Consider the following 54832-nt stretch of genomic DNA (forward strand, 5'->3'; position numbering starts at 1 on the left):
CAGGCCACGGTGGAGGTCGCGGACCTGTCGCCGGGCTGGAACGGCGGCGGCCTGCGCTACCACGCGGCCAAGGCCATGCGCGTCCTGCTGGCCGGCTTGCGTCTGGCCGCCGGGGCGACGATCCCCGGCCGGCGCTTCTACATGCCCGTCGATTCGGGGCTGGGGATCTTCTACACGGCGGCGCTGGCCGGCACGGCGCGGCTGTTCGGCTATGAGCGCACGCTGCACCACCATTCCTTCGCCACCATCTCCAGGCCGACTTGGCGGATGAGCCTGCTGACCCGTCTGGCCGGGACGGACTGCATGCATGTGCTGCTCTGCCCGGCCATGCAGGCGCGGTTCCAGGCGCTCTATCCGGCGGCGCAGACGGCGATGAGCGTCTCCAACGCCATCTTCACCCCGCCGGTGCCGCGCCCGCGCCACGGCAGGTCCGGCCCGCTGCGGATCGGCCACCTGTCCAACCTGTGCGCCGAAAAGGGGCTCGACACGCTGTTCACCCTGCTGCGCGCCCTGCGGTCGGAGGGGGTGGACGTCAAGCTGGTGCTGGCCGGGCCGGGTCTGGGGCGCATGGACAACGCGCTGGTCGCCGCCGGGCTCGCCGCCTTCGACGGCGACGTGGAGTATCGCGGCCCGGTGGACGACGACGCCAAGGCGGCCTTCTACCGCGACATCGACGTGTTCGTCTTCCCCACCCGCTACCGCAACGAGGCGCAGCCGCTGGTGCTGTTCGAGGCGATGGCGGCGGGCGTGCCGGTGCTGGCCTACGACCGCGGCTGCATCGGCAGCGACATTCCCCGCCCCGGCCTCGTCCCGCAGGACCGCGACTTCATCCAGGCGGTGCTGCCGGCGCTGCGCCTGTGGGCCAAGGACCGCGACGCGCTGGCGCTCGCCTCGGAGCAGGCCCACGCCCGCGCCCGCGCCGCCCACGAGGCCGGGCACAGCGGCCTTGACGCCCTGCTCAACCGCATCGCCGGCCCGCTGCCCGAAGCCGCCGGAACCGCCGTCCGCCCGAAGCGCGCCATGGGCTGAGCGCCGTCACACCCAGCGCGCCGCCCTCACCCCAACGCGGGACAGGAACACCGCCAGCCTAGCCAGCGCGCGGGCGGTCCAGGGCGGCGCCGGGTCCAGCCGGGCGGCGTCGCGGGCGTGGAGACGCTCGTCGAGGCGGCAGGCCTCCAGGAGATCCAGCAGGTCCGGGTCGGGGGCGAGGCGCCGCGCCAGGGCGATCTGCCGGGCGTAATGCCCGTCCACCCAGGCCTCCACCCCGGCGACCACCGCGTAGAAATAGGGCGGGCCGAGCCAAGCCGGCAGCCCGCCCATTATCCGGCCCGACCAGCGCCAGAAGGCCATCGGCGCGCTGCGCCGCTCCGGCGGCAGGACCGCCTCGAACAGCCGCAGGTGCCGCCGCTCGACCCGGCGGTGGGACGCGGCGAAGCGCAGGACCTCCGGGTCGGTGGTGGCGCCGGCGACCCCGTCGTAAAGGCACACCGCCACGGTCTCGCCGACATGGCTGGCGCGCAGTTCGCGCAGGATGCGCGGCGGCAGGGCGGACAGGTCGAGCCGCGGCGGCGCCAGACCGATGGTGGCGGACGGCGGCGCCTCGGGCGACGGACAATGCGTGTCCACGGGCTCAGCGGGCCCCTTCCGGGCCGATGCGCGACCAGGGAAGCTCCTGGAAGCCGATCTTCAGGGCCGGCGAGTTCGGGCGCAGGCGGTAATCGTCCTTCGACGGGTTCATGAAATAGGGGTCCGGCAGGTTGCCTCCCTGAACGGAGCGCGCCTGCGTGCGTTCCACCGGCGCCCCCGGCGCGCGCAGCCCGCGCCCCGGACGGTCGAAGATGTTGTTCTCCAACCGGTATTCGCCGCCGGTCAGCGCCGTCACCAGTTGCTCCACCGGGACGCGGGCGTGGATGATGTTGCGGCTGGCCTCGTTGTCGCGCAGGAAACCCGCCGTTCCCGCCGACGGCACCCATTCGAAGCGCAGGAAGCGGTCGCGCTCGTCGGTCAGCACGGCGATGTTGTTCTCCACACGGTTGCCGTCGCCGCCATGGATGAAGACCGAGGCCCAGCCGGTGTCCTCCAGGAAGTTGCCCTCGACCCGCACGCCGTTGGTCAGGTCGTCCAGATAGACGCCGAAACCCTTGTAGCGGGTCATCCAGCGGCCCGCCGCGTCGGTGGCGATCCCGCCGGTCCCCCGGATGTCGTTGAAGCGGATCACCAGCTTCGTGTCGATGTCGCTGCGCCCCAGCGTCTCGATGGCGCCGAGGTCGGCGGTTTCCCGCCCGACGTCGCGGATGCGGTTGTACTCGATCACGTTGTCGGTGTTCTTGGTCTCCGGGTTCCAGTTCTTCATGGAGATGCCGTAGCGCGCGGCGTGCCGGATGTCGTTGTGGGCGATCCGCGTGCGGGTCACCCCGGCGCTCATGATGCCGCCGCCGTAGAAGTTCACCTCGCCGACATGGCGGATGGTGTTGGCGATGATCCGGTTGCCGGCGCTGCCCGGCGTCAGTTCGATCCCGCTGCGCCCCAGATGCTCCAGCCGGTTGCCGCGCACCTCGCTGTCCGCGACGCCGACCAGCAGCACGCCCGTCCCGACGGCGGAGAAGCGGTTGTCGAGGACGCGGTGACCCGAGCCGCCGGCCAGCCGCACCGCCGCCCCGTTGTAGGGCACGTCGGCGAAGGACAGCCCGTCGATGGTGATGGAATCCGCCTTCTCCGCCTGGATCAGCGGGGCGGTGCGCGCCACCACCGCCTCGCCGTCGCGGGCGAAGGCCGCCGGGTCTTGGGGGCGGAGCAGCAGGCGGCGGTCCTTGGCGCTCCAGGCGAACTGGCCGGGAAATTTCAGGAAGTCGGGGTGGCCGAGCAGGCGGAAGGTGCTGCCGTCGCGGAACGGGTACCAGCCGTCGCGGTCGAGCACCAGCGTGCCGTTGCGGTCGATGCGCTCGATGCCGCGGATGTCGTCGGCCTGCCGCTCGCGGTCGAGCGCCTGGACGCGCACGCCGGGGGCCGCCCAGGCCGCCTGCACGGTGCCGGGCGGGAAGCGGAACTGCCGCTTGTCGCCGCCGCCCTTGGTCTGCTGGGCGACGAACCAGCCGCTGCGGATCGGGTCCTGCGGATCGAAGGCGCCGCTCTGCGCCGCGCGCAGCCGCACCCCGCCGGCGCTGACGTCCAGCCCCGGCTCGCGGGCCAGCGGGGCCGAGACGACGCCGTCCCGCTCCGCCTTGAAGCCCGTCACCGCCTCGCCGCCCGACAGGACCGGGGTCTCGCCGGGATAGGCGGCGATGCGCAGCCCGGAATCCTCCGGCCCCAGCGTCACCGTGTCGGTCAGCCGGTGGGTGCCGCCGCGCAGAAGGATCAGGTGCAGGCCGCGCTTGCGCGCCTCCTCCACCGCGCGGGCCAGCGTGGCGACCGGGCCGTCCCGCCCGTCCGGGGTGGAGGCGGCGGCCCGCCCGGACCAGCGGTCGTCGCCCTGGGGGGAGACGTGGATCGCCGGGTCGGCCGCGAAGGACGGGTGGGTTCCAGCCAGGAAGAGGACCAGCCACAACAGCCCGCCCGCGAAGAGTCCAGGAGTCCGGCGCGTCATATCACCTCCGTTCGGCACCCCAGCGAAACTGGCGGCGGGGGGCGGATGAAGCAAAAGCGCGAACGGGGTGCCTCGAAGGCGCGGCGCGGATAGCCCTGACCGGGCAGCCCTCGCCGTCTGCGCTCCCGGACGGGGGGACCCGTCCGGGTCCGGCGGTGTTGCTTCCCGGAGTGCCGCCTTCGCTCCCGGGGGCGGGCACGACGACACCGCCCCACCGGCCGTCACACCACCGGCCGTGGCCGGCGGTGCCGCGCGTTCACGAGGTAAGGCGGAGTCCGGCATGATCGAAACGGCGTTGATCGCGCAGGTGCTGGTGGTGGCCCTGGTCGCCGTTGTGTTCCTCAGCACCGGCACCGCGTCGATGTTCCACCCGCTGACCTACTATCTGATCTTTCACACGCTGGTCTTCGTGATCCGCCCGCTGCTGGTCCACGGCTTCGGCATCGACAACGCCTGGCTGTTCATGGGCTACTGGCCGAGCGCCGCGGAGTTCGTGAAGTCCCTGACGGTCAGTTCGGTCGCGCTCGTCGCCTTCTCCGTCGCCTGCGGCTGGGCCGGGCGGGTGAAGCCGGACCTCAGCCGGGCACCCACCTTCACCTTCGACCGGCTGGACATCACCGCCTTCGCCCTGACCGTGGCGGCGCTGGGGCCGCTGGCCATCTATTCGGCGATCCTGCGCCAGGACGGCGCCGACTTCACCGGCACCGGCGACGTGCAGATGGAGCGCGACCCGCTGACCGGCCAGCCGGTCTACGTCAACACCACCGGCTACATCGCCGAGGCCCATTCGATGGGCCTGCCGCTGACGCTGGGAATCATCTGGGTCAGCCGCTTCCACCCGCTGTCCTTCATCCCGTTCATCGCCTTCGTCAGCTACCGCGCCTATCTGGGCTGGGGACGCTGGGCGATCATCATGGGCGTGCTCGGCATGGTGCTGCTGATCCTCTACCACACGCGCACCAAGTGGTTCCGCTGGTGGCAGCTCGCCTGCGGCCTGCCGGTGCTGCTGCTGTTCCACACGCTGGGCAACAACCGCGACTTCCTGCGCGGCGTGCTGGCCGGCACCGAGAATCCGGGCAAGCTGTTCAGCATCTTCCAGGGCGGCGAGGGCTCCTTCGTCGAGAGCGTGTCGAACCAGGACATCGCCAACTTCGACTTCCTCGCCTTCATCCTGTGGGCGGTGCCGCAGCAGTCGGGGACCTACACCTGGTTCACCCAGTATCTCCAGCTCTTCACCGAGCCGATCCCGCGCATGCTGTGGCCGGACAAGCCGATCGGCGCGCCGATCAAATGGGTGTCGCTGCACGATTTCGGCAACTTCTCCAACCTCACCACCTCGCTGGCCGGCGACGGCTGGATGAGCGCGGGGTGGATCGGCGTGATCGTCACCATGGTGGTGGTCGGGCTGATCCTGGGCCGGCTGCACCGCTGGTTCTGGGAATCGGGCTTCACCAACCGCTACGCGGTGCTGTTCTATTGCGCCTTCATCCCGCTGTCGCTGCAATGGTACCGCGACGGCAACATCACCATCGTCAAGTTCGGCTTCTTCTCGCTGCTGCCCATTCTGCTGTGGATCGGCGCGACCAAGGCGCTTCGCCTGTGGATCGGCGACTCCGCCGGGACGCCGCTCGCCCAGCGCCGCCTGCCCGTGTTCCGCCTGTCAGGCTTCCGGTTCCCCGCGGACCGGGCGTGAGGCGACCGGTGACGGCCGGGCTGGACAGGATCCTTCTGCGTGGGCTGGCCCTGGCCGCCGCGCTGGTCCTGCCGCTGGCCTTCGCTCTGGACCCGCCGGACGGCGACCTGACGGAGCTGGGCGGCTACGCGGAGAACCGCTTCGGCCCCAGGACACCCCAGGCGATCTTCATGCCGCCTCTGGCCGAGGCGGCCCGGTCCGGCGCGTCCTACGACGTGCTGGTGTTCGGCGACGGCTTCTCCCGCCCCGACACGGCGGAGGGCCACGGCCGCTACGGCCGTTACTGGACCGACCATCTGCGCAACCTGACCGGCCTGACCGTCGGCGTGCGGCCAGCCGGCGCCGCGACGCTGGCCGACCATCTGGCATCCCCCGACTTCCGGGAGCGCCCGCCGCGCGTGGTGATCCTGCAGTTATCGGAGAGCGCGCTGGAGGCGCCGGTCGGCGGGCTGGAGCTGTCCACCATCACCGCCCCCCGTCCCCACGGCGCGGCGGCCCCGCGCCCCCTCGCCGTCCAGCCCCTCAACCGCCAGCCGCGCGTCCTGGAGCGCACCCGCGCCCATGCCTGGAACCCGCCGCCGGTCGGCCACGCGCTGGACCTGCTGACCAAGGCGCTGCCGCGCGCGCTGCTGAACGTGTCCGGCGGCCCGGTGGAGGAGCGGTCCCTGTCCTACGCGGGCCTGTTCAGCTCCGCCGCCGCGACGACCAGCCTGTTCCGCGCGGAGGATTTCCAGCCCTGGCGTGCCGACCACCGCCTGCTGGAGGAGCGCCGGGCCGCGCTGCGCGCGATCCAGGACGCGGTGGAGGCCAACGGGGTGACGCGCTTCCTGCTGCTGGTCGCGCCGGACAAGGGGACGGTCTACGCCGACTTCCTGCTCGATCCGCCAGCCCAACGGTCCGCGGTGGACGAGGTGATGGCCGCCGACCCGACGCTCCAGGCGGTGCCGCTGGCCGCCGGCCTGACGGCGCTGGCCGCCGGCGGGGTGCGCGATCTGTACACGCCCAACGGCAGCCGCTGGGGGCTGGAGGGGCAGCTCTACGCGGCGCGGGCGGTCGCCCGCACGCTGGGGCGGCTGGGCGTGCTGTCCGGCGCCACCGACCCCTCGCCGGACGTCGCCATCCTGCCCTGCCGGCCCGGCCAGGGCGATTGCGCCCCCACGCGCACCCAAACCGACTGATGGACAGGACCAGGAGGAACCGCCCAGCCATGGCTCACGACACATTCCCGGCGGACACTGATTCGGCGGACATCGTTTCGACGGACATCGCCCACGGCGTCGTCGCGATCGTCGTCACCCACAACCGCCTGCCGCTCCTCGCCACCTGCGTCGCGGCGATCCTCGGGCAGCACCCGCGGCCGGAACGGCTGGTGGTGGTGGACAGCGGGTCCAGCGACGGCACGCCGGAGTGGCTGGCCGCGCAGACGGAGCAATGGGGCGACGCTCTGGTCGTGGTGCGGCAGGCCAACTGCGGCTCCGCCGGCGCCTACCACACCGCCTTCGAGACGGCGCTCGGCCTCGGCGCGCGCTGGATCTGGAGCACCGACGACGACGGCATCCCGCAGCCGGGCGCGCTGGCCGAGTTGCTGGCCCAGGCGCGGCACCACGGCCTGTCGATGGTCGGTCCGCTGGTGCTGGCGGCGGAGGACCGCTCCACCCTGGCCTTTCCCATGCAGGGCACCCGCGACCCGGACAGCCTGATGGCGCGGGCGGTGGACGGGCTGGCGCCGGGCACCATCGCCCTGTTCAACGGCACGCTGATCGGGCGGGCGGTGTTCGAGCGGATCGGCAACGTGAAGCGCGAGATGTTCATCTGGGGCGACGAATACGAGTTCACCCTGCGCGCGCGCCGCGCCGGGCTGAAGGTCGGCACGGCGGTGAAGGCGCTCCACATCCATCCCGGCATGTCGCGGACGGAGCACAAGGTGCTGGGCGGCCGGCTGGGCACGGTGGAGACGATGCGGGCCGACCGGGCGCCGCATTTCTTCCGCAACATGGGCTACATCCACGCCAACTACGAGAAGGCGGGGGTGATTCCGCGCATGATCGCCAAATACACCGCCCATTATCTGGTGAACCGGGACTTCCGCGGCCTGCGGGTCTTCCTGGACAGCTACCTGTCCGGCCTGCGCGACGAGTATCCGGAGGAGCTGAAGCGCCCGCCGGTCCGGCTGCCCCTGCCCGAGCGGCCGCGCGCCGCCCCGTCCTCCTCCAGCGAGGTCGCCTGATGCCCAGCGTCAGCGCCGTCATCGCCACCTTCAACCGCGCGCCGGAGCTGCGCACCGCGCTGTCCCGCCTGCTCGCCCAGACGCACCCCGTCGCGGAGATCCTGGTGGTGGACGACGGCTCCACGGACGGCACCGACGCCATGGTGCGGGGGGAGTTCCCCAGCGTCCACTATGTCCGGTTGCCGCACAACGCCGGGCTGATCTACGCCCGCAACTTCGGCTTCGTGAACACGGCGGGCGACTACGTGCTGTCGGTGGATGACGATTCCTGGTTCGCCGAGCCGGACGGCCTCGCCCGCGCGGTGGCCTACATGGAGACGCACGCGGACGTGGCGGCGGTGGCCTGCAACATCGAGACGCGCGACGGGCTGGTCTATTTTCCGCCCCAATCCGACCCCTTCGACGCGCCCTGGTACGTCGGCTGCGGCCATCTGCTGCGCCGCAGCGCGGTCGCCGCCGTCGGCCTCTACATGCCGGAGCTGTACCGCCAGGGGGAGGAGAAGGACCGCTGCCTGCGGCTGATCGGCGCCGGCCACCGGGTGGTCGCCCTGCCCGCAATCATGGTCTATCACGACAAGAGCGAGAAAGGCCGCAAGCCAGGGCTGGAGCGTTTCTACAACCACCGCAACGACCTGATCCGCGAGGTTGCCCGCTGCCCCGCCGGCCTGCTGCCCTGGCGCTTCGCGCGGAGCTGGATCGGCAACAGCTGGAAGAACCTGCGGCACGGCCCGCGGCTGACCGACCTGAAGGTCCTGCTGGCCCTGCCGGAGATCCTCCGCGTCGGCCTGAAGCACCGCGCCCCCGTCAACGAGGACGCCTACCGCCGCTGGCTGCACCTGTCGAGGACGGCCGCACCCGGCCTTCCCCAACCCGACCCGACGCCAAGCCACAATCCCCTCCCCCGCCCAGCGGGGGAGGGTTAAGGGTGTGGGGGCAAGCCGCCCCCCTTGAAGCCCTTCCCTACGCCGACGTCCGCGCCAGATGGTGCCCAATCGCCGTGCGCAGCTTGTTCAGGCGGCGCGGCAGCTTGCGGAGCTGGCGCAGCACGGCGGGCTGCGGCGGGTTGATCGGCTCGCTCAACAGGTCCGGGGCCATGCGGCGGATCAGCTCCGCCTGATGCTGGCTGGAGCGGCGGACGTCCACCGGCATGGCCAGGGCGATCGCCAGGAAGTCCGCGCAGTTGCCGACCTGGAAGAGCTGCCGCCCGGTCAGGTCCACCCCCTGGTCGATGGCCGACAGCCAACCGGCCACCCGCTGCTCCAGATAGAAGCGGTCGCGCAGGTCCATCGTGCCGCCCGGCAGCACGTCCGGCGTCCGCGCCACCCAGGCCAGCCACTCGCGCAGCGCCTCGCAATGGGACGGCGGGTTGTAGAGCTTGCCGCGGAAGGCGTCGAAGATCCGGGCCGCGGTGTCCTCGCCGTCGGCGGCGAGGCCCGGCGGGATCTGCCCCCAGTAGAAGCAGCGCGCCACCTCGAAGACGCCGCCGTGCAGGACCACGGCGCCCTCCGGCACGCCGTCCCAGGCACCGTTGGCGTAGAACTCGCCGTCCATCGCCGCGGTGTGCCCGCCCGTGTGGGCGGCGTAGTCCCGCGCCCGCTGGGCGTCCAGCGGCGGGCAGGGGATCAGGTGATGCTCCACCCCGGCCAGCCGGGCCAGCTTCGGCGGCAGCTTGCGGTCGCCCGGCGTCAGGTCGCGGTGGTCGAAGGTGAAGGTGGCGAAGGGCACCCCGGCCTTCTGCGCCGCGGCCAGCAGCAGCCGCGTGTCGTAGCCGGCGGTGAGCTGGAGCAGCAGCGGGCGGTTGCCGCCCTCCGGCCCCGACAGGGTCCGGTGCAGGTTGCGGATGGCGGTGACCAGGATCGATTCCATCCGCTCGTAGGCCAGCGCATCGGAAAAGCCCGGCGGAACCGCCGGGAAGGGCCGGCGGAAGGTCAGGAAGCCCGGATCGTCCATCGGGCGGGCGGGGTCGAGCACCTGGGTCGGCAGCAGCCGGCGCACCCCCGCCAGACCGGAACCGGGCAGCGGGTACCAGTCGAGCCCGGCCTCGTGGGCCAGCGGGCGGCGGAAGCTGGCCTCGTCGCCCAGCAGTTCGGCCATCACCCCGGCGCTGGAGGTGAGGGTCAGGGCGCCGTCCACCATCCCGTAGAAGCAGCCGAGCGTCCCGCCGGTGTCGAGATGGACCGCGCGGTTGTTGAGCAGCAGCCAGCGTCCCGTCCAGGAGCGGCACAGCTCCGCGATGTCCCCGGCGCGGGACGCGGCCAGCGCCTCCACCGGGTCGGGGCGCGCCGGGTCGGTCTGCACGGGAAGCCCCAGCAGGTGCCAGACCGTCTTGTCGGCGCCCAGCACGCGCCGGACCGGCAGGTCGGGACAATGGGACAGGACCAGCCCGCCGATGTCACGGCTCACCCAATCCGGACGGAGCGCGTGGGTGTTTCTGGACACGATGAATTGCCGCCGGTGCAGCATGCCGACTTCCCCCGGACCTTTCGCGAATGTCAGGGGGTAAACACGCCGCACGGCGGGGGAGGCAGGGCCCTACCCCTTTTCACCCTCCTTTGCGCCACCCTTCTTGTCTTTGCCCATCCGAACGGAGAATATTTCCCACGCTTGGGTGGCAGCGCGTGATTGACTCCGGGGGTCGGTACCTCTATACAGCGGGGCTCATTTTTTGCCCTGAGATCGAGGAGTATGGTGCCGTGAAACGCACGTTCCAGCCCAGCAAAATCGTGCGCAAGCGCCGGCATGGCTTCCGCGCCCGCATGGCGACCGTCGGTGGCCGCAAGGTGATTGCCCGCCGTCGCGCCAAGGGCCGCAGTGTCCTGAGCGCCTGATACGCATGGCGGCGCCGGACCCCAGGGTCGGGCGCCTGAAGCGGCGGCCGGAGTTTCTGGCCGTGGCCGGTACACGGCGCAAGCATGTGGCTCCCGGCCTTATCCTGCAGGTGCGCCGACACGACGAACGGCAGCGGCCCGCCCCTGGCGAGCCGCCGATTCGTCTTGGCCTGACGGCGAGCCGCAAAGTGGGGAACGCGGTCGTGCGCAATCGCGCACGCCGCCGCCTTCGCGAAGCGGCCCGCCAAATTCTGACCGCCCACGCGGCCCCCGGTCACGATTTCGTGCTGGTGGCCCGCGCCGCGACGGCCGAACGGCCGTGGACGGAGCTTGTGGGCGATCTGATCGCGGCGCTGAAACGCCTCGGCCTGTGGCGCGACGCGTCCAGGAACGAGGTGAATGGCGGGCCAAACGCCGTCGCTTCCAACGGCGGGACCGGCAACGGTTCCGGCGGCGGGGAGGTCGGCGCGTGAGCCCGCTCGCCTATTTTCTGCGCGCGCTCGTGGTCGGTTATCAGTGGACCCTGTCGCCCTTCATCGGGTGGCACTGCCGATTTCAGCCGACCTGTTCAAACTACGCGCTGGATGCGCTATCTAAGCACGGAGCGATCCGGGGCAGTTGGCTGACCGTCCGGAGGCTTCTGCGCTGCCATCCCTGGGGCGGGTGGGGATATGATCCCGTGCCCGAACCGGGGCGGTCCACCCGCTGTTCGCACGGGCCGGACGAAGCGGCGCATCGATGCAGCAATTCGCATGCCGGCCTGAAAACCGGCGTTCGGCCCCCTTCTTAACAGAAGGCCCACGGCAACCGGGATGCCATGACCGATCAACGCAACCTCATCCTCGCGATCGCTCTGTCGATCGCCATCCTCCTGGGATTCCAGTATTTCTACGATGGACCCCGGGTGAAGCAGCAGCAGGCTGCGCAGCAGGCCGCCCAGACGGAGCAGTCGGTCGCCCCCGGCGCCGCGCCCGCTCCGGGCGCCGCTCCCGGTTCGGTCCCCGGTACCGCGGCTCCCGCCACGGTCCGCGATCGCGCCGGTCTGCTCGCCGAGCAGATGGCCGCCGGAACGCGCGTCAAGATCAACACGCCGTCGCTGCACGGATCGGTCAATCTGGTTGGGGGCCGCATCGACGACCTGACGCTGGCCGACTACCGCGTCACCCCCGATCCCAAGAGCCCGGAAATCGTCCTGCTGGCCCCCGCCGGCACGCCCGAGGCCTATTACGCCGAGTTCGGCTGGGTTCCGGAGGACAAGTCGCAGCCGGTTCCCGGCGCCGACACCCGCTGGACCGCCAACGGCACCGCGCTGACGCCGGACCAGCCGCTGGTCCTGACCTGGGACAACGGCAAGGGTCTGGTGTTCGAGCGGACCATCGCGATCGATCCGAACTTCATGTTCACGATCACCCAGAGGGTGCGCAACACGGGCTCCGCCCCGGTCAGCCTGCTGCCCTACAGCCTGGTCAGCCGCGCCGGCACGCCGCACACCGACGGCTACTACATCCTGCATGAAGGCCCGCTCGGCGTCTTCGACGGCAAGCTGAACGAGCACAAGTACGACGACCTGCGCAAGGCCGGCACCATCTCCGCCCAGTCCACCGGCGGCTGGATCGGCATCACCGACAAGTACTGGCTGGTCTCCCTGGTCCCCGACCAGAAGGCCCCGATGACCGCCCGCTTCGTCCACTCCGCCCCCGGCGGCACCGACCGCTACCAGGTCGACACGCTGGGCAAGGCCGTGGAGGTCGCCCCCGGCGCCACCATCGAGCTGACGGACCGTCTGTTCGCCGGCGCCAAGCAGGTTCGCCTGCTGGACGACTATTCGGACAAGCTGGGCATCGCCAACTTCGACTTGGCGATCGACTTCGGCTGGTTCTACTTCCTGACCAAGCCGTTCTTCTACGGGCTGGATCTGCTGGGCCGCCTATTCGGCAACTTCGGCATCGCCATCCTGGTCTTCACCGTGATCGTCAAGGCGGCCTTCTTCCCGCTGGCCAACAAGTCCTATCACGCGATGGCCAAGATGAAGAAGCTGCAGCCCAAGATGATGGAGCTGCGCGACCGCTTCGGCGACGACAAGGTCCGCCTGAACCAGGAGATGATGGCGCTCTACAAGCGCGAGAAGGTCTCGCCGGTGTCGGGCTGCCTGCCGATCCTGATCCAGATCCCGGTCTTCTTCGCGCTGTACAAGGTGCTGTTCGTGACCATCGAAATGCGGCACGCGCCGTTCTTCGGCTGGATCCACGACCTGTCCGCGCCCGATCCGACCACCATCTTCAACCTGTTCGGTCTGATCCCGTGGCAGCCGCCGCACATCCTGATGCTGGGCCTGTGGCCGATCATCATGGGCATCACCATGTACTTCCAGCAGAAGCTGAACCCGGCACCGCCCGATCCGGTGCAGCAGAAGGTGTTCCAGTTCCTGCCGATCATCTTCACCTTCATGCTCGCCAGCTTCCCGGCTGGTCTGGTGATCTACTGGGCCTGGAACAACACCCTGTCCATCGCCCAGCAGTGGATCATCATGCGGCAGGACGGTGTGAAGGTGACCTGAGGGTTCTCCTCGCCTGATACCCGGCTTCCCTGACACCAGGGCATCGACCGCCGGCAAGCGCCTCCCTTGACGGGCGTTTGCCGGCGGTTATGTTTTGGGCCGGTCACGACCATCCGTACCCCGTGTCTTTCGAAAGCGCCGTCCATGACCACGTCCAGCAACTCCCCGATCTCCGGTTTCGACGAGGAGGCCCTGGAAGCGGGGCGGCTTCTGTTCGCCAAGGAATGCGATTTCATCTGGGGCGCCCAGACGGCGGAGCAGTTGCCCGAGGCCGACCTGCCCGAGGTCGCCTTCGCCGGCCGCTCCAACGTCGGCAAGTCCAGCCTCGTCAACGCGCTGACCGGGCGCAAGACGCTGGCCCGCACTTCCAACACGCCGGGCCGCACCCAGCAGCTCAACTTCTTCAACCTCGGCAACCGGCTGAAGCTGGTGGACATGCCCGGCTACGGCTACGCCAAGGAGTCGAAGGAGAAGATCGAGATCTGGAACGACATGGTCCGCCGCTTCCTGCGCGGCCGGGTCACGCTGCGCCGGGCTCTCGTGCTGGTCGATTCGCGCCACGGGCTGAAGCCCAACGACGAGGAGATCATGACGATGCTCGATCAGGCGGCGGTGCCCTACGTCGTCGTCCTGACCAAGTCGGACAAGGTGCGGTCGCAGGAGCTGGCCGAGGTGAGCAAGCGCACCGTGGCGGCCATCAAGAAGCACCCCGCCGCCTTCCCGGACATCCACGTCACCAGCTCCGAGAAGGGCCAGGGAATCGCCGAGCTGCGGGCCAGCCTCGCCCAGCTCGCCAGCCTGGGATGACCCGATGCCCGTCGAGCTGACGCCGGCTCTGCTGTTCCTCCTCCAGGCGATCCTGCTGATCGCCGGTCCCTTCCTGTTGTGGCGGCTGTCCGGACTGAAGCATGTGGCCCCGATGGTGGTCATCCAGATCCTGTTCGGGATCGCGCTCGGCCCGTCGGTTCTCGGGCAGGCCGCCCCGGAACTCTGGCAGCCGCTGTTCGCCAGGGAGTCGCTGGCGCCCCTGTCCGGGCTGGCTCTGCTCGCCGTGGTCTTCTTCGCCTTCCTGACCGGGCTGCATCTCGACCTGGAGGAGTTCAAGGGGCGCGGGCGCGCCTTCGCCGGCGTCGGCCTGTCCAGCATGCTGGTGCCGACCCTGCTCGGCGGGGCGCTGGGCTGGTGGATCGTCGGCGCCTTTCCCGGGATGGCCGGGCCGAAGGCCGATCCGCTTCTGTTCGCCGCGGGGTTCGGCATCTGCGTCGGGGTGACCGCCCTGCCGGTGCTGGGCGCCATCCTGCGCGAGATGGGGCTGCTCGGGGAGCGGGTCGGCCGGCTGGCCCTGGGCTATGCGGCGGTCAACGACGCGCTGCTGTGGATTCTCATCACCGCCGTGCTGGCCCTGGCGGCGGGGGGAAGCGGCGGCTTCGCCGGGGTGGCGTGGATCGCCGTCCTGGGCTTCGCCTATCTGGCCGCGACGGCGCTGTTCGCCCGCCCCCTGCTGACCCGGCTGATGACCCGCGTCGCTCCGGACGGCACAGTCGGCGACACGGCGGTGGTCGTCGCCTGCGTCGCCCTGCTCGGCTCCGCCGCGGTGACGGAGCTGATCGGGCTGCACTACATCCTGGGAGCCTTCGTCGCCGGCACGGTGATGCCGCGGCGGCTGGCCGCGGCCATCCTGGACCGGCTGGAGCATTTCGCCACGCTGATCCTGCTGCCCTTCTTCTTCACCCTGACCGGGCTGAAGGTGAGCCTCGACCTCGCCGCCGCGGCGCAATGGTGGGTCTTCGCGCTGGCGACGGCGGCGACCATCCTGGGCAAGGTCCTGGGCACCGCCCTGCCCGCCCGGCTGTCCGGCGAGAGCGCGGCCGATTCCTGGCGCCTCGGCACGCTGATGTCCTGCAAGGGGCTGATGGAGGTCATCGTCCTGACCATCCTGCTGGAGGCCGGGGTGCTGTCGGACGCCTGCTTCTCCGCCATGGTGCTGATGGCCGTGGTGGTCACCGCGCTGACCCAACCGATGACCCTGCTGGCCGGGCGGTTGGCCGGCGGCCGGGCGGGCCACGCCGGCGCGTCCTGACCGGCCGGCCTGTTTCCTCAGCCGGGCTTGCGCACGTTCCCCGTCACCACCGGGTCGGCGCCCGGCCCCTCGGAGTCCGCGCTGTCCGACTTGGCCTTTCCGCCCCCGCGGGCCTGCTCCTTCAGCGCCTTGTTGGCCTCCGTCACCTCCTGCGCGTCGGGCGCGCCGTAAATCTCCTCGGCCCGCCGGGCGGTTTCCTCCATCTCGGCCTTGTGGGCCTCGGTGAAGGGATTGCGCGGCGTCGGCATAATGCGGTCGTTCATGACGGGGTCCTTGACCGGTTTGTCCACCCCCAGGCGAACCGCCGGGCGCGGCGAGGGTTCCCGGAGGCGGCGCCCGCCTGAAAAAGCCCCCTAGGCACCCCCCGCGCTTTCCGTTAAAGAGTCGGCGGAATCTCACCCGATTGGCCCACCCCGACGAACGGCTCCATCCCGTGCAGAACACGACCCGCGACGAGTGGCTCGCCAAGGCCCGCACCCTGTCCGAAGCCCTGCCCTACATGCGCCGCTACGCCGGGCGCACCTTCGTCATCAAGTACGGCGGCCACGCCATGGGTGACGACAGCCTGGCGGAGAAGTTCGCCCGCGACATCGTCCTGCTGAAGCAGGTCGGCATCAACCCCGTGGTCGTGCACGGCGGCGGCCCGCAGATCGGGCAGATGCTGCAGCGTCTGGCCATCAAGTCCAGCTTCATCGACGGCCTGCGCGTCACCGACAAGGAGACGGTCGAGGTGGTCGAGATGGTGCTGGCCGGCTCCATCAACAAGCAGATCGTCGCCGCCATCAACAACGCGGGCGGCCGCGCCGTCGGCCTGTCGGGCAAGGACGGCAGCCTGATCACCGCGCGCAAGCTGCGCCGCACCCAGCGCGACCCGGACAGCAACATCGAGAAGGTGCTGGACCTCGGCTTCGTCGGCGAGCCCTATCAGGTGAACCCGCAGATCATCACGTCGCTGGCCCAGTCGGACATCATCCCGGTCATCGCCCCGATCGGCTTCGACCGCAACGGCGACACCTACAACATCAACGCCGACACGGCGGCGGGCGCCGTCGCCTCGGCGCTGGGCGCCACCCGATTCTTCCTGCTGACCGACGTGGCCGGCGTTCTGGACAAGAACAAGGAGCTGGTGCCGCGGATGTCGCTGGACCAGGCGCGCGCCGCCATCGCCGACGGCACCGCCACCGGCGGCATGATCCCGAAGATCGAGACCTGCATCGACGCCGTCGAACAGGGTGTGGACGCCGCCGTCATCCTGGACGGCCGGGTGCCGCACGCCCTGCTGCTGGAGATCTTCACCGAGGGCGGGGCCGGCACGCTGATCGGCCGCGAGTAACCGGGTTACGCGAAGGGGACCGGCCATGTCCGACGTGCGCAAGGACCTGCTCCGCCAGATGAAGGCCATCCGCGAACGGATGGACCCGAAGCTGCTGGAGCGCGCCAAGCTGTCGGTCTTCGGCAAGGTCCCCTACGACCGCGACTCGGCGAAGGAAGCCGTCGGGCATTTCCTCGACTCCAAGGACGACGGCGGGGCCTTCCGCCGCAAGCTGGAGGCCGCGCTGCGCCAGGACGGCGCGCCCGTCGACCTGCCGGAAGGGGACGCCGCGAGCGAGTCCGCCGGCCCCGCCGAGCCGCGCAAGCCGCGCCGTTTCGGCCGCCTCCTCTAAAGCCCAAGGGGCCGCCATGCTCCACGTCTTCGCCTGCGACGGTGACCGGCTGCGCTGGGCCCGCGAGGCCGAGGGCGTCGCCACCCCGCTGCCCGCCGACTCCGTCTGGCTCGACCTGCAGAATCCGACCCCGGAGGAACTGGCCCGCGCCGAGGCGCTGATGGGCGTCAAGCTGCCGACTCGGGAGCAGATGGCGGAGATCGAGGAATCGAGCCGTCTGCGCATCACCCCGGGCGCCGTGCACATGACCGCGCTCGTCCTGGTCTGGGCCGACACCGACCAGCCGCGCATCGTCCCGGTGAGCTTCGTCCTGGCCGGCGGGCGGCTCGCCACCATCCACGCCGTCGACCCCCAGCCCTTCCTGGCCTTCCGCCGCCGCGTCACGCGCAGCGGCGGCGCGGAACGGACGGCGGAGGCGGTGCTGGCCGCCCTGCTGGACGGGGTGGTGGAGCGCACCGCCGCCGTCCTGCGCCGCGTCGGGCTGGAACTGGACACCATGGGCAGCCGCGCCTTCCGCGGGCGCGCCCTGCCGGTCAAGGGCGAGCGGCGGGACGACACCCGCACGCTGAAGCGCATCGGCCACACCGGGCACCTGATCGGCAAGGCCCATGTCAGCCTGTCCACGCTCAACCGCCTGCTGACCTTCCTGGCCCGCGGCGAGGGCTGGACCCCGGCCAAGCGGACCCGGCGCTGGGCGCGCGCCGCCCTGCAGGACGTGACGGGGCTCGGCGAATACGCCCAGTTCCTGTCCGGCAAGGTCAGCCTGCTGCTGGACACCACGCTGGGCCGCATCAACGTGGAGCAGAACGAGATCGTGAAGATCGTCTCGATCCTGACGGTCGCCCTGTTCCCGCCGACCCTGGTCGCCAGCGTCTACGGCATGAACTTCGTGAACATGCCGGAGAAGGGCTGGACGCTCGGCTATCCGCTGGCGGTGATGCTGATGATCCTGTCGGCGGCGCTGCCGATGGTCTACTTCAAGCGGCGGCGCTGGCTGTAGCGACCCTTCGGGGTCAGCCGAACCGGGACGGCGCCGCTTCCGTCACCCGCGCCGCCCCCAGCTTCTCCCGCGTTTCGGAGAACTGCCTGCGGACCTCGACCCACTCCTTGAGGATTTTCCCCAGCGCGAAGACGAGCAGGCCGTGCGCGGTGGTGATCTCCACGCCGATCAGGTCCTCCAGCATGGTGTCGAACAGCTCCAGCAGCGCGGTCAGCAGAAGGATCGCGGACAGGGCGATCTGAAGAAGCGAGGGGCAGCGGACGAAGAGCGTCATCGGTTTCACCGGCAATCGGGCGGCATGCGGCGAAATCTATGACACAAGCCGGGGGCGCTGGGGAGCGGGTTGTGGGCGTCCCGCGCCTTAAACGACGGCGAGCACCAGCGCCCAGCCGAGCACGACGAGGTTGACGGTCAGCGTGACCGCCATGCCCGGCGCCCGCACATAGGGGTGGATCAGGTAGCCCGCCCAGAACAGCAGGCGGCCCAGCACGAACAGCGCGGTCGCCAGCCGGGCGAAGCCCAGGTCGGGCAGCGGCATCTGCGCCACCAGCGCCGCCAGGGCGGGCACGAAGATCAGCGTCTGCTCCACCGTGTTGGTCAGCACGCGCTGGCTGACCCGGTAGAGGCGCGACTCGGCGTCGTCGATGGGGTTCAGGGCGGCGGAACGGGCGCGGGCGACCAGCACCCCGCCCACCGTCAGGAACAGCACCAGCGCCGGCCACAGGGCGAGCCGCCCCCAGAAGGCCATTCGCGCGCCCGGATCGGCGATGCCGGGCGGCGGCGCGAACAGCGGGGCCAGCAGCCAGAGGGCCAGCAGGGCCGCCGCCGCCGCGGACAGGTTGACGACGGCCGCCAGACGCAGAAGACGGGTCTTGGGACGACGGGTCTCCGCGGCGGCCATGGCGTCTTACCCCAGGCCCTTCTGGCCCATGTCGAGGAACTTCTGGCGGCGCTGGGCGCGGACCGCCTCGCCGTCCAGCCCGTCGAGTTCGCCCAGCGACTCCTCGATGGCGTCGCCGAGCGCCTTGACCGTCTCCGCCGGGTCGCGGTGGGCGCCGCCGATCGGCTCGCTCACCACCCGGTCGATGACGCCGAGTTCCTTGAGGTCGTGGCTGATCAGGCGCAGCGCCACGGCGGCCTCGCCGGCCATGTCGGGGTTGCGCCACAGGATCGACGCGCAGCCCTCCGGCGAGATGACGGAGTAGATGGCGTGCTCCAGCATCAGCACCCGGTCGGCCGTCGCGATGGCGATGGCGCCGCCGGAGCCGCCCTCGCCGATCACCGCGGCCACCATGGGCACGGTCAGGCGCAGGCAGCGCTCGATGCTCTTGGCGATGGCCTCGGCTTGGCCGCGCTCCTCCGCCTGGACGCCGGGGAAGGCGCCGGCGGTGTCGACCAGCGAGACGACCGGCAGCTTGAAGCGGTCGGCGAGGTCCATCAGGCGCTGGGCCTTGCGGTAGCCCTCGGGCTTGGCCATGCCGAAGTTGTGGCGCACGCGCGTTTCGGTGTCGTGGCCTTTCTCCTGCCCGATCACCACGACCGAGCGGCCGCGGAAGCGGCCCAACCCGCCGATGACCGCGCGGTCCTCGGCGAAGCCGCGGTCGCCGGCCAGCGGCGTGAAGTCGTCGATCAGCCCCTTCACATAGTCCAGACAGTGCGGACGGTTGGGGTGGCGGGCCACCTGCACCTTCTGCGCCGGGGTGAGCTTCGCGTAGGTCTGCCGGAGGAGCTTGTCGACCTTGGTCTGCAGCTTCGTCACTTCGTCGGCGATGTTGATGTCGCCGGCGTTGGTCAGGTGGCGCAGTTCCTCGATCTTGCCTTCAAGCTCGGCGATCGGCTTTTCGAATTCCAGGAAGGTTTGCATGCCGGAAGGATCACGGACCGAATAGGATAGGACGCGGACGTCGCGGACCGGCCTTGGTACCACGGTGCGCGGCGGCGATGCCACAGCTTATCGCGCGAATCGCCGGCCAAAACTGACCAGAAGCACGCCCAGGACGATCACCGCCGCCCCGCCCCACACCCAGGGGGAATAGCGCTCCCCGAACAGCAGCGTCCCGGTGCCCAGCCCGACCGAGGTCGCCACATAGCCGATCTGGCTGAGATAGACCGGCCCGGCGACGACCTGGAGGCGGAAATACAGCACGTAGGTCAGCGCCGTCACCGCGATCTGGAGCAGGGCCAGTCCGGGCGCGAGACCCAGCGCCGGCAGCTCCGTCACCGCCCCGGTGCCGAGCAGGGCGAGCGCCACCCAGGCCGCCCCGCCCAGCATGGTGCCCGCGGCCAGCGCCACCGGCTGGCCCCCCGGCGGCCAGGCCACGGTGCGGTAGACGTTGCCCGCCGCGACCGCGGCCGGCATGACGAAGGCCAGCGCCATCCAGCCCGCCAGATCGGGCGAAGGCAGGCTGCCGCGCGGCCCGACGATCATCAGCGCGCCGACGAATCCGAGCAGGATGCCCGCCACCCGCCCGCGGTCGGGCGTTTCGATCCGCACCGCCACGGCCATCAGCAGCGTCAGGATCGGCGGCAGCGTGTAGACCACCGCCGACAGCCCGGCCCCCAGCCAGGGCATGACGAAGAACAGCACCACGTTGGGCAGCGCCATGGACAGCAGCCCCGACACCGCGAAGTAGCGCAGGTACCGCCCGGTCAGGGGCATCGATTGCCGTTTGAAACGCGCCAGCCCGGCCAGGATCACCCCGGCGCCCAGCATCATCGAGAAGGCCCAGGGCAGCGGCGGCACGCCGGCCGCCTGCGCGATCTTGGTGACCGGAAAGATCACCCCGATCAAGCCGCCGACCAGAAGCAGAAGCGCGAGCGACTCGGCCCCGCGCGAGGCCGGCGGAACGATGGAGGGGGTGGACACGGGAACGGAACCTCTGGCTCGGGACGCGGACGGGCCAGCGAACATGGCGAAGCCGGCGCCCTTTGCCAAGCCGGTCGGGCAGGTTGGGAAAACGCGTGCGTGTTGCTCCCACCCCGGCCCTCCCCCGCTTCGCAGGGCAGGGAGATGATCGCGAAGCGGCGGCAGTCCCCTCCCCTGCGCAGCGGGGGAGGGTTAGGGTGGGGGCCTCACGCCCCCTGCGCGACGATGCGGTCGTAGGCCGGCAGGGTCAGGAAATCCACGAAGTCGTCGCGCTCCACGAGGTCGCGGAGCATCACCGCGGCGTCCTCGTACAGGCCATGGTCGAAGGCGCGGTCGCCGACGCGGGCCTTCCAGGCGGCCAACTCCTCGGCGATGGTCTCGTCCACCAGTTCCATGGTCACCGGGCGCCCATCGTCGAGGCTGGCGCCGTGATGGACCCACTGCCAGAGCTGGGTGCGGCTGATCTCCGCGGTGGCGGCGTCCTCCATCAGGTTGAACAGCGGCACGCAGCCGACGCCGCGCAGCCAGGCCTCCAGATAGCCGATGGCGACGGCCACGTTGTTGCGCAGGCCGCGCTCCGTCTTCGGCCCGTCCGGGACGGCCAGCAGGTCGGCGGCGGTCACGCTGACGTCGGTGCGCTTGCGGTCGATCTGGTTGGGCTTGCCCATGTAGGCGTCGAACACCTCCCGCGCGACGGGGACGAGTCCGGGGTGGGCCACCCAGGTGCCGTCATGGCCGTTGGACACCTCCCGTTCCTTGTCGGCGCGGACCTTAGAGAAGGCGACCTCGTTGGCCGCGGGATCGTCCTTCACCGGGATGTAGGCGGCCATGCCGCCGATCGCCGGGGCGCCGCGGCGGTGGCAGGTTTTCACCGCCAGCAGGCTGTAGGACTGCAGGAAGGGCGTGGCCATCGTCACCTCCGCCCGGTCGGGCAGGACGGCGGCGGGGTCGTTGCGGAAGGTCTTGATGAAGCTGAAGATGTAGTCCCAGCGCCCGCAGTTCAGCCCGGCGGAATGGTCGCGCAGCTCATAGAGGATCTCGTCCATCTCGAAGGCGGCCAGGATGGTCTCCACCAGCACGGTCGCCTTGATCGAGCCGTGCGGGATCCTGAGATAATCCTCGGCGACCGAGAACACCTCGTTCCACAGCCGCGCCTCGAAATGGCTCTCCAGCTTCGGCAGGTAGAAATAGGGGCCGGAGCCGCGGGCCAGCAGCTCCGTCGCGTTGTGGAAGGCGTAGAGGGCGAAGTCGAACAGCGCGCCGGACACCGGCTCGCCGTCGAGGGTGACGTGCTTCTCCGCCAGATGCCAGCCGCGCGGGCGGACCTTGAGGACGGCGGTCTTGTCGTTCAGCCGGTACTTCTTCCCCGACGCGGGATCGTCGAAGGCGATGGTCCGGCGCACGGCGTCGCGCAGGTTGACCTGCCCGTCGATCAGGTTGGCCCAGGACGGGCAGCTCGAATCCTCGAAGTCCGCCATGAAGACCTTCGCGCCGGAATTCAGCGCGTTGATGATCATCTTGCGCTCCACCGGCCCGGTGATCTCCACCCGGCGGTCGAGCAGGTCGTGCGGCAGCGGCGCGATGGTCCAGTCGGCCTCGCGGATGGCCCGGGTCTCCGGCAGGAAATCCGGCTTGTGGCCCTTCTCGATCAGCGCCAGCCGCTTCCTCCGCACGTCGAGCAGGCGCAACCGCTCCGACCCGAACCGTCCCTCCAGCTCCGCCAGGAAGGCCAGCGCCTCCGGCGTCAGGATCGTCTCGACGCCCGGCGTGATCGGACCCAGGATCTCAAGCCCGGAGATGGTCATGGCCATGCGGTTCCCCCTGTTCGTCGCGAGGGCGGCCCGGCGCGCCCGCGCCTACCAACCCCATTGGATCAAGGGCTATACCACAGCGGGAGGAGCCGCCATAGCCGGATTGGTATCTTTTGAAAGAGACACCCCTTCTGCGCGCAACGCTATTGCGTACGAATGGTTTTTCGTCGGGCCAGAGGGTGATGCTCGTGCACGACCTGTTTCAGCCGCTCCGACACCACGTGGGTGTAGATCTGCGTGGTGGCGATGTCGGCGTGGCCCAGCATCTTCTGGACCGAGCGCAGGTCCGCCCCGCGGTCCAGCAGGTGCGTGGCGAAGGCGTGGCGCAGGACGTGGGGGCTGACCTTCTCCGGGTCGATGTTCGATTCGATGGCCAGCTCCTTCAGGAGCTGGGCGAATCGCTGGCGCGTCAGGTGCCCGTTGGTGGAGCTGCGCGACGGGAAGAGGAAGGCGACCGGCCCGTTCTCCCGCCCGGCCAGGATGAAGTGGCTCCGCCAGGGCAGATAGGCGCCGAGCGCGGCGGAGGCCGGTTCGGACAGCGGCACCATGCGCTCCTTCCCGCCCTTGCCGCGCACGATCAGCCCGCGCCCGTCGCGCAGGATGGCCGCCATCGGCAGGCCGACCAGCTCCGACACGCGCAGGCCGGTGGCGTAGAGCACCTCCAGCAGCGCGACCAGCCGCAGCCCCTCCGGCCCGCCGCGGGTCTGGGCGGAATCGATCATGCGGGTGACCTCCTCCACCGTCAGGATCTTGGGCAGCGGGCGGCCCTGCTTGGGGCTGTCGAGCGCCGAGGCCGGGTCGTCCTCCCGCCGGCCTTCCGAGACCAGGAAGCGGTAGAACTGGCGCATCGCCGACAGGCGGCGGGCCAGCGTGCGCGGCGCCGGCTTCTGCCCGCCCTCCACATACTGGAAGGCGAGGTAGGCGCGCAGATCCTCCGTCCCCGCCTTCTCCAGCGGCTGGCCGCGCTGGGCCAGCCAGAGGGCGAGGTCGGCGAGGTCGCGCTCATAGGCCATGCGGGTGTTGAGCGCGGCGCCGCGCTCCGCCGTCAGCATGTCCAGGAAGGCATCGACGTGGGGCGAGGCCGCGATCGGGCGCGGCTTGCAGGGGCGCCCGCGCCGCTTCGGCTGGGCTTTCGGCGGGGTCGTTTTGGGCATGGGACTCATCCGGCCAGGGCCGCGGCGGCTTCACGGGCGATGGCGCGGGCATCGCTGTCCAGACCCACGGCGCGCAAGCCCGCCACCACCCGCGCCACCACCGCGGGCGGGGTGCCCGCCGGTCCGGCGTTGCCGAGCAGCAGCAGGGCGGCCAGCGCCGTCTCGCCGACGCGCCGGTCGGCGGAGGCCTCGGACAGCCGCTGCCACAGGGCGGGATCGGCGGTGGGCGGGCGGGTGTCGGCCGGCGCGGAGGCTGTCTCTTCGGGGTCGCTGGTCCGGCGCCACGCCTCCTCCGGAATGGCGAGGCCCAGCGCCTGGAGCAGAGCCAGTTGCCCGGCGACGCGGGCACGGGCTTCCGGATCGGCGCCGCGCAGCGATTCGTCCAGCCAGCCGGCGAGGCCCAGCGCCCCGCCGCCCGGCGGCGGACCCAGAGCGATGACGGCGAGCGGCCACAGCCGCGCCACCTCCGCCGTGGGACGGCTGCGCAGGGCGAGGTCGTACCAGCGCTTGCCCTTGTCGGCCCGGCCCAGCGCGAAGCAGAGCCGCGCCGCGGCGGGGGCGAGGGCGGCGGCGTCCGGGGTCGGCGACAGGGTGTCGAGCATGTCGGCCACCACCGCCCCCACCGGCCCAGCCAGCATCGGCGGGTCGAGAAGCTCCAGCGCCAGCCCGGCCAGCTCCACCCGCCGCCCGCCGCCCATGGCGGCGAGCATGGCCTGCTGCACCAGGGCGCGGGTGCGCGCCGTGCGGTCGCGGGCCGCGGCGTCCTTCAGCCGCAGCAGTTCGTCGCCCTTGGCCGGCGCGGCGCGGTACGCCTCCGCCAGCCGCCGGGAATCGAGGAACAGGGCGGCGGCGGCGCGCTCCGCAGCGGTCACGCGGGTCGCCGGGTCGGTGCCGTTGTTGGACGCCACCGCGGCCAGCCGCGCCGGGTCGGCCAGGGACAGCACGTCCGGCGGCAGCCCGGCCTGGAGCGCCCGCAGGGCGGCCAGGGTCAGCGGGCTGGGGTCCTTCAGGCTGCGCGGCCGGACCGCCGGACCGCCGGCCATCGCCTCGGCCACCCGCAGGAAATCGGGATCGCCGCCCGGCTGCTCGCGCAGCATCCCGAAGGCGAGATCGTCCCCCGCCGGGGCGGCTCCGGCCTCCTCCAGCGGCGCCCCTGTGCCGATCCGCCCGGCGCGCAGGCGGCAGAACAACTCCACCCGCTGCCAGTAGGGGCCGGAGAAGGGCTTGGCGCGCTCCGTCGCGGCGGCGCAGTCCAGCGGGCCGGCGAGCAGTTCGGCGTCGGTCAGGGCGCGGGCGGCGACCTCGTCGGCGGTCATCGCCTCGGGCAGCAGAGCGGCGAGGTCGGCGGCCCCGCGCGGGTCGCCCATGGCCGCCAGCTTCTCCACCCGCAGCGCGCCGAAGCGGCGCGCGGGCTCGGGCTCGCCCGGAGCGGCGGCGGGCGAGCCGCGGCTGAGCAGCAGGCGGCGCTGCAGCTCCTTCACGGCGGGCGACGGGGTGAGGGTGGGCAGCTCCGGCAGCAGGGCCAGCACCTCGGCGCGCGGGATGCCGCGCCAGGGGTCGCTTCCCAGCCCGGCGGCCCCCGCCAGCGGACCGGCGCCGTCGGGGTCCAGCGGCCCCAGCGTCTCCACCGCGATGGCCGAGGGCGGCGCCACGGTGGGCACCACGTCGAAGGACGGCGCGTGGAGAGGCGGAGTCAGGGACAGCGGGGCGGCGGACGGCCCCGGCGCGGCCAGCGGATCGTCCAGCACACGCCCGGCCCCTGGCTGGACGGCGGGATCGGACTCGGGCGCGGCCGGCCTTTCCGGCGGCGGAAACAGGCGGATCGGCGGCCCGGAGGGCACGGCCTGGGCCAGCGCGGGCATTGCCGCACCCGTCAGGGCGCCGGTCAAAACCAAGCCGAGGGAGGCTAGGGCAAACATGGAAACGGCGCCGGCGCCGGCCCTTCCGCCCCGTGGCGGAGCGGCGAACCGGCGGCGGCGCCCAGCGGCGTCCCCGGCGGCGTCCCCGGCGTCAGCGGGGGAACCGCTCATCCGGGATGACCTTTTCCACCGTCTTGGACGGCGCCGGCATGTCCCAGGAGGCAAGGAAGGCCATGCCACCCCCGATGACGAAGAGGAACAGGACGAAAAGAACGGAGATGACGCGGCTCATGGCGATCGGAGTCGTGTTTTTGTGGAAGGAACGGCGGCGCTGTATCACGGTCTGCGTCCGTGCGGCTTGGGACAAGGGTGCGCTTTCATGCTAATCATCGCACACCGTCCGCACCGCCGGCCCGATGGCCGATGAACGCAGGACGTACCACTTTAGCCACGGGGGCGCCGCCGCGCAACATGCGGAGTCCCCTGCGACCGAATCGAACACCGGCCCCCGGCATCGCGACAGGCCGGAACCACTTCAGGAAAGTCGACAGCACCATGACCGCCCGCCCATCACCGCAGGGACAGCCGCCGGACCCGTCGAAGACCCTTCCGAGGACGGTGGTGCTGGTCGGCCTGATGGGCGCGGGGAAGAGCGCGATCGGGCGGCGGCTGGCGGCGCGGCTGCACCTGCCTTTCACCGACGCCGACACGGAGATCGAGACGGCGGCGGGCTGCTCCATCGCGGAAATCTTCGCCCGCGACGGCGAGGCGGTGTTCCGCTCGGTGGAGCGGCGGATCATCACCCGGCTGCTGACCGAACAGCCGGTGCACATCCTGGCCACCGGCGGCGGCGCCTTCATGGACCCGGAGACGCGGGCGGCCATCCGCGCCCACGGGGTGTCGATCTGGCTGCGCGCCGAGCTGGACGTGCTGCTCGCCCGCACGGCGCGGCGCACCCACCGCCCGCTGCTCAACGCCGGCGACCCGAAGGAGATTCTCAGCCGGCTGATGACCGCCCGCTACCCGGTCTATGCCGAGGCCGAGCTGACGGTGATCAGCGACGAGCGCCCGCCGGAGGCGACCGTGGAACAGGTGATCGAGGCGCTGGAGGCGCATTTCGGCATCACCCTGCCCCACTCGCACCACCATCATCACCGCCACCCGGCGCACCACCACCATGACAAGCCCTGATCCCGCCATGACCTCTCCGGACACCCCCGCCTCAGACATGCCCACGGCCACCGTGACCGACACCGTCCGCCTCGACCTCGGCCCGCGCAGCTACGACATCCTGGTCGGCGACCGGGTGCTCGACGGCGCCGGGCCGCGCATCGCCGCGATCACCAGGGGCAAGGCGCCCATCGTCGTCACCGACGAGAACGTCGCCCCGCGGCACCTGCCGACCCTGGAGCGCACGCTGCGCGCCGCCGGCATCGAGCCCACCCAGGCCATCGTCCTGCCGGCGGGCGAGAAGACCAAGGACATCGCCCATTTCGAGCGGCTGATGGACGCCATCCTGGCGCGCGGGATCGAGCGGTCGGCGGTCCTGCTGGCGCTGGGCGGCGGGGTGATCGGCGACATCACCGGCTTCGCCGCCGCCTCGGCGCTGCGCGGCATCGACTTCATCCAGGTGCCGACCACGCTGCTGAGCCAGGTGGACAGCTCGGTCGGCGGCAAGACCGGCATCAACAGCCCGCACGGCAAGAACCTGATCGGCGCCTTCCACCAGCCGCGTCTGGTCATCGCCGACACCGCCACGCTGGACACCCTGCCGCGGCGCGAGGTGCTGGCCGGCTACGCCGAGGTGGTGAAGTACGGGCTGATCCGCCTGCCCGGCTTCTTCGCCTGGCTGGAGGAGAACGGCGAGCGGGTGGTCGCCGGCGACAGCGACGCCCGACGCCACGCCGTCACGGAGAGCTGCCGGGCCAAGGCCGCCATCGTCGGCGTGGACGAGCGGGAGAGCGGCGACCGCGCCCTGCTGAACCTGGGCCACACCTTCGGCCACGCGCTGGAGGCGGCGACCGGCTTCGGCTCCCGCCTGCTGCACGGCGAGGCGGTGTCGATCGGCATGGTCCTGGCCTTCGACCTGTCGGTGCGGCTGGGGCTGTGCCCGGAGGCGGACGCCGAGAAGGCGCGCGCCCATCTGGCCCGCGTCGGCCTGCCGGTCCGCCCCACCGACGTGCCCAGCGTGGACTGGGACATCGACGGGCTGATCCTGTCCATGGCCAAGGACAAGAAGGTCAAGGACGGGCGCATCACCTTCGTGCTGGTGCGCGCGTTGGGCGACGCCTTCACCCAGCGCGACGTCGATCCGGCGGTGGTCCGGTCGCTACTGGAGGATGCCGTCGCCCGCTGATGCGGTGCACCATAATCCCTTGACCGTTGGGGTGGCAAACTGTCAGAGTTCACGACAGTTCCGATTCGCGTCCAAGATGCGTCGGAGCGCCGCCCCAGAAAGGGAGAATGGACGTGCCGAACCGCAAGCTCATCCCCGACGTCATCAAGGACCAGCAGCTCGCCTGCCTGCCCCCGGAGGCCAGCGTCCGGGACGCGGCCGTTCTGATGGCGGAGCGCCGCATCGCCGCCCTCCTGGTCACCCAGGACCGGCCGACGGGGGGCCGGTCGCTGAAAGGCATCTTCACCGAGCGCGACCTCGCGGCCCGCGTCGTCGCGGCGGGCCGCGACCCGGCGGCCACCCGGCTCTCCGAGGTGATGACCGCCTCCCCCGACACGCTCGCGCCGGATGCCCACGCCTACGAGGCGCTGGACCTGATGGAACGCCACCACTACCGCCACCTGCCGGTCACCGCGGACGGCGAATCGGATGGGCTGGTGATGGGCATCGTCTCCATCCGCGACCTGTTCGCCGTGGTCCGCGCCCATCTGGAGGACGAGATCCGCGACCGCGAGGCCTTCATCTTCGGGTCGAACTACTCCGCCAGCGTCCCCCCGTAACCATGGGGCGCGTAATGCTGCAATGCGGCGAAGCCGGCTTGACCTGAACGCTGGCCCCACCGATATTCCCGGGTACGCCCCAACAACACGGCCATCCGAATTAGGCCGAACGTCAGAGAGTCCCATGCCGCTGTCCGAACCCGCCGCACGCGAACCGATCCACACCCGGGAAGTCACCTGCCGGGGCTATCGGCGGACCGATGGGATGTGGGACGTCGAAGGCCATCTGACCGATGTGAAGAGCTACGCCTTCCACACCGAGCAGCGCGGTCAGATCCTTCCCGGCGACCCGGTGCACGGCATGTGGATTCGCCTGACGGTGGACAACGATCTGACCGTTCACGCGGTCGAGGCGGTGACGGAGAAGAGCCCCTACCGCACCTGCGGCTCCGTCACCCCCAACTTCCAGCGGCTGGTTGGGCTGAAGATCGGGCCGGGCTGGACCCGCGCGGTGAAGGAGCGGCTGGGCGGCATCCAGGGCTGCACGCATCTGGTGGAACTTCTCGGGCCGGTCGCCACCACCGCCTTCCAGACCATCTACCCCATCCTGGCGCGCGAGCAGGCCGAGAAGGCCCGGGCGTCCGGCGGCGGCGAGGCGGCGGGCAGCAAGGAGGACATGCTGCGCACCAAGCGTCCGGTGCTGCTCAACACCTGCCACATCTTCGACAGCAACGGCGAGGTCGTGCGGAAGAACTGGCCCGACCACTACACTGGCGACCGCCCCCGCGACGCCGCGGACTGAGACGGCAGCCGACCCGACATCCGGGAACGATCACCGGGGACAAACGATCCCCGGGGATAAACAATCATCGGGGACGACGGCAAAGGGCGCGCCCGATGGACGCGCCCCTGTTTTCTTTTCCCGAACCGGGATGGTCAGGCCGTCACGCGTCCAGCGCGGAGCGCAAATTCTCGCTGGGCCCGATCGGCTTCGCCGCCGGCGGCAGGGCGGACGCCGCGGTTCCGGCTCCGCTCTCCGAATGATCCAGCTCGTCCAGCGGCGGCAGGTCGAACGGCGTGCCGACGAAGGGATCGCCGCCGCCATGCCCGGCCTTGACGTGCCCGTCCTCGGTGCAGGCCCGGCGGAAATAGGCCGCGATGAAGACGCGGACCGCCGAGGTCAGGGTGACCTCCGCGTTGTCTCCACCCGGGCCGCGCCGCCGGATCTGCTCGTCCAGCCGGTCCTTGATCAGCGTGCAGAGGCCGTTGACCGTCAGGCCCTCGCGGCGGGCGATGTCCTCCAGGGCGTCCCACATGGTCGGCTCCAGACGCATGCTCGTGCGGCGCCCGGCAATCATGATGTTCATGCTCTTCAGCGGTTCCACACACGCGGTGGGATTTACCGTTAACCGCTTCTTCGGCCCGCGCTTCGCCATACGCCGCCCTCTCCACGAACCCGCCGGACGACGCGCGAAAAGTGCATCGCCCACGGCGCATTGATTGGTTGCATGCGCTGCACTCTACTAAATACAGCGAGAATTGCAACCGCGGCCGCACTCCAATTATGTTTGAAGACGGAAAAGAACCTCTAGTAGTTGCATGCGTATGTATGCATTTTCCGGTGGCGCTTTTCCCTTGCTGCACGGGCGGCGGCCGGGCGTTCTTGTGGGCGTTGCTGTCAGCGAGCCTCTTCGGGGGTCAGCGTGGTCAGGCCGAGGGCGTGAACACGCTCCGCCATTTCTTGGGCCAACAGACCATAGACCAGCCGCTGGCGCTCCACGCGCGACTTTCCGGCGAAGGCGGCGGAGACGATGGTGACGTGGAAATGCGTCTCGCCCTCCGGGTGGGCGCCGCCATGGCCGGCGTGCCGGCCGGAGTCGTCCTGGATGTCGAGCCGCTCGGGGGCCAGCGCGTCGGTCAGCTTCCGGCGCATGCGGGTGGCGTATTCCATGAGGGTCCTCATTTCGTTTGGGCGGAGTCGGGTTTGGGATTGAGGTGACGGCGCGGCACCGCTCCCGTCAAGCCGCCAATGCCGCAGACCGGCCATTTTCCGCAGTTCGGCACCGCCCCCTTGCGTGCGCTTGCCAGAAAGGGTGCCTCTTCCCATACTTCGCACATGAGCAAGCCACGCACCCGCTACGACTTCAGCCGCTACGACCAGCCGCGCACCGCCGTGCGCGCCTGCGATCATCCGGGCTGTGCCGGCGAGGGCGCGTACCGGGCGCCGAAGAGCCGCCGGCAGCTCAACGACTATTACTGGTTCTGCCTGGACCATGTGCGCGAATACAACCGTGCCTGGGACTATTACGCCGGCATGAAGCCCGAGCAGATCGAGGCCGAGGTCCGCCGCGACACCACCTGGCAGCGGCCGAGCTGGCCGCTTGGCTTCTGGGGGGTGCAGGAGAAGTTCCTGCGCGACCGCGCGATGCACGGCTTCAGCTTCGAGTTCGGGCGCGAGGCCGGCAAGGACCAGTCCGAGGAAAGCAAGCAGCGCCGGCAGGCGGCCCGCAACGCGGAGGAGGAGGCGCTGGTCATCCTCGACCTCGCCCCGCCGGTGGATTTCCCGCGCATCAAGGCGCGCTACCGCGAGCTGGTGAAAATCCACCATCCCGACGCCAACGGCGGGGACAAGGCGGCCGAAGAAAAGTTGAAAGAGATCAATCAGGCCTACAACACGCTGAAAGCCTGCTATGGTGCGTAACCCCGACGGTTGGCCGGACCAGATTGGCCGGGCGGCCCCGACAACAGACACGTTGGAACGATAAGAACCTCCCATGCCTTCTCAAGGAGCCACCCAGGCCAGCTCGGCCCTGTTCGATCACGTTCCCGACATCACCCTGTCGGTGCGTCAAGCGTTCGGCATCGACAGCGACATGCAGGTGCCGGCCTTCAGCCAGCGCACGGAGCATGTGCCGGACATCGACGAAGCCTACCGCTTCGACCGCGACACGACGCTCGCGATCCTGGCGGGCTTCGCCTACAACCGTCGCGTCATGGTCCAGGGCTATCACGGGACCGGCAAGTCCACCCACATCGAACAGGTGGCCGCGCGCCTGAACTGGCCCTGCATCCGCATCAACCTGGACAGCCACATCAGCCGCATCGACCTGATGGGCAAGGACGCCATCGTCCTGCGCGACGGCGTCCAGGTGACGGAATACCGTGAAGGCATCCTGCCCTGGGCGCTGCAGCACGCCTGCGCGCTGGTCTTCGACGAGTATGACGCCGGCCGTCCCGACGTGATGTTCGTGATCCAGCGCGTGCTGGAGGTGGAAGGCAAGCTGACCCTGCTCGACCAGAACCGCGTCATCCGCCCGCACCCGGCCTTCCGCCTGTTCGCCACGGCGAACACCGTCGGCCTGGGCGACACCACCGGCCTCTACCACGGCACGCAGCAGATCAACCAGGGCCAGATGGACCGCTGGAACATCGTGGCGACGCTGAACTACCTGCCGGTGGACGCCGAGGTGAAGATCGTCGCCTCCAAGGTGCCGGAATACGACAGCGAAGCCGGCCGCAAGACCGTGGCGTCGATGGTGCGTCTGGCCGACCTGACCCGCGCCGGCTTCATCAACGGCGACATCTCCACCGTGATGAGCCCGCGCACGGTCATCACCTGGGCGCAGAACGCCAACATCTTCAACGACATCGCCTTCGCGTTCCGGATCACCTTCCTGAACAAGTGCGACGAGGTGGAGCGGCCGACCGTCGCCGAATACTACCAGCGCTGCTTCGGCACCGAGCTGCCGGAGACGGGGGTGCAGGCGAACCTGGTGTGACGGGGCGTGAACATCCTGCCCAATTCCGAAGCACTAAGACTTCACGGATTACGCGGATTTGAACACGGATTTCATGGATGAGGGTCGTTCTGGACCAAAGAATTGAGGCCTTGACCGAGCGTGTCATTGGAGCCGGTTTCGAGGTCTTCAACACGCTTGGACAGGGTTTTGTCGAATCGGTCTATCAGAACGCCCTCGTTCATGAACTTCGCAGCCGCAACCTGGACGTCGGGTTGGAGGTGCCTTTCGGCATCTCCTACAAGGGCAGCAGCGTCGGGACCTATTTTGCGGACATCGTGGTCGAAGATCAGGTGATCGTCGAACTGAAGGTCGCCGAGGCCATCGGCCAGCCGCACATCAAGCAGGTGGTGAATTACCTGAGGGCCAGCCGGATGCCGGTCGGGCTTCTGCTGAATTTCGGCACGCCGAGGCTGACGGTCCGGCGCGTCCTCCCATAAGGAAAAATCCGTGTAATCCGTGCCTAAATCCGTGAAATCCGTGAAGTTTACGCACTTCCCCAACTCTATCGACAGCCCGCCATGACCGATCGTGAAAACCCCGTCGAGGCCTTCAAGCGCTCCACCGCCGCCGCGGTGCGGGCCCTCTCCCGCCGGGCCGACGTGCAGGTGGGCTTCTCCACCGAGCCGCCCGGCGTCGCCGGCCTGCGCGTGCGCATCCCCACCCCGGCGCGCGACCTGAACCCGCACGACGTCGCGACGTTGCGCGGCGCCGCGGACGCCGTGTCGCTGCGGCTGCGCTTCCACGACAACGCCATCCATCTCCAGCGCATGCCGCTGGGCGACAGCGCCCGCGCCGCCTACGACGCGCTGGAGCAGGCCCGGTGCGAGGCGCTGGGCGCCAGCCACATGCCCGGCGTCGCCGCCAACCTGGAGGCGGCGCTGGACGAGCGCTACCACAAGCAGGGCTTCGACCGGCTGGAGGAGCGCGAGCAGGTTCCCCTGCCCGAGGTGCTGCGCCTGATCGCCCGCGAGGCGATGACCGGCGCCGCCCCGCCCCCCGCCGCCGAGCACGCGGTCAGCCTGTGGCGCGGCTGGATCGAGGAGCGGCTGGGCAAGGACCTGCACGGGCTGGCCGGCCACATGGCCGACCAGGACGCCTACGCCCGCGCCGTGCGCAAGCTGCTGACCGAGCTGGACATGGAGGTCGGCAACGACCCCGACGAGCCGCAGGAGCCGGAGGAGGACGAACGCGACTCCGGCGAGAACGAGAACGAGCCGAACAAGGGCCAGACCCAGGGTGAGGACGACACCCAGAGCCAGGCCGAGTCGATGACCTCGCAGGAGACGCAGGAGTCCGACCAGGGCGAGCAGGCCGAGGAGGGCACCGGCGAGGAGGGCGACACCGAGATGGGCCAGGGCGAAGGGGCGGAGGAGCCCGCCGGCCCCGGCCAGCCCTGGCGCCCGGAGGCGCGCGGCCGCAACGAGCCCGACCCCAACGCCTACAAGCCCTTCACCACCCGCTTCGACGAGGTTGTCGACGCCGCCGAGCTGTGCGACCCGGAGGAGCTGGCCCGGCTGCGCCACATGCTGGACCAGCAGCTCGTCCATCTCCAGGGGGTGATCTCCAAACTGGCCAACCGCCTGCAGCGCCGCCTTCTGGCCAAGCAGCAGCGGTCCTGGGAGTTCGACCTGGACGACGGCATCCTCGACGCCGCCCGTCTCGCCCGCATCGTCGTGAACCCGGTCCTTCCCCTCTCCTTCAAGAAGGAGAAGGAGATGGACTTCCGCGACACGGTGGTGTCGCTGCTGATCGACAACTCCGGCTCGATGCGCGGGCGCCCGATCTCCATCGCCGCCATGAGCGCCGACATCCTGGCCCGCACGCTGGAGCGCTGCGCGGTGAAGGTGGAGGTGCTGGGCTTCACCACCCGCGCCTGGAAGGGCGGGCAGGCGCGCGAGCACTGGATCTCCTCGGGCAAGCCGGCCAACCCCGGCCGCCTGAACGACCTGCGCCACATCATCTACAAGGACGCCGACCAGCCCTGGCGCCGCGCCCGCAAGAATCTCGGCCTGATGCTGCGCGAAGGCATCCTGAAGGAGAACATCGACGGCGAGGCGTTGATGTGGGCGCACAACCGTCTGATCGGGCGGCCCGAGCAGCGGCGCATCCTGATGGTGATCTCCGACGGCGCGCCGGTGGACGACTCGACCCTGTCGGTCAACGCCGGCAACTATCTGGAGCGGCACCTGCGGCAGGTGATCGAGTACATCGAGACCCGCTCGCCGGTGGAGCTGGTGGCCATCGGCATCGGCCACGACGTGACCCGCTACTACCGCCGCGCCGTCACCATCGTGGACGCCGAGCAGCTGGGCGGCACCATGATGAACAAGCTGGCCGAGCTGTTCGACGAGGACGACCGCCGGGGCCGCAGCGGCTGGCGCTGAGGCCGGAACTCGGAGCACAAACAAAAACGGCGCGGATCACCCCGCGCCGTTCTTCATTGATGCCGTCCGGTTCCTCCGGTCACTGCAGGCTGCGCTGCATCTCTTCGAAGTTGCGCGAGAAGCCGTTCAACGGGAAGTCGATGTCGCGCTTGCCGGCGCGCAGGAAGTTCACGCGGACCAGCACCGTGGAGCCGTTGCGGAACTGGTCGACCACGCGGCCCGACACGAAGTTCGGGAACATGCACATGTTGAGCGTGGCGATCTGCGTCTCGATGCGCGGCTGGCGGTCGACGCGGATGGCGCAGTTGTCGATCATGCCCTGGCTGGTCGTCAGGAACAGGTGATAGTCGTTGCCGGTCGGGATGACGCTCAGCGCCACAAAGCCGACCTCCTTGCCGTCGTCGAACAGCCGGTAGTTCATCAGCCGGCAGACCTTGGTGTCGGTCATCCGGTCGATCTCGCAGCGGCTGGTCCAGGCGCCCTCCGGGCCGTACTCGGCGGCGGATTTCGAGAAATCGACGGCGGAGGCCGGCATGGCGGCCAGCGCGGACAGCAGCGCCGCACCAAAAGCGAAGAGACCTGTCCAACGCATCCTGACGCTCCCCATCTGTCGTCCCGATCATCCGCCCGAACCCCGCCCGACGGCGGGTCACGCGAACGGATTATAGGCATACCCCAAAGTCGAACAAGCCTTTACACCTTTGGTTGGCGCCTTGGCCCCGGATGATCGTTCGGCTCCGCATCCTTTTTGAATATTGAGAATGCTTATCGTTCACGCTTGACACCCCGCCCCCCGAATGGTCAAGTCGGCGCATGAGAACGCTTCGCAATTGCGGGCGCGAACCGGCAAGAATTCGGGAGTCACTGAGGATGCACATCGGATCGCGCGGCGTGTTTGCCGCCACCTTCGCCGCCACGCTGCTGACCATGACGGGTCTCGCCAGCGCCGCCGAAGTGAACATCTACTCCGCGCGCCATTACGATGTGGACAAGGACCTCTACGACGCCTTCACCAAGAAGACCGGCATCAAGATCAACGTCATCGAGGGCAAGGAAGAGGAGCTGATCGAGCGGATGAAGACCGAAGGCGGCAACAGCCCCGCCGACGTGTTCATCACCGTCGACGCCGGCCGCCTGTGGCGCGCCCAGGAGGCCGGCCTGCTCCAGCCGACCCGCTCCAAGGTCATGGAGGAGGCCATCCCGGCCCACCTGCGCGAGCCGGAAGGCCACTGGTTCGGCATCTCCAAGCGCGCCCGCATTCTGGTCTACAACAAGGCCTCGGTGAAGCCGGACGAGATCAAGACCTACGAGGAGCTGGCCGACCCGAAGTGGAAGGACCGCGTCCTCGTCCGCTCCTCGACCAGCGTCTACAACCAGTCGCTCGTCGGTTCGCTGCTCGCCGCCCATGGCGAGAAGGCGACGGAGGAATGGGCCAAGGGCGTCGTCGCCAACATGGCCCGCAAGCCGCAGGGCGGCGACACCGACCAGATCAAGGGCGTGGCCGCCAACGAAGGCGACGTGGCCGTGACCAACACCTACTACTTCGCCCGCATCGCCTCCTCCACCAAGCCGGAGGACAAGGCCATCGCGGAGAAGCTGGGCGTGATCTTCCCCAACCAGGGTGACCGCGGCACCCATGTGAACGTCTCCGGCGCCGGCGTCATGAAGAACGCGCCGAACAAGGAGCAGGCCGTCCAGTTCCTGGAGTATCTGGTCAGCCCCGAGGCCCAGAGGATGTTCACGGAAAAGAACTACGAGTACCCGATCGTCGCCGGGGCCGAGACCGCGCCGGTGCTGGTCACCTGGGGCAAGTTCAAGGAAGACCCGCTGAACGCCGCCGTCTACGGCAAGAACAACGCCGAGGCTCTGAAGATCATGGATCGCGCCGGCTGGAAGTAAGCCACCGTCCGGCGTAGCGAAGGGGCGCGTCCCAGCGGTGGAGACGCGCCCTTTTTGTTTGTGGATTTAGAACTTGCCCTCTTCGTAGTCGCGGTAGGCCTGCATCACCTCCTCGCGGCTGTTCATGACGAAGGGGCCGCCCCAGGCCACCGGCTCGCCAAGCGGCCGGCCGGAGAGCAGCAGGAAGCGCGCCCCGGACGGGCCGGCGGTGATCTCCGCCCGGTCGCCCTCACCCAGCACCAGCACCCGCGGGCCGCCCAGCCGGACGGAGCTGCCGGGCGCCACCACCGATCCTTCGAAGACCACCAGCGCCGCCGCGTGACCGGCGGGCACCGGCTCGGAGAAGGCGGCACCCGCCGGCAGGGTGACGTCGAAGTAGCGGGCCTCCGTCGGGCCGCCGCGCACCGGGCCGGCGGTGCCGTTCCCGGTGGTGCCGGCGATCACCGTCACCGTGGTCCCGCCCTCGCGCGTCTCGACCGGGATGCGGTCGGCGGCGAACTCCTGGTAGGCGGGCTCCGACATCTTCAGCCGTCCCGGCAGGTTGATCCAGAGCTGGAAGCCCTTCATCAACCCTTCGGTCTGCTCCGGCATCTCGGAATGGATCACACCACGCCCGGCGGTCATCCACTGCACGCCGCCGGTCTCGATCACGCCCTCATGGCCGTGGTTGTCCCAATGGCGCATGCGGCCGGCCAGCATGTAGGTGACCGTCTCGAAGCCACGGTGCGGGTGGTCGGGGAAGCCGGCCAGATAGTCCTGCGGCGTGTCGGACCCGAAATAGTCCAGCATCAGGAAGGGGTCGAGCATGCGCAGGCGCGGGGTGCCGACCATGCGGGTCATGCGCACGCCGGCCCCGTCGGACGCCTCCATGCCTTCGACGGCGGTCAGGACGGGACGAACGGTTTCGGCGGTCATCGGACGCTCTCCTCAGGCAACATCGCTGAGAGAGAGGTATTCTTTCCAGGGCACCGGATAAAGCCCCACCGCCGCTCAACACTGTTGCGGCGGGGGCAACAGCGTCATTCGTCGGTCTGGCCGGGGCGGGAGCGGCTGATGGACAAGCTGAGCAGGATCACCGGCACGATGCCGACCGCCACGATGGCCAGCGCCCCGGTGGCGGCCTCGGTCAGCCGCTCGTCGGAGGCCAGCGTGTAGACGCGCACGGCCAGCGTGTCGAAATTGAAGGGCCGCACGATCATCGTCGCCGGCAGTTCCTTCATCACGTCGACGAAGACCAGCAGCCCGGCGGTCAGCAGGCTGCCCCACATGATCGGCGCGTGCACCCGGATCAGCGTCCGCCCCGCCGTGTGGCCGAGCACCCGCGAGGCGAAGTCCATCGTCGGGCGGATCTTGCCCAGGCTGGCCTCGATCGTGTTGAAGGACACCGCCAGGAAGCGGACCAGATAGGCGAACAGCACCGCCGCGATGGTGCCGCTCAGCAGCAGGCCGGTGGACACGCCGAAGGTCTGGCGCATGAAGGCGTCGACGGCGTTGTCGAGATGGGCGAAGGGGATCAGCACGCCGACCGCGATCACCGAGCCGGGAATGGCGTAGCCCATGGCGGCGACGCGCACCGCGCCCTTGAGCAGCGGCGTCGGGCGCAGCCGCTGCCCGTAGGCCAGGACCAGCGCCAGCGACACCGCCAGCACCGCGGCCAGCGCCGCCAGCGTGAAGCTGTTGCGGGCCAGCGTCAGGAACACCGGTCCGAAGGCCTGATCCCCGGCGGTGACCGCCATGCGGACCAGCAGCCCGGCGGGCAGCAGGAAGCCGAGCAGCAGCGGCAGGCCGCACGCCGTCATGGCGGCGGCGGCGCGCCAGCCCGTCAGCTCATGCTTGGGCAGGCGGCGGTAGCGGGTGGTGGTGTGGTGGTAGCGGGCCTGCCGGCGCGACCAGCGCTCCATCAGCACCAGAACCAGGACGAACATCATCAGCACGGCGGCCAACTGCGCCGCCGCCACCGGCTGTCCCATGGCGAACCACGTCCGGTAGATGCCGGTGACGAAGGTGTTCACCGCGAAATACTGCACCGTGCCGAAATCGGCCAGAACCTCCATCAGCACCAGCGCCAGACCGGCGACGATGCTGGGGCGGGCCAGCGGCAGCGCCACCGTGAAGAAGCTGCGCCACGGCCCGCGGCCGAGCGTGCGGCTGACCTCCAGCACGCAGACGGACTGCTCCAGGAAGGCGGCGCGCGACAGCAGATAGACGTACGGGTACAGCACCAGCGTCATCATCAGCGCGGCGCCTTCGAGCGTCCGGATGTCGGGAAACCAGTAATCCCGGCGCGACCAGTGGAAGACCTCGCGCAGCGCGGTCTGCACCGGGCCGACGAACTGGAGCAGGTCGGTGTAGACGTAGGCCATGACGTAGGCCGGCACCGCCATTGGCAGCAGCAGCGCCCATTCCAGAACCCGGCTGCCGGGGAAGCGGCACATGGTGACCAGCCAGGCGGTGCCCACCCCGATCACCAGCGTGCCCATCCCCACCCCGAAGACGAGGCGCACGGTGTTCAGCAGATACTCCGCCAGCACCGTGTCGACCAGATGCTGCCACACCCCGTCCGTCGGCACGAAGACGCGGCTGATCACCGCCAGCACCGGCAGGGCCACCAGCGCCGCGATCACCAGCGTCGCCAGCGTCCAGCCGCTGAAACCGATGCGATGCCACAGGGAGGAACAGGAGCCGGCGGCCTGAACCGGGCCGCCCGGGGCCGGGCCGGGGGTGTGGAGGGTGTCCGTCGTCAAGGCCGGTTGCGCCCATAGGGATGTGTCGAACGGGAGCCCTATGGTCTCACACTGTGCGAATAACTCGCAATGACAACATGCCGCACCCCTGCCCCCTGACGGAATGACAGGGATGCGGCCGCCGTCCCGGCTACTTGGTGCCGAACATGCGGTCGCCGGCGTCGCCCAGGCCCGGGACGATGTAGGCGTTCTCGTCCAGATGGCTGTCGAGCGAGGCGGTGAAGACCTTCACCCGCGGGTGGGCGGCGGCGAAGACGCGCATGCCTTCGGGGGCTGCGACCAGCGCCATGAAGCGGATGTTCTCGTCGTCGACGCCGTGGCGGTTCAGCACGTCGCAGGCGTGGACGGCGGAATTGCCGGTCGCCAGCATCGGGTCCACCACGATGAACAGGCGGCCTTCGGCCTCCGGCAGCTTCACCAAATACTCGTGCGGCATCTTGGTGTCGTGGTCGCGGTAGAGGCCGATGTGCCCCTCGCGCGCCGACGGCACCAGCTCGTGCAGGCCCTGGGCCATGCCGAGGCCGGCGCGCAGCACCGGCACGATGGCCAGCTTCTTGCCGGCGATCACCGGCGCGTCTATGGGCTGGAGCGGCGTGTCGATCCGCTCGGTCGTCAGGGGCAGGTCGCGGGTGATTTCATAGCCCATCAGCAGCGAGATTTCGCGCAGCAGGGTGCGGAAGCCGCCGGTGGAGCGTTCCTTGGCCCGCATCAGCGTCAGCTTGTGCTGGATCAGCGGGTGGTCGAGGATGAACAGATTGGGGAATTCGGTGTTGGTGCGCATGGATCTCGTGCCGCGGCCTGTCTAGGCCCCGATCCTAACCCGGCGGACCCGCTTCGGCCAAGCCGCCCTTAAGCGATCCCGCCGGATGCGCCGGTCGGAAGACGCAGGTCAGCGGCGGTTGGGATGGGCCGAGCGCTCCGCCGCACCCTCCGGCTGGTCGAATCCGTAGCGGACCACGCGGTTGCGGCCGCTGTTCTTCGCCTGATAGAGGGCGCGGTCGGCGCAGACCACCATCTCCTCCACCGGCAGATCCTCCCCGGCCTCGACCAGCCCGAAGGAGGCGGTGACCGCGATCCGCCGCCCGTCGGGCAGCGTCACCGGGGTCCGCGCCAGTTCGCCGCGCAGCCGCTCGATGACCCGGAAGCCTTCGGCGAGGCCGGTTTCCTTCAGGCAGATCAGGAACTCCTCGCCGCCCATGCGGAAGGCCTCGTCGAAGCTGCGGATGCCTCGGCTGATGGCGGCGGCGGTGGCGGCCAGGACGCGGTCGCCGATGTCGTGGCCGTAGGTGTCGTTGATGCCTTTGAAGCGGTCGATGTCGCAGATGGCGACGCAGAAGGCCGGGCCGTTGCGGCGGAAGCGGTTGTGCTCGCGCTCCAGCGCCTCCTGCATGCCGCGGCGGGTGCGCAGGCCGGTCAGGGGGTCCAGCCCGCTCGCCGCCGCGCCGAAGGCGCGCTCGACCCGGCGCAGATGCAGGACGAACTCCTCGAAGCGGGCGATCACCCCCTCATAATCGGCCTCGCTCGGGCTCTCGCCGCCGGCCGCCTTCAGCAGAAGCAGCTTGGCCTTGCGGTGCATCTGCTCGTGCAGGGTGACCAGCTTCTCCACGGCGGGCTGGTGGGCCAGATCGTCGGCGTTGACCGCCACGCACCACGCCGCGAAGGAGGCCGGGGCCGACACCCGCTCGCCCCCCTGGCCGCCGCGGAAGAAGACCGCGCGGTGCCACTGCCCGATCCATCGCAAATGCTCGTCGAGCACGAGGCCGAGGCTGTCGGATGGCGAGCGTGAGTCGGACGAGTTGCTCATCGGGCTTGCAGGGCTTCCCTTCGGACACATCCACCGGTCGCGGCCCATGGATGCCAACAGTATCGCACGAAGTCATAACCCAGGTCCGCAACCCGGTCGTGCGATTAAGTTGTGCCCATCCGCCAAAAGGGAAAGCCCCACGGCAACATCAAATTTTATTCAAATGCGCCGCCGCGACACGGCGTCACAGCCCGGCCACGCTGTCCAGGAAGCGGCGGATCAGTTCCGGGTCCTTGTGGCCGGGGCGGTCCTCCACCCCCGACGACACGTCGAGCGCCGGGGCGCCGGTCGTCCGCACCGCCTCCGCCGCGTTCTCCGGCTTCAGCCCGCCCGACAGCATCCAGGGTTTCGGCCAGCTCCGCCCGGCGAGCAGCGTCCAGTCGAAGGCGATGCCGTTGCCGCCCGGCAGGGCCGACACCTTGGCCGGCGGCTTGGCGTCGAACAGCAGCCGGTCGGCGACCTCGGCGGCCTCCAACGCGGCGGCCAGATCCTCCGGCCCGCCGACCTTGATCGCCTTCATCACCGGGATGTTGGAGGCGGCCTTCACCTCGGCGATGCGGCGCGGCGTCTCCTTGCCGTGGAGCTGGATCAGGTCGAAGGGGACTTGGCTGACCACATGCTCCAGGAAGTCGTTCTCGGGATCGACGAACAGCCCGACCGTGCGCACGCCCGTTGGAACCAGCCGCGCCAGCTCCGCCGCCATGGAGGGCGCGATGGAGCGCGGGCTCGGCGGGTAGAAGACGAAGCCGACGTAGCGCGCCCCGCCGGCCACGGCGGCGTGCAGCGACAGGGGCTCGGTGAGGCCGCAGATCTTCACGCTGACGGGCATGGAGGCAGGTCCTTACAGTTCCGAAACGATGCGTCGGGCGGCGGCTTCGGGGTCGGCGTCGCCGGTAATCGGGCGTCCGATGACCAGATGGTCCGCCCCGGCGGCCAGCGCCTCGGCGGGGGTCATGACGCGCTTCTGGTCGTTGGCGGCGGCCCAGGCGGGGCGGATGCCCGGCACCATCAGGATGAAGTCCGGCCCGCAGGCCGCGCGGATCAGCGCCACCTCGGCGGGGGAGCAGACGACGCCGTCCACCCCCGACTCCTTGGCGAGCAGCGCCAGCCGCTTCACCTGATCGGCCACCGGGACGCTCTGCCCGACGGCCTGGAGGTCGGCGGCGTCCATGCTGGTCAGCACGGTGACGGCGAGGATCTTCGGGCGGTCCGCGCCGGCGCCGGCCGCCGCCTCCGCCGCCGCGCGCATCATCGCCGGGCCGCCGGAGGTGTGGATGGTCAGGAAGGCGGGCTTCAGCGGCAGCGCCGCCCGGATGCCGCCCGCCACCGTGTTGGGGATGTCGTGCAGCTTGAGGTCGAGGAACAGCGGCGGGCCGTCCTCCCCGATCACCGCGCGGATGCCCGCCGGACCATGGGCGATGAAGAACTCCAGCCCCAGCTTGATCCCGCCGACCACCCCCGCGATCCGCCGACCGAGGTCGCGGGCGGTGTCGAGGTCGGTCGTGTCGACGGCGCAGAAGATGCGCGAGGCGGGCGCGATGCTGGGCGTGCTCATGGAAAAACGGCTCTCCGGACCCTGGAAGGTGGTGATGGCGCGCAGCCTAACAAGGGCCGGCGCCAATCACCAGACTTCCGGGGACCGGAGAGTGGGCCGGAACCGCTATTCGCGGTTCACGTCGACGCGGCCGGTCGGCGGAGTCGCCGGGGTGCCCATCGGAGTCGCGATCGGCGTGGCCGCCGGCGCGCCTGCCGCCGGGTTGGCCCCCTGCGTGTTGACGTCGCGCAGCGAGGCGGCGGCGGCGCGGCGGCGCTCTTCGGCGGCCTGATCGCTGTCGTAATCGGCGGTGGCGGCGTCATAGCCGCTCCAGCCGGCCTCGCGGTAGCCCTGCGCCCGGCCGGGGATGTTCACCGAGCCGTGGCGCTGCATGACGGCCAGCGCGGAGTCGCACATCGACTCCTCGACCCGGCCGACCAGCAGCACGCCGCCGCGGCGCACACCCTCGGCGAAGACGTCCGCGTCCTCCCGTGTCACGCCGATGCCGGTCAGCATGGAGACGCGGCGGTCGCGGGCGTCGAAATTCGGGTCCTCCCCGAAGTCGGCGGCGTGGCGCCAGCTTTCCAGCCGGTTCTCGGTGGCCAGACTGGCCGAGGAGCCCAGCTTCGCGCTGTCGGCGCCCATCATGGTGAAGTCCTGCCGCAGATTGGCGGCTTCGAGTTCGCTCAGCGCGCGTTCGGCGCCGGACAGATCGTCGTACAGCGCGACAATGGTCTTCTTGTTCATGAACCCGCTCCTGTGCTGGTCCGATCCGGACGCGGTCCGGACTCAGAGGAAGAAATAGAGGAGGGCGAGGACCACCAGCACGACCAGCGCGATGACCCACCAGTTCATGGAGCCGGCCGCACCGCCCGTCGCCGTCCGGTTGCCGTCCGTGTCGTAGACACCCACTTTGCGAGGTTCGTCGGCCATGGATGCGTCACTCCCTGTCGGTAAGGCTTCAGCCAACACAGGCTGATTGCCCTCTCAACAGGGGTGGAGCCGCACCGTTCCGCCGGTTTCGGGAGGGCGCTCAGCGCCCGGCGGCCCAATCAGGCAGTTCGGACGCCCGCGCCGGATCGGCGATGGCGCCCGCCAGCGCCTCGCCCAGCGCCGGGGCGAACTTGAAGCCGTGGCCGGAACAGGCGCTCATCAGCCAGCAGCGGGCGGACAGCGGCTCGACCACGAAGCGCTCGTCGTCGGTCACCGTGTAGAAGCAGGTCGCGGCGTTGGCGAGGCTGTAGCGGTGGCCGTCCGCCAGCACCCGGCGGGCGCGGTCCAGCACGTCGCGCGCCTCGTCCGGATCGGGATCGCGCTCGGTGTCCGGGTCGCCGACGCGCGAGAAGCGGTGGTCGCCCGCCTTCATCGTCGTGCCGGCCACCGGGGGAACGACGTAGACCCCGCTCTCCCCATCGGCGTCGATCAGCATGGGCGCCTTGGCCCAGACGCCGCGCAGGCCCTCCGGCGGCATCAAGTAGGCCACGACCTGCCGCGACGGGGTCAGGCGCGCCGCCGTTTCCGGAAGCAGCTTGGTCACCCAGGCCCCGGCGGCGACCACCAGCGCGTCGGCGCCGATGGTCCGGCGATCGGCGAGCGTCACGGTGGCACGCTCGGCATCGATCGCCGTCACGGGGGCACGCGCGTGGACCGTCACCCCCAGCGCGTTCAGATGGTGGCTGAGCAGTTCCACGATGCGCCCGGCGAGCAGCACGCCGCCCGACTCCAGATGCAGCCCCTCCGCCACGGCGTTGGCGTCGACCAGCGGGAATTCCGCGGCGATCTGCGCCGGGGTCAGGCGGCGGACGGGGTGGCCCAGCGACTCCAGCACCGCGACGCTGTCGGCCAGCCAGCGCCGCCCGTCCTCCGCCGAGGCGGTGCAGAGCGTGCCGCTGGGGACCAGCAGCCGCTCGCCCAGGTCGGTCCACAGCCGCTCCCACGCCTGGAAGGCCGTGTCGGCCATGCGGGCGTAACCGGCGCTGGTGCCGTAGGCGTGGCGGAACAGCCGGTGCTGGTCCACGGAGCTGCCGAAGGGGTTGGGCACCTGGCCCTGGTCGAAGACGGCGACCTCGTGCCCGGCGCGGGCCAGCGCCCAGGCGGTGCACAGCCCCATGATGCCGGCGCCGACGACGGTGATGCGGAGAGTCATGATGGGAAAGCGCCTTAACGGATCGTGTCGTTGTGGATCACCATCTCCACCGCCAGCTGGGCGGCGCAGAGGTCCTCCAACGCGGTGCCGACCGACTTGAACAGGGTGATCTGGTCGTAGAAGCGGCGCCCGGCGCGCTGGCCGCGGGTCAGGTCGTACAGGTCGCCGGCGATGTCCGCGTCGGTCAGGATGCCGGCCTTCATCGGCTGCACGATGTCGCCCGCTTCCTTGCAGGCCCCCTCGCGCGTGTCGACGAAGACGCGGGAGCGGCGGATGCAGTCGTCGTCCGCCTCGCGCATCTCCGGGGTGAAGCCGCCGACGAGGTCGAGGTGCGCGCCCGGCTGGAGCCACTCGCCGCGGATCAGCGGCTCCTTCGCCAGCGTGGCGCAGGAGATCACCTGGGCGCCGCGCACCGCCCCCTCCAGGTCGGCCGTGGCCTCGATGCGGAACTTCGGGCGGTGGAAGCGGCTGGCCACCTTCTTCGCCTTGTCGAGGCTGCGGCCCCAGACCAGCACATGCTTGATCGGCAGGACGGTGGCGAAGGCCTCGATCAGCTCGGGCGCCAGAGCCCCGGTGCCGACCATCAGCAACCGTTCCGAGTCGGGCCGCGCGAGGTAGGAGGCGGCGAGCGCGGAGGCCGCCGCGGTGCGCCGCTTGGTGAGGGCGGTGCCGTCCAGAACCGCCTGGGGCATCCCCGTCTTGCCGTCCATCAGCAGGTAGACGCCCTGCACCGCCGGCAGATCCTTGGCCCCGTTGTCGGGGAAGACGGTGACCACCTTGACGCCGATGGACTGGTTGACCTGCCAGGCCGGCATCAGCAGCAGCGTGCCGTCACTCTGGCCGTAGGTCTCGACCGTGTGGTGGTGCCGCAGCGGCACCTCGACCCCGGCGCGGAAGGTTTGCCGCATGCGTTCGATCAGCATGCGGAAGTGCAGGACGGACTTCAGCTCGGCTCCGGTGACGGTGCGCATCGGCGGCTCCCTCCACAGGTCCGGCAAGGCGGAACCCCCCTCCCGCCCCCCGGCCGGACGGGAGGCCGAAGGGGATGCCGGCGGACGGTCAGTGGACCGTGGTCGCCGGCAGGGCGGCGCCGGACCCGGTGACCGCGGGCAGGCCGGCGGTGCCGGACAGCGGGCGGTTCATCTCGGCCAGACGCTTCTCCGCGGCGGCGGCGCGGGCCTGCGTCTCCTTCAGCTCGCGCTCCAGGTAGGACACGCGGTCGGAGGAGCGGCGGGCGCGGCGGCGGTGGCGGCGCTGGGCGTTCCAGGCGACGACGCCGCCGGCCAGGAAGCCGATCACCAGGGCCACCAGCGTGGCGAGGTAGACCGGGACCTCCAGCGTGAAGGGCAGCGGCCAGAGCGACAGCGTGACCAGGCCACGGTTGGAGATGGCGAACAGCACCGCGGCCAGCGCGATGGGAACGGCGATGATGAGGGCGATGAAACGCACGGGTGTGGTCCTCGTATCCATGATCGGGGGCCGGGGCAGCGCCGGGTCCGGGCCGATTGAGTCAGCGACGGGCTGTCAATGAACGGACATCATTCGTCGGTGTTCAAGCGCTCGCGCAACTGTTTTCCGGTCTTGAAGAACGGGATGGCCTTTTCGCCCACCTCGACGGCTTCGCCGGTGCGCGGGTTCCGGCCGGTGCGGGCGTCCCGGCGCTTGACGGAGAAGGCGCCGAACCCGCGCAGCTCCACCCGGTCGCCGCGGGCGAGCGCTTCGGAGATCTCGTCGAAGATGGTGCCGACGATCTTTTCGATGTCGCGCTGGTACAGATGCGGATTGCGCTCCGCGAGCCGTTGAATCAGCTCTGATTTGGTCATGGCGATTCCGTTTCCCCCGGTTCGAGCGCCCTTGCACCGCGCTCCTTGACCTGCGCGCAAGCGTGCCACCGGGTCCGGTGACCGTCAAGCTAAGCCTTTCTGGCGGAACCCTTTTCCCGGCAACGCTCGGGCTTGTCCGACGGCCGGAAGCAAAAAGGACCGAAATGTGATTAATCAGTCTTACGGATTGCCTTTGAACGCACCATTTCCGATGAGATGGTTGGCACGGTCCTGTCGCCGGTCGCGGTTGGAGGTTCGTCATGACACACGCCCATCACTCCGGTCCCGCCGACCCGCTGGCCGGCCTGCCCTACGCGGACCGCGTCCGCACCGTCACCACCGCCCAGGCGCTGGGGTGGCTGCGGGCGGGCTGGCTGGACCTGCGGGCGTCGGGCTGGGTCAGCCTCGCCTACGGTTCCCTGTTCGTCGCCATCGGCTTCGCGCTGACCGGCGGGCTGGTGCTGGCCGGGATGGCCTATCTGATCGCGCCGATGATCGGCGCCTTCCTGCTGATCGCGCCGCTCCTGGCGCTCGGCCTCTACCGGATTTCCAAGGACGTCGAGGAGGGGCGGCGGCCCGGCCTGTGGCGCGCGCTGACCGCGTGGCGGGCCAACCCCTACCACATCCTGACCGCCGGCCTGATCCTGATGCTCTACGTGATGATCTGGGCGCGGATGAACGTGGTGGCCTTCGCCCTGTTCTTCCCGCACGAGGCCATCGCGCTCGATCACTTCGTGGCGCAGATGTTCAGCCTGGACGGTCTGGTCTTCACCGCCTTCATCACGGCGCTGGGCTTCGCCTTCGCGGCCTTCGCCTTCATCACCAACGTCACCGCCCTGCCGATGATGATGGATCGCCCGGTGGATGTCTTCGCCGCGGCGCTGGCCTCGGCGATGGCGGTGCTGCGCAACCCGCGCGTCCTGGCGCTGTGGGCCGGGCTGATCGTGCTGGTGACCGGCGCCGGGCTGCTGACCGGCTTTCTCGGCCTGATCGTCGCCCTGCCCCTGGTCGGGCACGCGAGCTGGCACGCCTACCGCGACCTCATCAAGGAGGACGAGGAGGGGTGAAAGCGGTTTGAAAAAGGAAAAAGCCGCCGCGGGGTGACCGCGGCGGCTTTTTCGTAACCAAGTGCGAGAGACGGGCCTCCTCCCCGGCCCTCCCCCGCTTGCGCAGGGGAGGGAGATGGGAAGAGCCTTACTCCTCGCCGGTCTGCTGCTTGCGCTTCAGAGCCGCACCCAGGATGTCGCCCAGCGAGGCGCCCGAGTCGGACGAACCGTACTCGGCCATCGCCTGCTTCTCCTCCTCCATCTCGCGGGCCTTGATGGACAGCGAGATGCGGCGGGAGCCGCGGTCGATCTGGGTCACCTTCGCGTCGACCTTCTCGCCGACGGCGAAGCGGTCCGGACGCTGCTCCGAACGGTCGCGGGACAGGTCCGACTTGCGGATGAAGCCGGTGTAGCCCTCGCCGACCGTGACCTCGATGCCACCGTCGGTGACCTGGGTGACGGTGCAGGTGACGACCTCGTTCTTCTTCAGGCCGGCCGTGGCAGCCTCGAACGGATCGTTCGCGAGCTGCTTGATGCCGAGGGAGATGCGCTCCTTCTCGACGTCGACGTCCAGGACCTTGACCTTGACGCGGTCGCCCTTCTTGTACTCGGCGATGGCCTCCTCACCCGACTTGTTCCAGTCGAGGTCGGACATGTGGACCATGCCGTCGATGTCGCCCGGCAGACCGACGAACAGACCGAACTCGGTGATGTTCTTGACCTCGCCTTCCAGCTCCGTGCCCGGGCCGAACTTGTCGAGGAAGGTCTCCCACGGGTTGTCCAGGCACTGCTTGAGGCCCAGGCTGATGCGGCGCTTCTGCGGATCGACGTCCAGGACCATGACCTCGACTTCCTGCGAAGTCGAAACGATCTTGCCCGGATGGACGTTCTTCTTCGTCCAGGACATCTCCGAGACGTGCACCAGGCCCTCGATCCCCGGCTCCAGCTCCACGAAGGCGCCGTAGTCGGTGATGTTGGTGACGCGGCCCTTGAACCGCGAGCTGACCGGGTACTTGGCTTCCACGCCTTCCCACGGATCGGCTTCCAGCTGCTTCATGCCGAGGCTGATGCGCTGGGTCTCCGGGTTGAAGCGGATGACCTGGACCGTGACGGTCTGGCCGATCTGCAGGGCCTCGGACGGGTGGTTGATGCGGCGCCACGCGATGTCGGTGACGTGCAGCAGGCCGTCGACGCCACCCAGATCCACGAACGCGCCGTAGTCGGTGATGTTCTTGACCACACCCTGCAGAACCTGGCCTTCCTTGAGGTTGGCCACCAGCTCCGAACGGGCCTCGGCGCGGCTCTCTTCGAGAACGGCGCGACGCGACACGACGATGTTGCCGCGCGAGCGGTCCATCTTCAGGATCTGGAACGGCTGCGGGGTGCCCAGCAGCGGGGAGATGTCGCGGACCGGACGGATGTCCACCTGCGAACCCGGCAGGAACGCCACGGCGCCCGACAGGTCGACGGTGAAGCCGCCCTTGACGCGGCCGAAGATGACGCCGGTGACGCGGGTCTGGTCCTGGAAGGACTTCTCCAGCAGGGCCCAGGCCTCTTCGCGCTTCGCCTTCTCACGCGACAGAACGGCTTCGCCGTTCTTGTCTTCCATGCGCTCCAGATACACCTCGACGGTGTCGCCCGCCTTCAGCTCGGGCGGCTGGCCGGCAACGGCGAATTCCTTCAGCGCGACGCGGCCTTCCGACTTCAGGCCGACGTCGATGGTGACCATGTCGTTCTCGACGGAGACGACGCGGCCCTTGACGACCGAGCCTTCGAGGGACTCGGCCGTGCCGAGCGACTCCTCGAGCAGAGCCGCAAAGCTTTCCTTCTCGCCGGTCCGGGCCATAGCTTGTGCCATTGAAACTCCTAAGGTTGGCCGAAAGCGATCCCGCCATGGTCCGTCCCGCGGCAAAACGGGCCGGCCCCCGATGGGACCACCGCGCCGGGCACCACGCCCGGCGACTTGGTTGACATATGTTCCGTGGAGGGCCGATGCGCCCGGACCGTGATGCTCAGACCTTGGGGCCGAAACCGGTTTTCGTTCCGATAAAGGCGGTCGCCGCTGCGAACGCCTGGTCGGCGTCGAGGGCGGAGGTATCAAGCACAAAAGCGTCGGCAGCCGGCAGGAGCGGTGCTACCGTCCTCTGGCTGTCGCGCGCGTCACGGGCCTTCATGTCCTCCAGGACGTCGGACGGTATAGCCGGAATCCCGCGTTCCCGCAACTCCTTGAGTCGCCGCTCGGCCCGCACCTCCACGGAAGCGGTAACGAACAGCTTGGCATCGGCGTTCGGGCATACGACCGTTCCGACGTCCCGCCCGTCCAGCACCGCCCCCGGCGCGCCGCCGGGCGGGGTCGCGGCGAAGCGCCGCTGGAAATCGAGCAGCGCGGCCCGCACCGCCGGCACCACGGCGACCTTGGAGGCCGCCTGCGCCGCCTCGTCGCTGCGCAGGGCCGGGTCGTTCAGGATGCCGTCGTCCGGCCGCAGCGCGCGGGCGGCCTGCGCCGCGGCCTCCGCGTCCGCCGGGTCGCCGCCGGCTCGCAGGACGCTGACGCCGACGGCGCGGTAGAGCGCCCCGGTGTCGAGATGCGCGAAGCCGTAGGCCTGGGCGACCCGCTTGGATAGCGTGCCCTTGCCCGCCGCGGCGGGGCCGTCGATGGCGATGACCAGACCCATCGCCCTCACACCCCCGCGATCGTCGCGCCGACGCCGTTCATCAGATCGACGAAGCCGGGGAAGCTGGTCTCGATGAAGGCGCCGTCGTCCACCTGCACCGGCTCGGTCGTGGCCATGCCCAGCACCAGGAAGCTCATGGCGATGCGGTGGTCCATGGCGGTGGCGACGGTGGCGCCGCCCTGCGGCGGCTTGCCGGTGCCGTAGACGGTCAGGCTGTCGTCGGCCCCGACCTCGACCTTCACGCCGCACTTGGTCAGCCCGTCGGCGACCATGGCGAGGCGGTCGCTCTCCTTCACGCGCAGCTCCTTCAGGCCGAGCATGACGGTGGTGCCCTCGGCGCAGGCGGCGGCGGCGGCGAGGATCGGGTACTCGTCGATCATGCTGGGGGCGCGGTCCGCCGGAACGACGATGCCCTTGAGCGGCCCGTGCTTCACCCGCAGGTCGGCCACCGGCTCTCCCGCCTCGTCGCGGCGGTTCTCGAAGGCGATGTTCGCGCCCATCTCGATCAGCGTGTCGTAGAGGCCGGTGCGGCGCGGGTTCATGCCGACGCCGGGGAGCAGCAGCTCCGAGCCGGGGCGCAGCAGCGCCGCAACCGCCGGGAAGGCGGCGGAGCTGGGGTCGGCCGGCACGACGATCTCGCGCCCGGTCAGCTCCGGCTGGCCGACGACGGACACGGCCAGCGCACCGTCCTCCATCCGCTCCGTCGTCACGGTGGCGCCGAAATGGCGCAGCATCAGCTCGGTGTGGTCGCGGGTCGGCTCCGCCTCGATCACCGTGGTGGTGCCGGCGGTGTTCAGGCCGCAGAGGATGACCGCCGACTTCACCTGGGCGGAGGCCACCGGCAGGCGGTAGGTGATCGGAACCGTGCGGTCGCTGCCGACCACGGCCAGCGGCAGCCGCCCGCCGGACCGCCCGACGAAGCGCGCGCCCATCTGCTCCAGCGGGCCGGTCACGCGGGCCATCGGCCGCTTGTTCAGCGAGGCGTCGCCGGTGAAGACGCAGGTGATCGGGTGCGACGCGACGAGGCCCATCAGCAGGCGCGCCGCCGTGCCGCTGTTGCCCATGTCGAGCACCTGCGCAGGCTCGCCCAGACCGCCCAGACCGACGCCGCGCACGCGCCACACGCCGTCCCCGCCGCGCTCCGCCCGGGCGCCCAGCAGGCGCATGGCGGCGGCGGTGTTCAGCACGTCCTCCCCTTCCAGCAGGCCGTGGATGACGGTCTCGCCCACCGCAACGGCGCCCAGCATCAGCGACCGGTGCGAAATCGACTTGTCGCCCGGCACGCGGATGGTGCCGGCCAGCGCGCCGGTGGAGGATGAGCGAAGCGGCTTCGCCTGCAGCATGGGAGGACTCCCCAGACAAGAATGTGACCAGGGCGGAGTACCTAGCACAGCGGGAAGGGCGATGCGAGCGATGCGCGGGTCTCCCGATCAGTCCCCCACCGCCACCCCCTCGCGCCGGGTGTCGGCGCCGCCGGACAGCCCCTGGCCGGTCACCAGGATCGCCTGGGTGCCGGAGGTCAGCTCCATCGCCTTGACCGTGTGCCCCCGCGCCTCCAGCGCCGCGATCCAGCCTTCCGCCTCGGTGCCCAGCTCCAGCTCGGTCGGGCCGTTGCGGCTGCCGACGTTGGGGGCGTCCACCGCCGCCTGCGGGTCAAGGCCCCAGTCCAGCAACGCGACCAGCGTCTTGCCCACGTAGTTGATGATGTTGCTGCCGCCCGGCGATCCCACCGAGGCGACCAGGGCGCCGTCGCGGAAGACCAGCGTCGGCGCCATCGAGCTGCGCGGCCGCTTGCCCGGCTCCACCCGGTTGGCCACCGGCTTGCCGTCCTCCGTCGGGGTGAAGGCGAAGTCGGTCAGCTCGTTGTTCAGCAGGAAGCCGCGCACCATCTGGCGGGAGCCGAAGCCGTCCTCGATGGTGGTGGTCATGGCGACGGCGTTGCCCGCCCCGTCGATCACGGAGATGTGGCTGGTGCCATGCTCCTCGGCCTCGGCGAAGCCCCAGGCGCGGCCTTCCCGGAAGGGCGGCTCGCCCGGTTGGGCCTTGCCCATCGACCGCTCGCCGACCAGGGCGGCGCGGCTCGCCAGATAGCCGCGGTCGAGCAGCCCCTTCACCGGCACCGAGACGAAATCGGGGTCGGCGAGATAGAGGCCGCGATCGGCGAAGGCCAGCCGCCCGGCCTCCGACAGCCAGTGCGCCGCCAGCGCCGGATCGCCGCGGGTGGCGGCCATGTCGCGTCCCTCAAGGACGGCCAGCATCTGCAGCACCGCGACCCCGCCGGAGCTGGGCGGCCCCATGCCGCACAGGGTGTAGGCGCGGTAGGGGCCGCAGACCGGCTCCCGCTCCTTCACCCGGTAGGCCTTCAGGTCGGCCTCGGTCATGTCGCCGGGGTTGGTGGGATGACCGGTCACCGCCTTGACGACGTCGGCGGCGATCGGCCCTTCGTAGAAGGCGGCGGAGCCCTTGTCGGCGATGGCGCGCAGGGTCGCCGCGAACTCCGGGTTCTTCAGCACATGGCCGACCGGCCAGGGCGTGCCGTCCGGCTGGTAGAAGTAGGCGCGCGCCGTGGGGTTGGCCGGCAGGTGCTTCTCCATCGCCAGCTGGCCGTTCAGCCGCGGGCTGACCGTGAAGCCGGTCTCGGCCAGCGCGATGGCCCGCTCGAACAGGCGCGGCCAGGGCAGTTTGCCGTGCGTGCGGTGGGCGTGTTCCAGCAGCATCACCGTGCCCGGCACCCCGACGGACCGCCCGCCGACCACCGCGTCGTAGAAGGGCATCGGCTTGCCGTCCGCTCCCAGGAAGCGCTCGGGCGTCGCGGCGGCCGGCGCGGTCTCGCGCCCGTCGAGGGTGGTCACCGCCTTCGTTGCGGCATCGTAATGGACCAGGAAGGCGCCGCCCCCGATGCCGGAGCTTTGCGGCTCCACCAGATTGAGGACGAGCTGCACGGCGATGGCCGCGTCCACCGCGCTGCCGCCCGCGCGCAGGATCTCCCGTCCGGCCTCCGCCGCCAGCGGATTCGCGGCGGCGACCATGTGGCGCGTGGCGGTGTCGAGGCTGCGGCTGCCGCGCCCGGTCGCGCGCTCCGGCGCCACGTCGCCCGCGGCCGACGGAGTTGTGGACGGCGCCGTCTGGGCTGCGGCCTCCAGCGGCAGCACCGCCAGCAGGCCGGCGGACAGCAACGCCCGCCAGCGGCGGGACAGCAGGATCGGCATCGGCTTCCTCCCCCATTATCATGGCATCCTTGTCGGCGGCCCGGAGGACCACCGCAGGGTGAAGTTTGGCACCGGCCGCCGGCCCCGCCAGTTTGCCAACGACATTCAGCGAACTTTTTTTTGACAAGCGCCCGCTGGCGTGGCAAAGGGCGCGGCTTGTAATTCCCGAATTGGGCATTCCCTAGGAACGTGACGGAGGACGAGGCGTGGCCAAACCCGAATGGGGCGTCAAGCGCATCTGCCCGAGCTGTGGCGCGCGCTATTACGATCTGCGCAAGGACCCGCCGGTGTGCCCGAACTGCGGATCGCAGTTCGATCCCGAGGCGTTGCTGAAGTCCCGCAAGGCGCGCCCGGCGCCGGTCGACGACGTCAAGAAGGCCCCGGTGGTCTCCTCGGATGACGAGGATGCCGAGACCGAGACCGAGGACGAGGAGTCGACGGAACTCGATGAGGTCGAGGACGATGTGTCCGTCGACGACATCGAGGAAACCGACGAGACGCCCGAGGACGAGGACGATGTCCTGATCGAGGACACCTCGGAGCTGGGCGAGGACGACATGGACGAGGTCGTCGACGTCGAAGGCGAGGACGAGGAGGAGCGCTGATCCGCGCTTCCCTAGGAAGGACGGGGACGGCGGGGCGGAAAAAAGGTGGACGGGGCTGAATTTTTCTCTTGCATCAGCCCCCCGTCCTGACCAATATCCCGCTCCACCGAGGCAGGCCGCAAGGCTCGCCGCCCAGAGTTTCGGGGCCATAGCTCAGCTGGGAGAGCGCTACAATGGCATTGTAGAGGTCAGGAGTTCGATCCTCCTTGGCTCCACCAAACACCTCAAGGGCCTGCGCGACACCGCGCGGGCCCTTGGGCGTTTCAGGTCCTTTTTCCGCTGGTTCTTTCCAGCGCCGCCGTCTTGACAGGCGTCAAGGAACCCTCTTTGGTCGGGCGGCACCGTCGGCTTCCGCCGATTCCCCTTTCCTCCCGCTTCGGACACGCCATGGCCGACATCCTGATCGCCAACACCCTGACGGGCGACACCACCCTGGGCGCGCTGAACGCCGTCGATCCGGACGCCGTGGGCCGTCTGGCGCAGATCCATCCGGTCTTCAACCCCGGCGTCGGCGTGCCGGACAGCGCCAGCCTGGGCGATCTCGCCAAGGCCACGGGCATCCCGCTGGACGTGCTGCTGGCCACGGCGCGCGGCGCCATCCACGTCACCGCCCCGGCCGGCGGCTGCGGCTGCGGAAGCGGCGGCTGCGGCACGCCCAGGCACTGAGCGCTTTCCCCCTCCCATTCGCGGCGCCGGTCCCCACCTGTTGGTGGCACCCACCATTGGGAACAGGCTTCGGGAACGGGAGGACAGGCATGACGACGGCCCCAACATCGACCGAGTCTCCGGACGGCTGGCTGGAAACGGTGGTCGTTCCGCGCACCAGCGACATCGGCGGGTTCGAGGTGCGGCGCGCCCTGCCCTCCGTCCGCAAGCGGATGGTCGGGCCGTTCGTCTTCCTCGACCAGATGGGCCCGGCGATCCTCAAGGCCGGGGCGGGCATCGA

Annotated in this window: 58 protein-coding genes and 1 tRNA gene (2 of these 59 only partly in view); 28 read left to right on the forward strand and 31 right to left on the reverse strand. The window is 70.2% G+C overall.

Going from position 1 to position 54832, the window contains the following annotated elements:
* Positions 1-1029 carry the 3' portion of a glycosyltransferase family 4 protein gene (locus ABVN73_RS10980; RefSeq protein WP_353858018.1) on the forward strand. 120 nt of this gene lie to the left of the window's left edge, so the window shows 1029 of its 1149 coding nt (coding positions 121-1149); its start codon lies beyond the left edge, outside the window; it ends in the stop codon at positions 1027-1029.
* A 6-nt stretch (positions 1030-1035) separates the two neighbouring features.
* On the opposite strand, the gene ABVN73_RS10985 is transcribed toward ABVN73_RS10980, so the two are convergent.
* Positions 1036-1626 carry a demethoxyubiquinone hydroxylase family protein gene (locus ABVN73_RS10985; protein WP_353858019.1) on the reverse strand — a complete coding sequence of 197 codons (591 nt, stop codon included), beginning with the start codon at positions 1624-1626 and terminating at the stop codon, positions 1036-1038.
* 4 nt (positions 1627-1630) lie between these two features.
* Positions 1631-3583, reverse strand: a complete 1953-nt coding sequence (locus tag ABVN73_RS10990; RefSeq protein ID WP_353858020.1) for a right-handed parallel beta-helix repeat-containing protein — start codon at positions 3581-3583, stop codon at positions 1631-1633.
* A gap of 280 nt (positions 3584-3863) precedes the next feature.
* On the opposite strand from ABVN73_RS10990, the gene ABVN73_RS10995 reads away from it, so the two are divergent.
* Genes ABVN73_RS10995 through ABVN73_RS11010 form a run of 4 tightly spaced genes read left to right on the forward strand, consistent with a single transcriptional unit; the run spans position 3864 to position 8426 of the window.
* Complete coding sequence (locus ABVN73_RS10995) at positions 3864-5276, forward strand: hypothetical protein (protein ID WP_353858021.1); 1413 nt, start codon at positions 3864-3866, stop codon at positions 5274-5276.
* Positions 5273-6454 (forward strand): hypothetical protein, encoded by a 1182-nt coding sequence (locus ABVN73_RS11000; protein WP_353858022.1) that lies wholly within the window; start codon positions 5273-5275, stop codon positions 6452-6454. Before ABVN73_RS10995 ends, ABVN73_RS11000 begins: the two co-directional genes overlap by 4 nt.
* A gap of 29 nt (positions 6455-6483) precedes the next feature.
* On the forward strand, positions 6484-7503 hold the full coding sequence (locus tag ABVN73_RS11005; protein ID WP_353858023.1) for a glycosyltransferase: 1020 nt from the start codon (positions 6484-6486) through the stop codon (positions 7501-7503).
* Complete coding sequence (locus tag ABVN73_RS11010) at positions 7503-8426, forward strand: glycosyltransferase family 2 protein (protein ID WP_353858024.1); 924 nt, start codon at positions 7503-7505, stop codon at positions 8424-8426. Before ABVN73_RS11005 ends, ABVN73_RS11010 begins: the two co-directional genes overlap by 1 nt.
* A gap of 37 nt (positions 8427-8463) precedes the next feature.
* Here ABVN73_RS11010 and ABVN73_RS11015 read toward each other — a convergent pair whose 3' ends face one another.
* Complete coding sequence (locus ABVN73_RS11015; RefSeq protein ID WP_353858025.1) at positions 8464-9966, reverse strand: hypothetical protein; 1503 nt, start codon at positions 9964-9966, stop codon at positions 8464-8466.
* Between the two features lie 230 nt (positions 9967-10196).
* Between ABVN73_RS11015 and rpmH the strand changes: the two genes are divergently transcribed.
* The 6 genes from rpmH to ABVN73_RS11045 all read left to right on the forward strand — a co-directional run bounded on the left by rpmH (position 10197) and on the right by ABVN73_RS11045 (position 14968).
* Positions 10197-10331: a 50S ribosomal protein L34 gene (rpmH, locus tag ABVN73_RS11020; protein ID WP_014239280.1), complete on the forward strand. Its 135-nt coding sequence runs from the start codon at positions 10197-10199 to the stop codon at positions 10329-10331.
* 5 nt (positions 10332-10336) lie between these two features.
* The gene (gene rnpA / locus ABVN73_RS11025; protein ID WP_353858026.1) at positions 10337-10804 is read left to right on the forward strand and encodes a ribonuclease P protein component; all 468 of its coding nucleotides are present in this window, start codon (positions 10337-10339) and stop codon (positions 10802-10804) included.
* Positions 10801-11121 (forward strand): membrane protein insertion efficiency factor YidD, encoded by a 321-nt coding sequence (gene yidD / locus ABVN73_RS11030; RefSeq protein WP_081862847.1) that lies wholly within the window; start codon positions 10801-10803, stop codon positions 11119-11121. The genes rnpA and yidD overlap by 4 nt, the downstream gene beginning before the upstream one ends.
* A gap of 27 nt (positions 11122-11148) precedes the next feature.
* Positions 11149-12888, forward strand: coding sequence for a membrane protein insertase YidC (gene yidC / locus ABVN73_RS11035; RefSeq protein ID WP_353858027.1), 1740 nt, complete (start codon positions 11149-11151; stop codon positions 12886-12888).
* Between the two features lie 144 nt (positions 12889-13032).
* Complete coding sequence (gene yihA / locus ABVN73_RS11040; protein ID WP_353858028.1) at positions 13033-13695, forward strand: ribosome biogenesis GTP-binding protein YihA/YsxC; 663 nt, start codon at positions 13033-13035, stop codon at positions 13693-13695.
* Positions 13696-13699: 4 nt separating this feature from the next.
* Positions 13700-14968, forward strand: coding sequence for a cation:proton antiporter (locus ABVN73_RS11045; RefSeq protein WP_353858029.1), 1269 nt, complete (start codon positions 13700-13702; stop codon positions 14966-14968).
* 17 nt (positions 14969-14985) lie between these two features.
* Here ABVN73_RS11045 and ABVN73_RS11050 read toward each other — a convergent pair whose 3' ends face one another.
* Positions 14986-15231: a hypothetical protein gene (locus tag ABVN73_RS11050; protein ID WP_353858030.1), complete on the reverse strand. Its 246-nt coding sequence runs from the start codon at positions 15229-15231 to the stop codon at positions 14986-14988.
* 170 nt (positions 15232-15401) lie between these two features.
* Here ABVN73_RS11050 and argB point away from each other — a divergent pair, with 170 nt between their 5' ends.
* The 3 genes from argB to ABVN73_RS11065 are packed head-to-tail and all read left to right on the forward strand — an operon-like array spanning position 15402 to position 17632.
* Positions 15402-16301 (forward strand): acetylglutamate kinase, encoded by a 900-nt coding sequence (gene argB / locus ABVN73_RS11055; protein WP_014239273.1) that lies wholly within the window; start codon positions 15402-15404, stop codon positions 16299-16301.
* Between the two features lie 25 nt (positions 16302-16326).
* Positions 16327-16632: a hypothetical protein gene (locus ABVN73_RS11060; protein ID WP_353858031.1), complete on the forward strand. Its 306-nt coding sequence runs from the start codon at positions 16327-16329 to the stop codon at positions 16630-16632.
* Positions 16633-16648: 16 nt separating this feature from the next.
* Entirely contained in the window at positions 16649-17632 is a 984-nt protein-coding gene (locus ABVN73_RS11065; protein ID WP_353858032.1) for a magnesium transporter CorA family protein, read from the forward strand.
* Between the two features lie 13 nt (positions 17633-17645).
* Here the strand turns inward: ABVN73_RS11065 and ABVN73_RS11070 are convergent, their stop codons facing one another.
* From ABVN73_RS11070 to ABVN73_RS11105, 8 genes are all read right to left on the reverse strand, one after another.
* Positions 17646-17906 (reverse strand): hypothetical protein, encoded by a 261-nt coding sequence (locus ABVN73_RS11070; protein ID WP_353858033.1) that lies wholly within the window; start codon positions 17904-17906, stop codon positions 17646-17648.
* Positions 17907-17993: 87 nt separating this feature from the next.
* Positions 17994-18533, reverse strand: a complete 540-nt coding sequence (locus ABVN73_RS11075) for an MAPEG family protein (protein WP_353858034.1) — start codon at positions 18531-18533, stop codon at positions 17994-17996.
* A gap of 6 nt (positions 18534-18539) precedes the next feature.
* Entirely contained in the window at positions 18540-19496 is a 957-nt protein-coding gene (locus ABVN73_RS11080) for an acetyl-CoA carboxylase carboxyltransferase subunit alpha (protein ID WP_353858035.1), read from the reverse strand.
* A gap of 87 nt (positions 19497-19583) precedes the next feature.
* Positions 19584-20498, reverse strand: coding sequence for a DMT family transporter (locus ABVN73_RS11085; RefSeq protein ID WP_353858036.1), 915 nt, complete (start codon positions 20496-20498; stop codon positions 19584-19586).
* 206 nt (positions 20499-20704) lie between these two features.
* Complete coding sequence (gene aceB / locus ABVN73_RS11090) at positions 20705-22309, reverse strand: malate synthase A (RefSeq protein WP_353858037.1); 1605 nt, start codon at positions 22307-22309, stop codon at positions 20705-20707.
* Positions 22310-22452: 143 nt separating this feature from the next.
* On the reverse strand, positions 22453-23472 hold the full coding sequence (xerD, locus tag ABVN73_RS11095; RefSeq protein WP_353858038.1) for a site-specific tyrosine recombinase XerD: 1020 nt from the start codon (positions 23470-23472) through the stop codon (positions 22453-22455).
* Complete coding sequence (locus tag ABVN73_RS11100) at positions 23469-25325, reverse strand: hypothetical protein (protein ID WP_353858039.1); 1857 nt, start codon at positions 25323-25325, stop codon at positions 23469-23471. Before ABVN73_RS11100 ends, xerD begins: the two co-directional genes overlap by 4 nt.
* A gap of 148 nt (positions 25326-25473) precedes the next feature.
* Positions 25474-25614, reverse strand: a complete 141-nt coding sequence (locus ABVN73_RS11105; protein WP_174452031.1) for a hypothetical protein — start codon at positions 25612-25614, stop codon at positions 25474-25476.
* Between the two features lie 263 nt (positions 25615-25877).
* On the opposite strand from ABVN73_RS11105, the gene ABVN73_RS11110 reads away from it, so the two are divergent.
* The 4 genes from ABVN73_RS11110 (at position 25878) to ABVN73_RS11125 (ending at position 29019) form a co-directional block, all read left to right on the forward strand.
* The gene (locus tag ABVN73_RS11110; RefSeq protein ID WP_353858040.1) at positions 25878-26513 is read left to right on the forward strand and encodes a shikimate kinase; all 636 of its coding nucleotides are present in this window, start codon (positions 25878-25880) and stop codon (positions 26511-26513) included.
* A gap of 37 nt (positions 26514-26550) precedes the next feature.
* Positions 26551-27678: a 3-dehydroquinate synthase gene (aroB, locus tag ABVN73_RS11115; protein WP_353858041.1), complete on the forward strand. Its 1128-nt coding sequence runs from the start codon at positions 26551-26553 to the stop codon at positions 27676-27678.
* Positions 27679-27785: 107 nt separating this feature from the next.
* Positions 27786-28277, forward strand: a complete 492-nt coding sequence (locus tag ABVN73_RS11120) for a CBS domain-containing protein (RefSeq protein ID WP_353858042.1) — start codon at positions 27786-27788, stop codon at positions 28275-28277.
* A gap of 124 nt (positions 28278-28401) precedes the next feature.
* Positions 28402-29019, forward strand: coding sequence for a DUF2889 domain-containing protein (locus ABVN73_RS11125; protein WP_353858043.1), 618 nt, complete (start codon positions 28402-28404; stop codon positions 29017-29019).
* Positions 29020-29161: 142 nt separating this feature from the next.
* Here the strand turns inward: ABVN73_RS11125 and ABVN73_RS11130 are convergent, their stop codons facing one another.
* A complete protein-coding gene (locus ABVN73_RS11130) occupies positions 29162-29584 on the reverse strand; it encodes a ribbon-helix-helix domain-containing protein (RefSeq protein ID WP_353858044.1) in 423 nt (140 codons plus the stop codon).
* A gap of 311 nt (positions 29585-29895) precedes the next feature.
* Positions 29896-30168 (reverse strand): BolA family protein, encoded by a 273-nt coding sequence (locus ABVN73_RS11135; RefSeq protein ID WP_014239259.1) that lies wholly within the window; start codon positions 30166-30168, stop codon positions 29896-29898.
* Between the two features lie 165 nt (positions 30169-30333).
* On the opposite strand from ABVN73_RS11135, the gene ABVN73_RS11140 reads away from it, so the two are divergent.
* From ABVN73_RS11140 to cobT, 4 genes are all read left to right on the forward strand, one after another.
* Positions 30334-30918: a DnaJ domain-containing protein gene (locus ABVN73_RS11140; RefSeq protein WP_353858045.1), complete on the forward strand. Its 585-nt coding sequence runs from the start codon at positions 30334-30336 to the stop codon at positions 30916-30918.
* Positions 30919-30991: 73 nt separating this feature from the next.
* On the forward strand, positions 30992-31996 hold the full coding sequence (cobS, locus tag ABVN73_RS11145; protein WP_353858046.1) for a cobaltochelatase subunit CobS: 1005 nt from the start codon (positions 30992-30994) through the stop codon (positions 31994-31996).
* Positions 31997-32106: 110 nt separating this feature from the next.
* The gene (locus ABVN73_RS11150; RefSeq protein WP_353858047.1) at positions 32107-32454 is read left to right on the forward strand and encodes a GxxExxY protein; all 348 of its coding nucleotides are present in this window, start codon (positions 32107-32109) and stop codon (positions 32452-32454) included.
* 81 nt (positions 32455-32535) lie between these two features.
* A complete protein-coding gene (cobT, locus tag ABVN73_RS11155; RefSeq protein ID WP_353858048.1) occupies positions 32536-34401 on the forward strand; it encodes a cobaltochelatase subunit CobT in 1866 nt (621 codons plus the stop codon).
* A 79-nt stretch (positions 34402-34480) separates the two neighbouring features.
* On the opposite strand, the gene ABVN73_RS11160 is transcribed toward cobT, so the two are convergent.
* Positions 34481-34993: an invasion associated locus B family protein gene (locus ABVN73_RS11160; RefSeq protein ID WP_353858049.1), complete on the reverse strand. Its 513-nt coding sequence runs from the start codon at positions 34991-34993 to the stop codon at positions 34481-34483.
* A gap of 278 nt (positions 34994-35271) precedes the next feature.
* Between ABVN73_RS11160 and ABVN73_RS11165 the strand changes: the two genes are divergently transcribed.
* On the forward strand, positions 35272-36300 hold the full coding sequence (locus ABVN73_RS11165) for a Fe(3+) ABC transporter substrate-binding protein (protein ID WP_353858050.1): 1029 nt from the start codon (positions 35272-35274) through the stop codon (positions 36298-36300).
* 66 nt (positions 36301-36366) lie between these two features.
* On the opposite strand, the gene ABVN73_RS11170 is transcribed toward ABVN73_RS11165, so the two are convergent.
* The 12 genes from ABVN73_RS11170 to ihfB all read right to left on the reverse strand — a co-directional run bounded on the left by ABVN73_RS11170 (position 36367) and on the right by ihfB (position 46351).
* Positions 36367-37215 (reverse strand): pirin family protein, encoded by an 849-nt coding sequence (locus ABVN73_RS11170; protein WP_353858051.1) that lies wholly within the window; start codon positions 37213-37215, stop codon positions 36367-36369.
* 104 nt (positions 37216-37319) lie between these two features.
* The gene (locus ABVN73_RS11175) at positions 37320-39044 is read right to left on the reverse strand and encodes an iron ABC transporter permease (protein ID WP_353858052.1); all 1725 of its coding nucleotides are present in this window, start codon (positions 39042-39044) and stop codon (positions 37320-37322) included.
* Between the two features lie 130 nt (positions 39045-39174).
* A complete protein-coding gene (upp, locus tag ABVN73_RS11180; protein ID WP_353858053.1) occupies positions 39175-39825 on the reverse strand; it encodes a uracil phosphoribosyltransferase in 651 nt (216 codons plus the stop codon).
* A 108-nt stretch (positions 39826-39933) separates the two neighbouring features.
* Positions 39934-40848 (reverse strand): diguanylate cyclase, encoded by a 915-nt coding sequence (locus tag ABVN73_RS11185; RefSeq protein WP_353858054.1) that lies wholly within the window; start codon positions 40846-40848, stop codon positions 39934-39936.
* 184 nt (positions 40849-41032) lie between these two features.
* Positions 41033-41677, reverse strand: a complete 645-nt coding sequence (locus ABVN73_RS11190; RefSeq protein ID WP_353858055.1) for a phosphoribosylanthranilate isomerase — start codon at positions 41675-41677, stop codon at positions 41033-41035.
* A 12-nt stretch (positions 41678-41689) separates the two neighbouring features.
* Positions 41690-42403 (reverse strand): orotidine-5'-phosphate decarboxylase, encoded by a 714-nt coding sequence (gene pyrF / locus ABVN73_RS11195; RefSeq protein WP_353858056.1) that lies wholly within the window; start codon positions 42401-42403, stop codon positions 41690-41692.
* 105 nt (positions 42404-42508) lie between these two features.
* Complete coding sequence (locus ABVN73_RS11200; protein ID WP_353858057.1) at positions 42509-43129, reverse strand: hypothetical protein; 621 nt, start codon at positions 43127-43129, stop codon at positions 42509-42511.
* A 42-nt stretch (positions 43130-43171) separates the two neighbouring features.
* Complete coding sequence (locus ABVN73_RS11205) at positions 43172-43315, reverse strand: hypothetical protein (RefSeq protein WP_014239243.1); 144 nt, start codon at positions 43313-43315, stop codon at positions 43172-43174.
* A gap of 100 nt (positions 43316-43415) precedes the next feature.
* Positions 43416-44528 (reverse strand): FAD-dependent oxidoreductase, encoded by a 1113-nt coding sequence (locus ABVN73_RS11210; RefSeq protein WP_353858058.1) that lies wholly within the window; start codon positions 44526-44528, stop codon positions 43416-43418.
* Positions 44529-44542: 14 nt separating this feature from the next.
* Positions 44543-45499: an ornithine cyclodeaminase family protein gene (locus ABVN73_RS11215; RefSeq protein ID WP_353858059.1), complete on the reverse strand. Its 957-nt coding sequence runs from the start codon at positions 45497-45499 to the stop codon at positions 44543-44545.
* An 88-nt stretch (positions 45500-45587) separates the two neighbouring features.
* A complete protein-coding gene (locus ABVN73_RS11220) occupies positions 45588-45977 on the reverse strand; it encodes a LapA family protein (RefSeq protein WP_038525891.1) in 390 nt (129 codons plus the stop codon).
* A gap of 89 nt (positions 45978-46066) precedes the next feature.
* The gene (ihfB, locus tag ABVN73_RS11225) at positions 46067-46351 is read right to left on the reverse strand and encodes an integration host factor subunit beta (RefSeq protein ID WP_014239239.1); all 285 of its coding nucleotides are present in this window, start codon (positions 46349-46351) and stop codon (positions 46067-46069) included.
* Between the two features lie 260 nt (positions 46352-46611).
* Between ihfB and ABVN73_RS11230 the strand changes: the two genes are divergently transcribed.
* Positions 46612-47418: a DUF2189 domain-containing protein gene (locus tag ABVN73_RS11230; RefSeq protein ID WP_353858060.1), complete on the forward strand. Its 807-nt coding sequence runs from the start codon at positions 46612-46614 to the stop codon at positions 47416-47418.
* A 127-nt stretch (positions 47419-47545) separates the two neighbouring features.
* Here ABVN73_RS11230 and rpsA read toward each other — a convergent pair whose 3' ends face one another.
* The 4 genes from rpsA to ggt all read right to left on the reverse strand — a co-directional run bounded on the left by rpsA (position 47546) and on the right by ggt (position 53281).
* Complete coding sequence (gene rpsA / locus ABVN73_RS11235) at positions 47546-49255, reverse strand: 30S ribosomal protein S1 (protein ID WP_041810874.1); 1710 nt, start codon at positions 49253-49255, stop codon at positions 47546-47548.
* A gap of 154 nt (positions 49256-49409) precedes the next feature.
* On the reverse strand, positions 49410-50072 hold the full coding sequence (cmk, locus tag ABVN73_RS11240) for a (d)CMP kinase (RefSeq protein ID WP_353858061.1): 663 nt from the start codon (positions 50070-50072) through the stop codon (positions 49410-49412).
* A gap of 5 nt (positions 50073-50077) precedes the next feature.
* On the reverse strand, positions 50078-51415 hold the full coding sequence (gene aroA, locus ABVN73_RS11245; RefSeq protein WP_353858062.1) for a 3-phosphoshikimate 1-carboxyvinyltransferase: 1338 nt from the start codon (positions 51413-51415) through the stop codon (positions 50078-50080).
* Positions 51416-51502: 87 nt separating this feature from the next.
* Complete coding sequence (gene ggt, locus ABVN73_RS11250) at positions 51503-53281, reverse strand: gamma-glutamyltransferase (protein WP_353858063.1); 1779 nt, start codon at positions 53279-53281, stop codon at positions 51503-51505.
* A 206-nt stretch (positions 53282-53487) separates the two neighbouring features.
* On the opposite strand from ggt, the gene ABVN73_RS11255 reads away from it, so the two are divergent.
* The 4 genes from ABVN73_RS11255 to ABVN73_RS11270 all read left to right on the forward strand — a co-directional run.
* On the forward strand, positions 53488-53886 hold the full coding sequence (locus tag ABVN73_RS11255; protein WP_353858064.1) for a TIGR02300 family protein: 399 nt from the start codon (positions 53488-53490) through the stop codon (positions 53884-53886).
* 142 nt (positions 53887-54028) lie between these two features.
* Positions 54029-54104: transfer RNA gene (locus ABVN73_RS11260), tRNA-Ala, on the forward strand.
* A 169-nt stretch (positions 54105-54273) separates the two neighbouring features.
* Positions 54274-54552: a hypothetical protein gene (locus ABVN73_RS11265; RefSeq protein WP_109070683.1), complete on the forward strand. Its 279-nt coding sequence runs from the start codon at positions 54274-54276 to the stop codon at positions 54550-54552.
* Positions 54553-54641: 89 nt separating this feature from the next.
* Positions 54642-54832: the beginning of a pirin family protein gene (locus tag ABVN73_RS11270; RefSeq protein WP_353858065.1), read on the forward strand. The gene runs 712 nt beyond the window's last position; 191 of the gene's 903 nt are visible here — the first part of the coding sequence; it begins with the start codon at positions 54642-54644; its stop codon lies off the right edge, out of view.

The organism is Azospirillum formosense, from assembly GCF_040500525.1.
In the GTDB taxonomy this organism is placed as follows: Bacteria; Pseudomonadota; Alphaproteobacteria; order Azospirillales; family Azospirillaceae; genus Azospirillum; species Azospirillum formosense_A.

What these genes read in the sequence shown, in the direction of transcription:
- ABVN73_RS10990 (WP_353858020.1), bottom strand. Translation starts at nt 3,583, where the DNA reads ATGACGCGCCGGACTCCTGGACTCTTCGCGGGCGGGCTGTTGTGGCTG.
- ABVN73_RS10995 (WP_353858021.1), top strand. Translation starts at nt 3,864, where the DNA reads ATGATCGAAACGGCGTTGATCGCGCAGGTGCTGGTGGTGGCCCTGGTC.
- ABVN73_RS11005 (WP_353858023.1), top strand. Translation starts at nt 6,484, where the DNA reads ATGGCTCACGACACATTCCCGGCGGACACTGATTCGGCGGACATCGTT.
- ABVN73_RS11010 (WP_353858024.1), top strand. Translation starts at nt 7,503, where the DNA reads ATGCCCAGCGTCAGCGCCGTCATCGCCACCTTCAACCGCGCGCCGGAG.
- ABVN73_RS11015 (WP_353858025.1), bottom strand. Translation starts at nt 9,966, where the DNA reads ATGCTGCACCGGCGGCAATTCATCGTGTCCAGAAACACCCACGCGCTC.
- rnpA (WP_353858026.1), top strand. Translation starts at nt 10,337, where the DNA reads ATGGCGGCGCCGGACCCCAGGGTCGGGCGCCTGAAGCGGCGGCCGGAG.
- yidC (WP_353858027.1), top strand. Translation starts at nt 11,149, where the DNA reads ATGACCGATCAACGCAACCTCATCCTCGCGATCGCTCTGTCGATCGCC.
- yihA (WP_353858028.1), top strand. Translation starts at nt 13,033, where the DNA reads ATGACCACGTCCAGCAACTCCCCGATCTCCGGTTTCGACGAGGAGGCC.
- ABVN73_RS11045 (WP_353858029.1), top strand. Translation starts at nt 13,700, where the DNA reads ATGCCCGTCGAGCTGACGCCGGCTCTGCTGTTCCTCCTCCAGGCGATC.
- ABVN73_RS11050 (WP_353858030.1), bottom strand. Translation starts at nt 15,231, where the DNA reads ATGAACGACCGCATTATGCCGACGCCGCGCAATCCCTTCACCGAGGCC.
- ABVN73_RS11060 (WP_353858031.1), top strand. Translation starts at nt 16,327, where the DNA reads ATGTCCGACGTGCGCAAGGACCTGCTCCGCCAGATGAAGGCCATCCGC.
- ABVN73_RS11065 (WP_353858032.1), top strand. Translation starts at nt 16,649, where the DNA reads ATGCTCCACGTCTTCGCCTGCGACGGTGACCGGCTGCGCTGGGCCCGC.
- ABVN73_RS11070 (WP_353858033.1), bottom strand. Translation starts at nt 17,906, where the DNA reads ATGACGCTCTTCGTCCGCTGCCCCTCGCTTCTTCAGATCGCCCTGTCC.
- ABVN73_RS11075 (WP_353858034.1), bottom strand. Translation starts at nt 18,533, where the DNA reads ATGGCCGCCGCGGAGACCCGTCGTCCCAAGACCCGTCTTCTGCGTCTG.
- ABVN73_RS11080 (WP_353858035.1), bottom strand. Translation starts at nt 19,496, where the DNA reads ATGCAAACCTTCCTGGAATTCGAAAAGCCGATCGCCGAGCTTGAAGGC.
- aceB (WP_353858037.1), bottom strand. Translation starts at nt 22,309, where the DNA reads ATGGCCATGACCATCTCCGGGCTTGAGATCCTGGGTCCGATCACGCCG.
- xerD (WP_353858038.1), bottom strand. Translation starts at nt 23,472, where the DNA reads ATGAGTCCCATGCCCAAAACGACCCCGCCGAAAGCCCAGCCGAAGCGG.
- ABVN73_RS11100 (WP_353858039.1), bottom strand. Translation starts at nt 25,325, where the DNA reads ATGCCCGCGCTGGCCCAGGCCGTGCCCTCCGGGCCGCCGATCCGCCTG.
- ABVN73_RS11105 (WP_174452031.1), bottom strand. Translation starts at nt 25,614, where the DNA reads ATGAGCCGCGTCATCTCCGTTCTTTTCGTCCTGTTCCTCTTCGTCATC.
- ABVN73_RS11110 (WP_353858040.1), top strand. Translation starts at nt 25,878, where the DNA reads ATGACCGCCCGCCCATCACCGCAGGGACAGCCGCCGGACCCGTCGAAG.
- aroB (WP_353858041.1), top strand. Translation starts at nt 26,551, where the DNA reads ATGCCCACGGCCACCGTGACCGACACCGTCCGCCTCGACCTCGGCCCG.
- ABVN73_RS11120 (WP_353858042.1), top strand. Translation starts at nt 27,786, where the DNA reads ATGGACGTGCCGAACCGCAAGCTCATCCCCGACGTCATCAAGGACCAG.
- ABVN73_RS11125 (WP_353858043.1), top strand. Translation starts at nt 28,402, where the DNA reads ATGCCGCTGTCCGAACCCGCCGCACGCGAACCGATCCACACCCGGGAA.
- ABVN73_RS11130 (WP_353858044.1), bottom strand. Translation starts at nt 29,584, where the DNA reads ATGAACATCATGATTGCCGGGCGCCGCACGAGCATGCGTCTGGAGCCG.
- ABVN73_RS11135 (WP_014239259.1), bottom strand. Translation starts at nt 30,168, where the DNA reads ATGGAATACGCCACCCGCATGCGCCGGAAGCTGACCGACGCGCTGGCC.
- ABVN73_RS11140 (WP_353858045.1), top strand. Translation starts at nt 30,334, where the DNA reads ATGAGCAAGCCACGCACCCGCTACGACTTCAGCCGCTACGACCAGCCG.
- cobS (WP_353858046.1), top strand. Translation starts at nt 30,992, where the DNA reads ATGCCTTCTCAAGGAGCCACCCAGGCCAGCTCGGCCCTGTTCGATCAC.
- cobT (WP_353858048.1), top strand. Translation starts at nt 32,536, where the DNA reads ATGACCGATCGTGAAAACCCCGTCGAGGCCTTCAAGCGCTCCACCGCC.
- ABVN73_RS11160 (WP_353858049.1), bottom strand. Translation starts at nt 34,993, where the DNA reads ATGCGTTGGACAGGTCTCTTCGCTTTTGGTGCGGCGCTGCTGTCCGCG.
- ABVN73_RS11165 (WP_353858050.1), top strand. Translation starts at nt 35,272, where the DNA reads ATGCACATCGGATCGCGCGGCGTGTTTGCCGCCACCTTCGCCGCCACG.
- ABVN73_RS11170 (WP_353858051.1), bottom strand. Translation starts at nt 37,215, where the DNA reads ATGACCGCCGAAACCGTTCGTCCCGTCCTGACCGCCGTCGAAGGCATG.
- upp (WP_353858053.1), bottom strand. Translation starts at nt 39,825, where the DNA reads ATGCGCACCAACACCGAATTCCCCAATCTGTTCATCCTCGACCACCCG.
- ABVN73_RS11185 (WP_353858054.1), bottom strand. Translation starts at nt 40,848, where the DNA reads ATGAGCAACTCGTCCGACTCACGCTCGCCATCCGACAGCCTCGGCCTC.
- ABVN73_RS11190 (WP_353858055.1), bottom strand. Translation starts at nt 41,677, where the DNA reads ATGCCCGTCAGCGTGAAGATCTGCGGCCTCACCGAGCCCCTGTCGCTG.
- pyrF (WP_353858056.1), bottom strand. Translation starts at nt 42,403, where the DNA reads ATGAGCACGCCCAGCATCGCGCCCGCCTCGCGCATCTTCTGCGCCGTC.
- ABVN73_RS11200 (WP_353858057.1), bottom strand. Translation starts at nt 43,129, where the DNA reads ATGAACAAGAAGACCATTGTCGCGCTGTACGACGATCTGTCCGGCGCC.
- ABVN73_RS11205 (WP_014239243.1), bottom strand. Translation starts at nt 43,315, where the DNA reads ATGGCCGACGAACCTCGCAAAGTGGGTGTCTACGACACGGACGGCAAC.
- ABVN73_RS11210 (WP_353858058.1), bottom strand. Translation starts at nt 44,528, where the DNA reads ATGACTCTCCGCATCACCGTCGTCGGCGCCGGCATCATGGGGCTGTGC.
- ABVN73_RS11215 (WP_353858059.1), bottom strand. Translation starts at nt 45,499, where the DNA reads ATGCGCACCGTCACCGGAGCCGAGCTGAAGTCCGTCCTGCACTTCCGC.
- ihfB (WP_014239239.1), bottom strand. Translation starts at nt 46,351, where the DNA reads ATGACCAAATCAGAGCTGATTCAACGGCTCGCGGAGCGCAATCCGCAT.
- ABVN73_RS11230 (WP_353858060.1), top strand. Translation starts at nt 46,612, where the DNA reads ATGACACACGCCCATCACTCCGGTCCCGCCGACCCGCTGGCCGGCCTG.
- rpsA (WP_041810874.1), bottom strand. Translation starts at nt 49,255, where the DNA reads ATGGCACAAGCTATGGCCCGGACCGGCGAGAAGGAAAGCTTTGCGGCT.
- cmk (WP_353858061.1), bottom strand. Translation starts at nt 50,072, where the DNA reads ATGGGTCTGGTCATCGCCATCGACGGCCCCGCCGCGGCGGGCAAGGGC.
- aroA (WP_353858062.1), bottom strand. Translation starts at nt 51,415, where the DNA reads ATGCTGCAGGCGAAGCCGCTTCGCTCATCCTCCACCGGCGCGCTGGCC.
- ggt (WP_353858063.1), bottom strand. Translation starts at nt 53,281, where the DNA reads ATGCCGATCCTGCTGTCCCGCCGCTGGCGGGCGTTGCTGTCCGCCGGC.
- ABVN73_RS11265 (WP_109070683.1), top strand. Translation starts at nt 54,274, where the DNA reads ATGGCCGACATCCTGATCGCCAACACCCTGACGGGCGACACCACCCTG.